Annotated in this window: 44 protein-coding genes and 1 pseudogene; 23 read left to right on the forward strand and 22 right to left on the reverse strand. The window is 61.5% G+C overall.

Annotated features, from left to right (window positions below):
* Positions 1-102: 102 nt before the first annotated feature.
* On the reverse strand, positions 103-1,671 hold the full coding sequence (locus JO015_01990) for a carbohydrate kinase (protein MBV9997861.1): 1,569 nt from the start codon (positions 1,669-1,671) through the stop codon (positions 103-105).
* Positions 1,672-1,783: 112 nt separating this feature from the next.
* Between JO015_01990 and JO015_01995 the strand changes: the two genes are divergently transcribed.
* Both JO015_01995 and JO015_02000 read left to right on the forward strand, forming a co-directional pair.
* On the forward strand, positions 1,784-2,137 hold the full coding sequence (locus JO015_01995; protein MBV9997862.1) for a hypothetical protein: 354 nt from the start codon (positions 1,784-1,786) through the stop codon (positions 2,135-2,137).
* 1 nt (position 2,138) lies between these two features.
* On the forward strand, positions 2,139-5,735 hold the full coding sequence (locus JO015_02000; protein MBV9997863.1) for a protein kinase: 3,597 nt from the start codon (positions 2,139-2,141) through the stop codon (positions 5,733-5,735).
* Between the two features lie 270 nt (positions 5,736-6,005).
* Here the strand turns inward: JO015_02000 and JO015_02005 are convergent, their stop codons facing one another.
* Together JO015_02005 and JO015_02010 are read right to left on the reverse strand one after the other, a co-directional pair.
* A complete protein-coding gene (locus tag JO015_02005; GenBank protein ID MBV9997864.1) occupies positions 6,006-6,224 on the reverse strand; it encodes a hypothetical protein in 219 nt (72 codons plus the stop codon).
* Positions 6,225-6,403: 179 nt separating this feature from the next.
* Entirely contained in the window at positions 6,404-7,012 is a 609-nt protein-coding gene (locus JO015_02010; protein MBV9997865.1) for a Uma2 family endonuclease, read from the reverse strand.
* Positions 7,013-7,036: 24 nt separating this feature from the next.
* Between JO015_02010 and JO015_02015 the strand changes: the two genes are divergently transcribed.
* Together JO015_02015 and JO015_02020 are read left to right on the forward strand one after the other, a co-directional pair.
* Positions 7,037-7,189: a hypothetical protein gene (locus JO015_02015; GenBank protein MBV9997866.1), complete on the forward strand. Its 153-nt coding sequence runs from the start codon at positions 7,037-7,039 to the stop codon at positions 7,187-7,189.
* A 214-nt stretch (positions 7,190-7,403) separates the two neighbouring features.
* A complete protein-coding gene (locus JO015_02020; protein MBV9997867.1) occupies positions 7,404-7,943 on the forward strand; it encodes a transposase in 540 nt (179 codons plus the stop codon).
* 165 nt (positions 7,944-8,108) lie between these two features.
* Here the strand turns inward: JO015_02020 and JO015_02025 are convergent, their stop codons facing one another.
* The 3 genes from JO015_02025 to JO015_02035 form a co-directional block, all read right to left on the reverse strand.
* Complete coding sequence (locus tag JO015_02025; protein ID MBV9997868.1) at positions 8,109-10,442, reverse strand: hypothetical protein; 2,334 nt, start codon at positions 10,440-10,442, stop codon at positions 8,109-8,111.
* 8 nt (positions 10,443-10,450) lie between these two features.
* A complete protein-coding gene (locus tag JO015_02030) occupies positions 10,451-10,927 on the reverse strand; it encodes a hypothetical protein (GenBank protein ID MBV9997869.1) in 477 nt (158 codons plus the stop codon).
* Between the two features lie 254 nt (positions 10,928-11,181).
* Entirely contained in the window at positions 11,182-11,898 is a 717-nt protein-coding gene (locus JO015_02035; GenBank protein ID MBV9997870.1) for a DUF86 domain-containing protein, read from the reverse strand.
* A gap of 1,087 nt (positions 11,899-12,985) precedes the next feature.
* Here JO015_02035 and JO015_02040 point away from each other — a divergent pair.
* The 4 genes from JO015_02040 (at position 12,986) to JO015_02055 (ending at position 17,924) form a co-directional block, all read left to right on the forward strand.
* On the forward strand, positions 12,986-13,756 hold the full coding sequence (locus JO015_02040) for a sigma-70 family RNA polymerase sigma factor (protein MBV9997871.1): 771 nt from the start codon (positions 12,986-12,988) through the stop codon (positions 13,754-13,756).
* Positions 13,741-16,560 carry a protein kinase gene (locus JO015_02045; GenBank protein ID MBV9997872.1) on the forward strand — a complete coding sequence of 940 codons (2,820 nt, stop codon included), beginning with the start codon at positions 13,741-13,743 and terminating at the stop codon, positions 16,558-16,560. The genes JO015_02040 and JO015_02045 overlap by 16 nt, the downstream gene beginning before the upstream one ends.
* A 131-nt stretch (positions 16,561-16,691) precedes the next feature.
* Positions 16,692-17,276: a hypothetical protein gene (locus tag JO015_02050; protein ID MBV9997873.1), complete on the forward strand. Its 585-nt coding sequence runs from the start codon at positions 16,692-16,694 to the stop codon at positions 17,274-17,276.
* 84 nt (positions 17,277-17,360) lie between these two features.
* Positions 17,361-17,924, forward strand: coding sequence for an SgcJ/EcaC family oxidoreductase (locus tag JO015_02055; GenBank protein MBV9997874.1), 564 nt, complete (start codon positions 17,361-17,363; stop codon positions 17,922-17,924).
* 106 nt (positions 17,925-18,030) lie between these two features.
* On the opposite strand, the gene JO015_02060 is transcribed toward JO015_02055, so the two are convergent.
* The 8 genes from JO015_02060 to JO015_02095 form a co-directional block, all read right to left on the reverse strand.
* On the reverse strand, positions 18,031-18,237 hold the full coding sequence (locus JO015_02060; protein ID MBV9997875.1) for a transposase domain-containing protein: 207 nt from the start codon (positions 18,235-18,237) through the stop codon (positions 18,031-18,033).
* Between the two features lie 22 nt (positions 18,238-18,259).
* Positions 18,260-19,099 (reverse strand): sugar phosphate isomerase/epimerase, encoded by an 840-nt coding sequence (locus JO015_02065; GenBank protein MBV9997876.1) that lies wholly within the window; start codon positions 19,097-19,099, stop codon positions 18,260-18,262.
* Positions 19,100-19,274: 175 nt separating this feature from the next.
* Positions 19,275-20,114, reverse strand: a complete 840-nt coding sequence (locus JO015_02070) for an NAD(P)-binding domain-containing protein (GenBank protein MBV9997877.1) — start codon at positions 20,112-20,114, stop codon at positions 19,275-19,277.
* Positions 20,115-20,452: 338 nt separating this feature from the next.
* On the reverse strand, positions 20,453-21,418 hold the full coding sequence (locus JO015_02075) for a helix-turn-helix domain-containing protein (GenBank protein ID MBV9997878.1): 966 nt from the start codon (positions 21,416-21,418) through the stop codon (positions 20,453-20,455).
* Positions 21,419-21,601: 183 nt separating this feature from the next.
* The gene (locus JO015_02080) at positions 21,602-22,588 is read right to left on the reverse strand and encodes an ABC transporter permease (protein MBV9997879.1); all 987 of its coding nucleotides are present in this window, start codon (positions 22,586-22,588) and stop codon (positions 21,602-21,604) included.
* A complete protein-coding gene (locus JO015_02085) occupies positions 22,585-25,062 on the reverse strand; it encodes an ATP-binding cassette domain-containing protein (protein MBV9997880.1) in 2,478 nt (825 codons plus the stop codon). The genes JO015_02080 and JO015_02085 overlap by 4 nt, the downstream gene beginning before the upstream one ends.
* Positions 25,063-25,093: 31 nt before the next feature.
* Positions 25,094-26,167, reverse strand: coding sequence for an ABC transporter substrate-binding protein (locus tag JO015_02090; GenBank protein ID MBV9997881.1), 1,074 nt, complete (start codon positions 26,165-26,167; stop codon positions 25,094-25,096).
* A 113-nt stretch (positions 26,168-26,280) separates the two neighbouring features.
* The gene (locus tag JO015_02095) at positions 26,281-26,661 is read right to left on the reverse strand and encodes a hypothetical protein (GenBank protein MBV9997882.1); all 381 of its coding nucleotides are present in this window, start codon (positions 26,659-26,661) and stop codon (positions 26,281-26,283) included.
* Positions 26,662-27,311: 650 nt separating this feature from the next.
* On the opposite strand from JO015_02095, the gene JO015_02100 reads away from it, so the two are divergent.
* From JO015_02100 to nrfD, 8 genes are all read left to right on the forward strand, one after another.
* A complete protein-coding gene (locus tag JO015_02100; GenBank protein ID MBV9997883.1) occupies positions 27,312-27,737 on the forward strand; it encodes a LysR family transcriptional regulator in 426 nt (141 codons plus the stop codon).
* Between the two features lie 9 nt (positions 27,738-27,746).
* Positions 27,747-28,211 carry a LysR family substrate-binding domain-containing protein gene (locus tag JO015_02105; GenBank protein ID MBV9997884.1) on the forward strand — a complete coding sequence of 155 codons (465 nt, stop codon included), beginning with the start codon at positions 27,747-27,749 and terminating at the stop codon, positions 28,209-28,211.
* A 191-nt stretch (positions 28,212-28,402) separates the two neighbouring features.
* Positions 28,403-28,810: a DUF302 domain-containing protein gene (locus JO015_02110; protein MBV9997885.1), complete on the forward strand. Its 408-nt coding sequence runs from the start codon at positions 28,403-28,405 to the stop codon at positions 28,808-28,810.
* Positions 28,811-28,836: 26 nt separating this feature from the next.
* Positions 28,837-29,643 carry an alpha/beta hydrolase gene (locus JO015_02115; protein ID MBV9997886.1) on the forward strand — a complete coding sequence of 269 codons (807 nt, stop codon included), beginning with the start codon at positions 28,837-28,839 and terminating at the stop codon, positions 29,641-29,643.
* A gap of 91 nt (positions 29,644-29,734) precedes the next feature.
* Entirely contained in the window at positions 29,735-30,298 is a 564-nt protein-coding gene (locus tag JO015_02120; protein MBV9997887.1) for a dehydrogenase, read from the forward strand.
* A gap of 12 nt (positions 30,299-30,310) precedes the next feature.
* Positions 30,311-32,983, forward strand: coding sequence for a formate dehydrogenase-N subunit alpha (gene fdnG / locus JO015_02125; protein MBV9997888.1), 2,673 nt, complete (start codon positions 30,311-30,313; stop codon positions 32,981-32,983).
* Positions 32,980-33,840 (forward strand): 4Fe-4S dicluster domain-containing protein, encoded by an 861-nt coding sequence (locus JO015_02130; protein ID MBV9997889.1) that lies wholly within the window; start codon positions 32,980-32,982, stop codon positions 33,838-33,840. Before fdnG ends, JO015_02130 begins: the two co-directional genes overlap by 4 nt.
* A 10-nt stretch (positions 33,841-33,850) precedes the next feature.
* Positions 33,851-34,945 carry a polysulfide reductase NrfD gene (nrfD, locus tag JO015_02135; GenBank protein ID MBV9997890.1) on the forward strand — a complete coding sequence of 365 codons (1,095 nt, stop codon included), beginning with the start codon at positions 33,851-33,853 and terminating at the stop codon, positions 34,943-34,945.
* Positions 34,946-35,541: 596 nt separating this feature from the next.
* On the opposite strand, the gene poxB is transcribed toward nrfD, so the two are convergent.
* Complete coding sequence (gene poxB / locus JO015_02140) at positions 35,542-37,269, reverse strand: ubiquinone-dependent pyruvate dehydrogenase (GenBank protein MBV9997891.1); 1,728 nt, start codon at positions 37,267-37,269, stop codon at positions 35,542-35,544.
* 326 nt (positions 37,270-37,595) lie between these two features.
* Between poxB and JO015_02145 the strand changes: the two genes are divergently transcribed.
* The gene (locus JO015_02145; protein ID MBV9997892.1) at positions 37,596-38,669 is read left to right on the forward strand and encodes a LacI family DNA-binding transcriptional regulator; all 1,074 of its coding nucleotides are present in this window, start codon (positions 37,596-37,598) and stop codon (positions 38,667-38,669) included.
* Positions 38,670-38,793: 124 nt separating this feature from the next.
* Positions 38,794-39,099, forward strand: coding sequence for a hypothetical protein (locus JO015_02150; protein ID MBV9997893.1), 306 nt, complete (start codon positions 38,794-38,796; stop codon positions 39,097-39,099).
* Between the two features lie 132 nt (positions 39,100-39,231).
* Here the strand turns inward: JO015_02150 and JO015_02155 are convergent, their stop codons facing one another.
* From JO015_02155 to JO015_02175, 5 genes are all read right to left on the reverse strand, one after another.
* A complete protein-coding gene (locus JO015_02155) occupies positions 39,232-40,701 on the reverse strand; it encodes an MFS transporter (protein ID MBV9997894.1) in 1,470 nt (489 codons plus the stop codon).
* Between the two features lie 295 nt (positions 40,702-40,996).
* Positions 40,997-44,989, reverse strand: a complete 3,993-nt coding sequence (locus JO015_02160) for a PAS domain S-box protein (protein MBV9997895.1) — start codon at positions 44,987-44,989, stop codon at positions 40,997-40,999.
* Positions 44,990-45,120: 131 nt separating this feature from the next.
* Complete coding sequence (locus tag JO015_02165; GenBank protein MBV9997896.1) at positions 45,121-46,434, reverse strand: amidohydrolase family protein; 1,314 nt, start codon at positions 46,432-46,434, stop codon at positions 45,121-45,123.
* A gap of 239 nt (positions 46,435-46,673) precedes the next feature.
* On the reverse strand, positions 46,674-47,126 hold the full coding sequence (locus tag JO015_02170) for a DoxX family protein (GenBank protein MBV9997897.1): 453 nt from the start codon (positions 47,124-47,126) through the stop codon (positions 46,674-46,676).
* 98 nt (positions 47,127-47,224) lie between these two features.
* Positions 47,225-48,175 carry an ATP-sensitive inward rectifier potassium channel 10 gene (locus JO015_02175; protein MBV9997898.1) on the reverse strand — a complete coding sequence of 317 codons (951 nt, stop codon included), beginning with the start codon at positions 48,173-48,175 and terminating at the stop codon, positions 47,225-47,227.
* A gap of 634 nt (positions 48,176-48,809) precedes the next feature.
* Here JO015_02175 and JO015_02180 point away from each other — a divergent pair.
* Entirely contained in the window at positions 48,810-50,060 is a 1,251-nt protein-coding gene (locus JO015_02180) for a nucleoside monophosphate kinase (GenBank protein ID MBV9997899.1), read from the forward strand.
* 428 nt (positions 50,061-50,488) lie between these two features.
* Here the strand turns inward: JO015_02180 and JO015_02185 are convergent.
* Both JO015_02185 and JO015_02190 read right to left on the reverse strand, forming a co-directional pair.
* A pseudogene (locus tag JO015_02185) lies at positions 50,489-51,688 on the reverse strand (aldehyde dehydrogenase family protein).
* 197 nt (positions 51,689-51,885) lie between these two features.
* Positions 51,886-52,194, reverse strand: a complete 309-nt coding sequence (locus JO015_02190) for a hypothetical protein (GenBank protein ID MBV9997900.1) — start codon at positions 52,192-52,194, stop codon at positions 51,886-51,888.
* Positions 52,195-52,397: 203 nt separating this feature from the next.
* On the opposite strand from JO015_02190, the gene JO015_02195 reads away from it, so the two are divergent.
* The 4 genes from JO015_02195 to JO015_02210 all read left to right on the forward strand — a co-directional run bounded on the left by JO015_02195 (position 52,398) and on the right by JO015_02210 (position 57,643).
* The gene (locus JO015_02195; protein MBV9997901.1) at positions 52,398-54,404 is read left to right on the forward strand and encodes a tetratricopeptide repeat protein; all 2,007 of its coding nucleotides are present in this window, start codon (positions 52,398-52,400) and stop codon (positions 54,402-54,404) included.
* 260 nt (positions 54,405-54,664) lie between these two features.
* A complete protein-coding gene (locus JO015_02200; protein MBV9997902.1) occupies positions 54,665-55,834 on the forward strand; it encodes a sugar ABC transporter substrate-binding protein in 1,170 nt (389 codons plus the stop codon).
* 28 nt (positions 55,835-55,862) lie between these two features.
* A complete protein-coding gene (locus JO015_02205) occupies positions 55,863-56,795 on the forward strand; it encodes a sugar ABC transporter permease (protein ID MBV9997903.1) in 933 nt (310 codons plus the stop codon).
* Positions 56,792-57,643, forward strand: coding sequence for a carbohydrate ABC transporter permease (locus JO015_02210; GenBank protein MBV9997904.1), 852 nt, complete (start codon positions 56,792-56,794; stop codon positions 57,641-57,643). The genes JO015_02205 and JO015_02210 overlap by 4 nt, the downstream gene beginning before the upstream one ends.
* Positions 57,644-57,671 lie beyond the last annotated feature (28 nt).

Here is a 57,671-nt window from a genome sequence, read left to right on the forward strand (position 1 = left end):
CGAATCGTGACGGCGTCGTCGCAGGCCTCGCGGATTGCTTGCTCGAACTTATCGGGCGCCATGAAATTGTCGCCGATAACCGCGACTTCCATGACTCTGGTTTCAGGCGCCATTGATCGTCTCCCGAGCGGCCTGCATCCGGCGCCATACGCCCGGCAGGGCCGCGTACCCGTCCCGGTATACGGGGAATAAGGCCTCGTAGGCGCGCGCCAGCGCCGGATCGGGCCACTCCACTTCGCCCTTTACCGGCGCAATCCAGCGGGCCGTGCACGCCGCCATATCGGGATAAAGTCCGACGCTAACCGCCGCCATCATCGCCGCCCCCGCAGCAGCCGCTTCTTCGTGCGCAGCGGCACGGACGGGGCAATTCAGGCAGGCCGCAAGGATAACGCGCATCGATTTTGAGCGTGCCGCTCCACCCGTGATTCGCACCCCCGTCGGCAGACCGCCCATGGCGACGTAGCAGTCGCGCGCGGCCAGCCCCAGCCCTTCGTACACGCCCCTCGCCACCTCCGGCATACGCACGCCCTGGTCAATCCCGAACAGCCCGGCTCGGGCGAACGGGTCGATGAAAGGGCCCCGTTCGCCGGAAGAGGAAGTAAACGGGTGGAAGAGCACCGCCCCCGGTCGCGCCGCGGCGGCTGCCTCATCCAGCGCACGCAGGATGTCCCCGCCCTCGCGGACCGTACCCGCACCGGCAAGCCGCGCCGCGTCCTGAACCAAGCCGGCGAGCCAATCAAGGTTCGGCGTGGCCACCATGTGCGTTTGCATCTGCAGGGTGTGACCCGGGACCGGAAAGGGAATACAATAGCCGGTCATGCCTGGGTTAGGAACCACCCGTTCCGGCGCGGGGACCAGGCGCAAATGCAGGCCCGTCGTGCCGAGGATCGACACGCCCGCCTCCATCCCGCGTCCATACGCACCGGCGCCGAGGGCGGCGCAAGCCACGTCCACATAACCGAGCACGACCGGCAGCCCTGGGGCGAAGCCGGTGCGCGCGGCCGCCGCGACGGACAATCCGTGCCACTGGCGCGCACCGTCCACGATGGGCGGCAGTAACCGGCGCAGGTGCCTGAGACCGAGGGCCTCGAGCACTGGTTCGCGGTAGGTTCGGGTGCGGTAATCGCCGAACGAAAAGCTCGCCTCAGAGGGGTCCGTGGCCCGCATGCCGGTCAGTTTCAAGTAGAGCCAGTCCTTGCAATGAAAGGCGGTGGCCGCGCGTTCCAGCATCTCCGGGCGGTTGCGCTCGAGCCAGAGTAATTGGGCCGGCTGCTGGCAAGCCGCCAGCCCGCTGCCGGTAAATGCAAACGCAGCGCGTGCCGCCCCACCCTGCCGGAGGGCTTCGACCAACGGGGCCGCTCGCGCATCCAGCCAGAGCATGGCCGGGCCGACGGGTGCGCCATCCTCATCGACGAGCCAGGTGCCGTCGCCCTGACCGGTGATCGCAAGCGCGGCAACTTCCTGGCCGTCGAGCCGGCCGGCCAACTCGCCCAAGACCGCGCAAGCGTCTTCCCACGTCCGCGCCATGTCCTGTTCCGCCGTACCGTCCGAATCGGACGCGATCAGGTTGGGACGCGAGGCGTGCGCAACGACGTTACCGGCCGCGTCGAACGCGAGCCCTTTCACCACGGACGTCCCTGAGTCAAGCGCAACAAGGATTGGTCCACTCATGGCGGGTTACAAAACGGTTTTGGGGCGAAAGTTTCAGATCGGTGACGGATTCGCTTTTTTTTTCCTTGACCACCTTTTAGGGTATTAATGGGAGCGACTTTACGCGTCGGCCATGATGGACCAGGACCACAGCCCCGATGCACCCGATCCGGCACGGGTTGATTTTACGCATTGGAGCGTGGTGCTCGCGGCCGCCCAAAGCGGTGTTCCACGCAGCCCGGAGGCCCTGGCCGACCTGTGCGCGCGCTACTGGCGACTCCTTTACACCTTCGTGCAAGGCCAGCGGCACAGCCCCGAAGGCGCCCGAGACCTCATCGAAGGCTTTTTCGAACACCTGATCAGGAGTCGCACGCAACTGATGCGCCCCGAACTGGAATGTACCGTCGAAGACCCCGCAGAAGTCGAGGCCGAATCGCGCGGCTTGCGCGAGGCGCTGCCGGCGGCGGAGGGCCGCGTGCGAACCTAACGTGGACGCTTATCCCTCGCGTCGCATGCACCCGGACGCCGAACGCCTCACCGATGCTCAGCCGGCACTGGCGCCCAAGCCTTGCCCCGCCTGCGGCGCGCCTTGCCCGGATGGAGACGATGGCACGGGTTGCCCCGTATGCCTGTTGCAGTGGGCCCTGGAGCTTGGATCACACGGCAAAGACAGCCCGTCAGACGACGAGCCTTTGTCGCCCACCCAGGGCCGGTTTGACCATTATGAGCTGGTGCAACGGCCGGACGGCGACTTTGACGAACTGGGCCGGGGCGCCATGGGGGTTACCTATAAGGCCTTGGACACCGTCCTGGGCCATGCCGTGGCCCTGAAGGTGCTCGACGCCCGTATCGCGGCGCGCCCGGAGGCGCGGGAGCGGTTCCTGCGCGAAGCCTGCGCCGCCGCGCGGCTGCGGCATCCGAACGTGGCTTCGGTCTTCTACTTCGGCGTTCGAAGAAGTGACGGCAGGTGCTTTTACGCAATGGAACTGGTCGAAGGCGAGACGATGGAGGCGCGCCTGCACCGGCAAGGGTCACTGCCCGTACCGGTGGCCCTGGAGATTGCGGCGCAAGTGGCCCGCGCGCTGGCCGCCGCTGAGGCCCAAGGCTTGGTGCACCGCGACCTCAAACCCTCTAACCTGATGCTGGTAAGCGGGCCGGAGCCCCTGGTGAAAGTTATCGATTTCGGCTTGGCCAAAGCGGCCGCGAACCTTGGAAGCGAGACCGACTTAACCCAGCACGGGTTCGTCGGCACGCCCGCCTTTGCCAGCCCGGAGCAATGCACCGCCGCGAGCGTGGACGCCCGCTCCGACCTGTATGCGCTGGGCGTGACGCTCTGGACGCTTCTGACGGGGCAGGCGCCGTTTCGAGGCACGCCTGAGGAGGTGATGCGCCAGCACGTACGGGCGCCCTTGCCGCTCGAACGACTCAGCGGAATCCCCCAGCCGGTCGTGGCGTTGCTGCAAACGCTACTGGAGAAAGACCCGGCACGGCGGTTTCAAAGCGCGACCCAGTTACTCCAAACGATGCTGGCAGTTAGGACCGCGCTTGAGGCGGGGCGCAGCATGACCGGCCAAGCTTTATACCAGACTGGGGCAGTGAATCTGTCCCGCTTGGTTCTCCCTCTACCGGCACGATCGGGGCCCGAGAAAATTTCCGTGGCCCGATTGCCCGTGACCGGGAACGCCCTTTTCGGCCGGGAGGAGGATCTCGCCGCTCTCGAGACAGCCTGGGTCGCGTCGCAGGTGAACGTTATCGCCATCGTGGCCTGGGCGGGGGTGGGCAAATCGACTTTGGTCAATCACTGGCTGAGACGGATGGCGGCCGAACGATACCGTTCGGCGGACCTGGTGTTTGGCTGGTCCTTTTACCGGCAGGGTACCCATGGAGAGGCGTCTTCGGCCGACGAATTTTTGGATACGGCCTTGGCTTGGTTTGGCGATCCGGACCCGCGCCGGGGCACGGCGTGGGACAAAGGCGAACGGCTGGCCGGGCTCATCGCCCCGCGCCGCGCCCTGCTGGTGCTGGACGGCCTTGAGCCGCTCCAAGAGCCGCCCGGCCCGCACGAAGGGCGCTTGCGCGATCCGGCTCTGCAGGCGCTCTTGCGCGAGTTGGCGGCGTTCAATCAGGGCCTGTGCGTGATCACCACGCGGCTGCCGGTGGCCGACTTGGCCGATCACGAAGGCAGTTCGATGCGGCGCCAGGACCTGGAGCACCTCTCCGCTGAGGCCGGGGCGCAGTTGTTGCGGGCCCTTGGGGTTAAAGGGCCCGAAGCCGAGCTGCGGGAAGCTAGTGAGGCGTTCGGGGGCCATTGCCTGGCCCTGACGCTCCTGGGCAGTTACTTGAGCGATGCTTATGGGGGTGACATCCGTCGCCGCGCCGAAGTGTCCAACCGGCTGGCCCACGACGTGCGCCAGGGCACCCATGCCCGTAAAGTGATGGAATCGTACCAAGCGTGGCTTGGCGAGGGTCCGGAGCTGGAAGCCCTGCGGCTGCTGGGCCTTTTCGACCGGCCTGCCGATGAAAAGGCGCTCGAGGCGCTGCTGAAACCGCCCGCCATCCCGGGCCTGACCGAGTCGCTGACCAGCTTGGGCCCAAGCCAGTGGCGCGCGGTGCTGGCGCGGTTAAGGAGGGCCAAACTCCTGGCGGACGAAGACCCGCACCAGCCGGGCCAGTTGGATGCGCACCCCCTCGTGCGGGAGTATTTCGGCCGCCAGCTTCGGGAACACTGGGCTGCGGCACGGCAGGATGGTAACCGCCGGCTCTACCATCACTATGAAATGCTGGCACCGGAGCGGCCGGACCGCTTTCAGGACATGGAACCGCTGTTTCCGGCCGTCACCTGCGCCTGCCAGGCCGGGCTATACCGGGACGCGCTGCATAAAGTCTACATCCCGCGCATCCAGCGCGGGGATGCGTCCTTCGCGGCCAAGATCCTGGGCGTCCGGGGGGCTTTACTCTCGGCGCTGGCCCATTTTTTTGTCGACGAGCGTTGGGGCTCACCCGTGCAACCGGGCGTCGGGGCCCAACGACTCACCCCGGAGGATCAGCTTTTTATCCTCATGCAGGCAGGGCTCTACCTAACCGCCACCCGCGGGCACTCCGCCCCGGAGGTGCGCCTTTGTTACGAGCGTGCGGAGGCGTTGTGCCATTCGCTTCATCAGCCGCTGACGTTGTTTTCCGCGCTGGTAGGTCAGTGGCGCAATTCGCTGCTTACCGCCAAGCTGAGCGCCACCATGCAGGTTGCTCAACGGGCTTACTCGCTGGCGCAGGCCAGGAACGAGCCGGCGCTCACGCTGGGTGCCTTTCGCATGCTGGCGGTCACGCACTTCTTTGCGGGCGAATTCGCGGCTGCCCAACGCTGCGCGAGGAGTGGCGTTCAGCTCTGGCGCGCGGGAGGGGTTGAGCCCCGGTTCGAGGAGGTTAACTCACCCGCGGTCGTTTGCCTGAGTTTTGACGTCCTCTGCAGGTGGCATTTCAGGGAGGGTACGGCTTGCCAAGTGGCCATGGCCGAAGCCATATCCCTGGCAAGAGCGTTGGGTGACCCGTACGCGTTAGCCGTGGCCCTCTTTCATGCCGAGTTTGCCGGCCACTTTGAAAATAATTCTGCCGACGTGGAACGTTTGGCCTCAGATTTAATGGAGTTGTCGACCCGGCAGCATTTTGGGCAGTGGCGGGCCGGAGCAAAAGTTTTCCGTGGCTGGGCGCGGAGCGCGTCCGGCAGTATCGCCGAAGGCATTGCCTGGATCGAGGAAGGAATCGCAGACTGGCGGGCACTCGGATCGACGCTGGTCGTGCCGTATTGGCTTGCCTTAAAGGCCGAAGCTTTGCACCTTGCGAACCGTTCCGCCGAGGCGCTTAAGGCCATAAGAGAAGCAGAAACGCTGGCCGAACGCTCTGGTGAGGCCTGGTGGAGTGCCGAACTCTGCAGGCTTCGTGGGGTGTTCCTCGCAACGATGGATGCCGACGGGGGCGAAATCGAGGCGGCATTTCGCGAATCCATTCGCGTAGCAGAGCAACAGAGATCGTTTGCCCTGCTGAAACGTGCGGAAGCGAGCCATACCGAATACCGCGCTAAAAAGGAATGAGGTGAGAACGGTTTGAGGCTCGTTTGCCGAAACACGATGCACGCCGGTCGACTCTGTCGGCACCAGTACCACGGCCGCCGCAAGCAGGATCGCGAGCTGCCGCTCGATTTTCGACCGCTCGCGAAGCTCGCCGCGCGCCGGCATGCAGCTCGCCCATGGCAATGAGCGGCAGGAACAACTCGCCCTCATTGGCAATCAGCTCCGGCAGCGGACTTCGCCGGGGGGCCACAATCGTGCTTTTATCGAGCAGGACGTCACCACTCACCCGGATCAATCCTCCGGCAGTCCTGCAACGCCCGCCCGCTCAAGCTCGTCGGCCCCTTCGGAACTGAGCACCCGGCCGGAATTCTGCAGCAAAGCCCGGCGCGTTTGCAGGTCCGGCACCGTTAAGGGATGGATGTATGGCGCCCGTACCGCCAACCGGTCGGGCGGCAGCGCCTTGAGTTCCTCAATCGCTTTCTCTAAAGCCGGCGACGCCCGCCATAACATGAATGGTTACGCTACTCGCTGCGCTATGGTAAAAGGCGCCCTCTCCGGTCGATCGATCGCAGGGCATCATCTCGCGCCGTCTCAGCGCGGCTATGGTGACCCGCCCCACTTTAGTGCCTCCAAATCGGCCTTACCCTGCCTATTGGTGGGTTGCAAAAGCATCCTTCTCCACTCGAAGCTTACGGAAGGACCTCGGTAAGTGCCTCGGATACCGTCGGGCTCTCCGGCATGTGGCGTGGGTCCAGCCAAACGCGTCTTACCCAAAAGCCGGGAATGACGCGCGAACGGATCACTGCTTCCTCCTGGCCAAACTCGACCAGCACCTCACTCTGCCGATGGTAAAACCGGTGTGCTAAAGTTCGCGGATCCAAGATCCAGTACTCCCTCACGCCGTACTCTTCGTATTTGGCGAATTTGCGCCCGACGTCATCGCCGGCGCTCGCGGGCGAAAGGATCTCGGCGACCCAGGTCGGCGCCACCGGGATGTGGGTCTCCTGGAAACGTGAGACCTGATCGTGCGTATAAAAGGCGATGTCGGGCATGACCACGGTTCGCTGAGCCAACCGGACGGCGATGACTTCCCGGTGCACCACGCCCAAGCGCCTGCGTTCGACGTAGGCGGCAAGAAGCCGGTCTAAAAAGTTCGCGAGATTGCCATGGGGCAGGCTGACGGGAGAATGCATGATGATTTGACCATCAATCAGGTTGGCAAAGACCCCGGGCTCCAGCCACTCGAGGAATTCGTCGGCAGTCCAAAGTTGGTGGGTAATCGACACGTGAGTTGGCATACTGCGCTCCGGATAGTTTATCTTATGGCGGCACGTTGGGTCGAGCAGCGTTTTGCGACGACCGGCGCGACGGTCGAACAAGGAGACGGCCATCCATTTCGTCGCAGCTGCGGCATCAGCGGTTCGAAGGCAGTCCACGTTTTCGATACGGGGGACGGCGGGGGCTCACGCCTTTAGGTTTAAATCTTCTTGGACCACTGCAAACAGCCTCGCGGGGTCCTTGTCGGTGGTGGCGCGCATTTCGGCTTTGGCAATGGCTTGGGCGACCGCCGCAAAGCTCACTCAAAGGCGCGGGCGGCGACGAGCGGGGGAACGGGGTTGCAATAAGGACCATCGGCCCGACCTGCGCCAGATGGTGGTGGGCTAAACCGTCGATGTCCAAGGCCGGCCGATTTGCTGTGAGTTCTGGCCGGGCAACACGGCCGACGTCACCACGCTCAAGCCGGTGGTCGAGCGCTTCCGCTTACGCGAGATCACGGTGGTGGCCGATCGAGGCATGGCCAGCCAAGCCACCCTGGAGGCCTTTGAAGGCAGCGTGCAGGCGCGCCAGAACCCCAAGGACCCCGCCCCGCTCAAAGTCAACGAAGTCTGGATGGAGGCGCGCCGTTACGTCGTGTGCCGCAATGAGGAAGAACGGCGCAAAGACGCCCATGACCGGGAAGCCATCGTGGCCCGCCTGCGCGAGCAACTGCGCCAAGGCGATAAAAGCTCGGTCGGCAACAAAGACTATCGCCGCTACCTCAAAGTCGAAGGGGAAGGCCACTTCCAGATCGCTGAAGAGCAGATCAAAGCCGACGCCTTGCATCCCAAGTGGTATTTGACCATTTTCATGGCTTGGCGGTCGGGCACACGTTCCAAAAACCGGAAGGGAAGATTAACACCCAAGCGGACCACCGATTCAACGCCCGGCCGTCCATTGTCGCCGACCTAACCCCCGGCAGGTTGCTCGCGGCACCCTGCCAAGACCGGCCAGACGTTCTTGGCAAAGCGCTGATGGCAACCCCCAAGGAATCTGTCCGCCAGCTGCCTCCGGTAAACGCGCATCCGTTAAAGCATTGTCGCTTTCCTCCATATTGCCTCGCCTGTGCCCACCGGTTCAGGACTTTGTTAGACCGAGAACATCCGCGACGGTTTTAAGATCGTTTTGATTGTTAACTTTAACCGCCGTCCAGCTCTCTTTGATCGCTCGTTTGTCAGAAGCCCGCAGATGCCATGACAAGGGTGGACGTACGTTGCCGGGCGGAACCCTGAAGCTGACGATCTCCAACTTGGTCGGCTCGGACTTTGACTCCCAGAGTTTTTTGAGCAGAACAAACTCGCGCCAAGCCGTCGCGCTGTGCACCGAGCCTTGCATATTCGCAAACGTTAAGAACGGCGCCTCAAATTGGAAAACGGCCCCTTGCTGCCCAGGGTTCTGCGACTCGGCAACTTGAGCTGGATCCGAAGGAAAAGCGCTGATGGTGATAATTAGAATCTTTTTCGGACGTGATTTGTTGCTGTCCTCCAATTTTCCCAAACCGTCGGCCAGCCACGCCATCAGACCGCCCAGCCCTGAACCTTCGTGATAACCGCCATCTACCAAATGCCAGCGCTCCGAGTCACGCAGGGGGTGTTTGGCCTGCAAATCCTGACTCGACGTTGGTTTTGCGTCGCCGCGCAACGCATCCGCTTCCAACGGTCGCGCCGCCGGGGACACATAAGTGAAAGTTGACGAGAGCCTTGCCGCAGTCGAAATCAGAATGTCTACGTCACGGTAGGTGTTTAAGAATTCGAGGGCTCCGACGGGGGCGCCGTTATGTGGCGGGCGCAGGTCATCGCAAGGGACCGTGGAGAATGCGAGTCGCTGGCCTGTTTCAACAACGGTCGCATTGAAAATGATCGCCGGGCGGATTCCTTTTGCTGCATCCTCCTGCCACTCTCGTAAGTGGACTTTGTCCAACCGCCCGAACGGTTCATTGCCGCGGCCGTCGCTCTTGCTCCGATGCTTATGGCATCCGACATTTCTCATCCAGGCCCGTTCCAGTCCCCTGCCCCGATCATCGAAAATCTTGCGGACCAAGAACGGCGCCACGGCCCGAACCAGGTCGTTGTACGCGAATCCTTGCGTTGCCCCGCTGAGGCTGGAAGCAGAAGCCGCTTCTCTGACGCGCTCAAGCCATTCTTTACGGATTGGACCTTGATGTTCGGATCCGTCCTTGGGGTAAGCGGCTGCGAAAAACATACTGCCCACCGATCCCCCTGAAACTCCGCTTAAAAGTTTCACCGCGCGCGAGAAGCTGCATTTACATCCGCTTCCAAACTGTTCCTCCAGGCCCGTCAATACTTCGGCCGTCCACACTGCCGCCTGGATCCCGCCGCCCGCCGCCGCAACCAGGATGACTGGTTCATCCCTGTCCGCGGCGCGTCCTAAAACATCGGCCGGGGTTGGAGGCTCGAAGCCATTACGGCTCGAAGGCACGATCTTGTAGTAGTGATCCGTTTTCGGGTGAAAGGCGGCAAAGAAAAGGCAGAATCCTATCGGCGCCAGCAACGGAACCCGGTACAACTCCAGGAAAAAGCTGAGTCCCGATAATGCCCAAGTCAGCACTGCCAGCAGCAGCAGTACATAGCCTAGCGGGACCAGGTGAACGCGGCGGCACAGCCGATAAAAAATCGCCGTCACACCCAAGCCGCATGCCGCCCCCAAGTGATCAAGCTCGACGGGGTACTGCCCCGGACCCCGACTTATGTACCCTCGAAGGGTGTCGGGTGGAAGGTGTCCCCGGAGCCAGTCGCGGGCCGACGCGAGTCCCATGTATAGCCCCGAGACGTCTTTCGGCACTTCTTTTGCCGGACCGGTCGTCTTGTGCAGGTAGAACACGACCAATTGGAGCCCTCCCCAAATGAGCAGCCCCGCCGCGAGCCCCCCCATGAGCCCGATGATGATGCCGGCGCGCTTTGGCCGTCGATCCTTTCCTGAGTGGTCCGGAGCATCGAAGCAGCCTGACGCCCAGCATGCCACGACCGCGTTGATTAAGATGCCGGCCCAGACCGCCGCGCCGATCAGGCGCTGCCATAGAACAGGCGTTACAACTTCCTCGCTTGCTTCGACGCGGAGGCCGCCTAATTGCATATCAAGCGTCGCGGTCATGTAAATGCTCATCCCACACAGCACAATCAAAAATCCCACGGCGATCGCTGCCCAACAGCTGGTCAGGTCATAAGCTCCGATCAGCAAGGATTTAAGGTTATTAGTCGCCAGAAATGGCAGGAGTGCCGCAAAGATCGCTAACGCCGTGAGCGGCACGCGCGCGAAATAAAAGACTGGCGTTATTTGATACAGCATGAGGCTGACCACGACGCAGAACGCGAGAGCACCGGTTAGCCAGACGAATCTGCCGGCGCCGGCGGTGGGTTGGGGAACGTCGGCCGGCACTGCTTGGACATTCACAGGGATACTCATCGAATCCGGGTAATGACAACGGTTAAACAGCCAAAGTTGTTCCAATAAAAACCTCTGGCGTCATTCGCAAAAAGGATGAGCCGACCCTCGGCGTTAAATGGCACCAGCTTCGGACCGCTGCCGATGAAAAACGGGTGGTTCGTGGGCCGGTCAATGGCGCCTGCTAACGCAAACCAATTCGCGTCCGGCAAAGGTTTGCATTTACGGAAACGCTCCTGAATCGGCGCGATCAAACTCCTTGCGTAGCCGTCGGGCCCGGACGGAATGAAGAAATCGATCCACCGTTGGTCGGGCAACACGTAAAATTCATACTCCGATCCTCGCGTTACCTGTAACGGGGTCAGATTTGCCGGACACCGCGCGTACGCAATCACCACCGCGGAATCGCCGATGGGCAGGTTCTCGCGTTCTGACGAGCCGCAAGGCGCAGGTTTGCTCTGATGAAAGGTAACGGCGGACCTGAAGGCGTTCACTGACGGTAACGGGTTGGATCTGGTGTAGACCGGACAAAGCGTACACGGAAAACGTTGGTGAGAGTATACGCATTTCTACGTACAAGGCCGGCAGGCGCCCGTCACGGGATCTCCTGTAAGGTGATGGAGCTCTATCGGACTAAGAAGGAACAGCCACGGGTGTCAAACGAGCAGGTTTTGAGGACGACTTTTCCACAACTTTTCGCATGCCTTTTGCCTGCTTGCCGCTATGGGGTAAGACCACGATTGATCGGTTAGTCCTCATCACCCGGACCAAGATTTTCGACGACGCGCCTGATCGACGCCTCAAGCGCTGGAACATCCTGTTGGACTGTCTGCCAGACGCGCTCTAATTGAACGTCGAAGTAGCCGTGGATCAGCCGGGTTCTCATGGCGCTGATTTTCTGCCAAGGAATCTCCGAATAAGCCTCTTTCAATTGCGGGCTCAGCCGGCTGACCGCCTCGCCGATAATTTCGAGACCTCGGATGACCGAGTCCTGGATCTCTTCCCGTCGGAAAAAATCCTCGCGCCTCGACCCTTGGCGATGAATCTTCGCGAGCGCATCCTGTATGTGCCCTAAATAATCACGATCTCGAAGTTGTGGACTCATCGACGGCTTGCGTTCGGTTTCTTTCCATGCCTCCAGCGGGCACGCCTCGGAAACAACCCGCCTTCGAAAACGCTGCGATAAGTCTTCCGGCGTTCGAAGGTCAACGGCTAGGCCCAACTGGTTTTTTAGCTCGAGTTCCGCCCCGGAAAGCGCAAGCAGTGAGGTGCCCGGACGCGCGTCGACCAACAGGTCGATGTCGCTGTCGGGTCGATGCGTCCCATGCAAAACGGAACCAAAAAGGCGCGGATTGCTCAGCCCGTGCCTGGCCAGGATCCGGAGAATTTCGGCACGATGCTTTTCGAAAAGCTCCTGATAATCTCCTTTTTCCCGGGGTGAAGGCCACTCTCCCGATCTGTCCATTGGCTGTAAACCTATAAAAAGAAGTTCGGGCAGGCAAGGGCATAGTTTTTACTACAATGACTGCGCGGCGACGGACATCGTTGATCCCTGCGTCGTTCAGGCCGCGTTTGCTGATCTGCACTCAAACCCCCACCCTTCACCCAGGCGTAGTCAGTGAGAAGCCGGGCCATTCATAGAGGCGCAATGGAATTTCTGATGGCCGTGCGTGGCCGAGGGACCCGTTGCCACGCCGCACTTCCTGAACACGCCTGCAATTGAGCCGCTCAAGGCAGAAACAGGAAGCCGGATTTTTTCTATGCCGGACCGGAGGGAGTTTCCGAAATTGCCATTTGACCTACCTATATTGGATGGACGACGGGTACAGGAGTTCGCCTGAACACACCTCATAGCATTACGGAATCACCCCATGCACTTTCCCACCCTCAACCCCTTAACGGCCGCCGCTGTCTTCGTGGCCACAGCCGCTACTGACGCCGTCTACGTCCGGTTCACATCAGCCGTTGTCGCCCGCCGGAGGCTTTCGGCCGCAAACTGGAGTGGCGTGTGGTACCTCCTCTCTTCGTATGCTGTCATCAGCTACACCAACAATTGGCTTTATGTGTGCTTCGCGGCCCTCGGTTCCTGGGTCGGGGCCTTTGTGTCTCTTACGTTCCTTCATAGCATGCCCGCCGCGCGCGGACCAGCGGGACCGCGGGTCGAATGAGGGGCTGCGCCAGGAATGTGATCGACCACGCGTTGGGGTTTCGGTAGGGTTCGTGGCCAGAAACTTCGGAGAAAGACGGCATGGTTCTGCGGATTGTCGCCGGCGTAGTGCCGAGCGCGCCACCCGTTTCCAAGAAGAGCAGGGTTGCTTGCGGCCCCTGCGGGTCGAGCCGCTGCCCGAGTACGACGAAGAGGCCGTGGGCGTGAGCCGCGAAGCGCTGGTGCGGGTGGGTCGACAAGCCTACTCGGTGCCCGCCCGCTTTGTGGGCAAACTGCTGCGGGCGCGTGTCCGTTTTCTCGGGGAAAGTACACCGCCCCGGGGCACCTTTTTTTCTTTCAGGCACCGATCCGTTCCGATATCCTAATCCAAGCGAGGAATTCAGACGTGCGGCTGGATCAGAGTTCACCGGCAGGCGGCGCTAACCGCTTTCACACCACTCGATGGAGCGTGGTGCTGCTTTCAGCCAAGAGTCAAGCACCCGATTGCAACGAGGCTTTTGCGAAGCTATGCACGTTGTACTGGTACCCGCTCTACGGATTCATTCGACATCTTGGATATTCACCAGAAGATGCGCAGGATTTAGCTCAGGGCTTTTTCCTGCACCTGGTCGAACGTAAGACATTAAAACGTGTTGATCGATCAAAAGGGAAATTTCGATCTTTTCTGCTGGCATCACTGCAGAATTACCTATCGAACGAGGCAGAGCGTGCGCGTTGTCTCAAGCGAGGCGGAGGAGCGAAATTTGTTTATTTGGATATCGAACGCGCTGAGGAACGCTACAGTATGGAACCCGTCGAAACGCTGACGCCGGAAAAGATCTTTGATGCCAGGTGGGCAATGGCTTTGCTCGGTGAGGCGATGAACAGACTAAGCCGAGAATATTCAGCCCAAGGAAAAGCAACCACGTTCGAAGCATTGAAGGCGTTCCTTGACCCGATCAACTGCAAAGAGGTTCGGACGTACGAAGATGTCGCGGACCAACTCAGAATCAGCGTCGGCTCGCTTAAGACGCTGATCCATCGGCTGCGTAAACAGTACACCGATTCTGTGCGGGAGGAGATTAGCCGTACGCTTGCCGACCAGGCAGATGTGGACGCAGAGATTCACGCGCTCTGCGAAGCTTTAATTGCCGCCGAAGGATGGATCAGTCTTTGAACGTGGAGCCCGCGGATCCTGGGAAGGAGCCGCGTAAAAACGACGACCTAAGCCCGCGAGAAATCCGCGTCTGCCCGACCTGCGGAACTAAGTTGCCCGAAGCAACGAAATTCTGTCCGGTGTGCATGCTGCGCCAAGCTCTGGGCCGGGAGGGTAAGCCCGGCGAGCCGGCTTTAGAACGTGCGGTCGAACCCACACGGGAGTTGGTATCACACCATTTCGAACACTATGAACTAGCGGTCGGCGAGGACGGGAAACCCATTGAGCTGGGTCGGGGCGCGATGGGCGTATCCTATAAAGCATTCGATGTTGATTTGCGGGTGCCTGTAACCCTGAAGCTAATCAGCGAGAAATATGTTGGCGACGAATCGGCGCGACTTCGCTTTTTGCGCGAAGCACGAGCTGCAGCCAAGGTGCGACACACGAATGTCGCCTCGGTGTTCCACCTGGGGAGGAGCAGCGGCAAGTACTTCTATGCGATGGAGTTTGTGGATGGGGAGACACTGGAGAGTCTCGTCGCGCGCTCTGGCTGTCTTGGTGTGAATCTATCGCTGGAAATTGTAACGCAGGTCGCCGCCGGTTTGGCTGCCATCGATGAACAGCATTTGGTCCACCGCGATATAAAACCAACGAACATCATCGTAAAGTTGAAGGACGACGATCGTGTAACGGCAAAGATTATTGACCTTGGACTGGCGAAGACCGTCGGGGACTCCTCTTCTGAATCTTCGATCTCGGTGCTTGGAGGATTTGCCGGCACACCGGAATTCGCCAGTCCGGAACAGTTCGCCGGAGTAGGGGTCGATGTTCGTTCCGATCTATACTCGCTTGGGGTGACGCTTTGGGAGATGCTGGCCGGCCAGACGCCTTTCAGGGGCTCCCCCGCAGAATTGATGCACGAGCATCTGCATGCGGCTTTACCGCTGGAACAGGTGAAAGATATCCCGCGGCCGTTCGTCGTCCTGCTTGAGGCGCTGTTGCAGAAAAATCCTGCCGAACGCCCACAGAGCCCTGCCGAGCTTCTAGCCCTGCTGCACGCATTGAGAGGGGATCTGCAGGCGGAGGATCAACTTGACAAGGGAAGCCTTGTCGGCCCTATCTCGGGAAGACAGAGATCGCGATGGCGCGGCAGGAAGGGACGCATTGCGGGCGTCGCCCTTCTGCTCCTTGCGACGGCAGGAATGGTTTACTGGTTTGTCACGAAAAATGTTTGGCCTATTGTCAACACCAAGTCTGTAGCGGTGCTTCCGTTTGACAACTTTAGCAACAGCGAGGAAAACTCCTATTTCAGCGAGGGTCTTACCTCCGAAGTGATTTTTCAGCTCTCTAAGGTCGCTGACCTCCGCGTGATCTCACGCCAATCCGTTCTACGGTACCAAGATGCTCCAATTGAACGCCACAAGAGCCTAAACGAGATCGGCCGGGAACTAGGCGTTGCAGCGATTCTCGAAAGCAGCGTTCAGCGGATCGATGATAGGGTAAAGATTATCACCGTCCTATACGATACCCGCACGAACAGGCGCATCTGGGGAGCGTCTTACGACCGCGAGATGAAAGACATCTTCGCCATTCAAAGCGATGTTGCCGAGCAAATCGCTACCGCCCTCCAAGCCAGGCTATCGGGAGAGGAGCGGGCCGGTATCCGGCACAAACCAACCGAAAGCCTTGTCGCCTACGATTTTTACCTGCGCGGCTGGGGACTTTACCAGTTTTATCGAAAGGACGAGAACGAGAAGGCGATCGGTTTGTTCAAACAGGCTTTAGAGGCTGACCCGAAATTCGCACTGGCCTACACCGGCCTCGCCGACGCTTATATAGAACGGGTGCAGCGGTTCCATGGTGAAGAGTTCTGGTCAGATTCTGCCGTCGACCTGGGTCAGCAAGCCGTCGCTCTGGATTCGAAGGAAGTCCGCGGCTATACCGAGCTGGCGCGGGCCTTCCTTAACAAAGGTTGGCCTGAGAGAGCGCATGAGCCAATTCGCAGAGCACTCGAATTAAACCCAAGTGATTGGCGGGCAAACCGCTTCGCGGCCGAGGAGCTCTATGGGACCGGACGGTACGACCAAATGTATGCGTATCTGAGGAAGTGTTTTGCCGTAAACCCCAACGACTCCTACGCGCCTGACCTTATGGGATACATTTGCTGGATGGTCGGTGAAAATGAGTTGGCGGAAAAGTGGATGCAGCGGGCGATCGACGTGGAATTCGATTCACAAAGGCGTCTGATAATAGAATGCGAGCGGTTGGTGCTCCGGGGCGACTACGCGGCGGCAGTGCCTGGTCTAAGACAATTACCGAAAGGCTTTTATGGTGACGCATTCAGCGCTTCGGGCTTGTTGATTGATTGTTTGCTTCATCTAAAAGATTGGCCGGCGTTGCTGGAGCTAATCATCGATTTGAAACAAGCCGGTGACACCAGAAAAGGCCTCGTTCCGGGGACGCTCCTCATGCCGGAGGCCCTCGCGTTGCGCGCTCTCGGACGGGAGACCGAGGCAAGGCAAAGCGCGGAGCGCTGCGAAGCCATGGCCAGGGACCATCTGAGAATGAAGAAGTACGACGAACACTGGAGCCATTGGATGTTGGCCTTTTGCGCTCGGTTTCTCGGGCGTAAGGAAGAAGCCTACCAACATATGCACGAGTCTTTCGTGAATGGAGACGTGGGCTTTCTGGGTTGGTTGCCTGATGGTCCTTCTCTCCAGGTCTTCAAACCAGACCGGGAGTTCCAAGCGACTCTTGCTGAGAGGGACAAGCGAAACGTTGGAAAACGCGCCCGGATTCTCCTAATCGAGAAAAGTCAGCAATAGCGCAAGGTTCAATCTTTTTGCACAAGGCCTGAAACTCTGGCCTGCCAATCCGTGTGTACCAGTAAAGAAGACCAACCATCTCGGCCGGTCGAAGTAAATGGTCCAAAGAAACAGCGATTTAAGGCTTACGCATGAAATACGAAACTATTTTTTCCAGGCAACTCACGAAATTCAATCCAGTCTTCGAAAGAAGCCTCCGAACAGTCGTCGCCCGGCGTATTTTCCCCCTATCACTGCTCACGCTCGCCGCTCTTACCGGCCTGCCCCTGAGGGCGCAGGAATCCTCGGTCAACGCTGACAGTCAAACCCAACTCAGCACGTTCACCGATCACGGTCTCGAGGGTGTCTGGGACGTGACCGTGACGATTCGCGACGCGAACGGGAACCCTCTTCTCCCCCCCTTTCACGCCATGAACATGTACATTCGTGGCGGCCAGTTCGAAGAATTCGGCGCGCGTACGCCTCCCTCTCAGAGGGGACCTGGCATGGGCGTGTGGCAACGCGAGGGTAGCGGTAGTTATAGGGCCGAGTTGGAGTTTTTCCGGTTCAACGCCGACGGTACCTTTGCCGGTACCCAGAAAGTCACGCGGACGATCGCGCTAAGCGCCGGAAAGGATAGCTTTACCTCGAGCGCCCAGATCCAAATATTGGATATCAATGGACAACTAATTCCCCCGATCGGGTATGCGACCGAAACAGCGACTCGGTTCCAATAGAAAAGGCTGAGGTCTGGCAACGATTCGCCGGAAACTGGGCGCAGAACTTTCGGCGACGCACACCCTAAACCCCCAACGCAAACCATGAAAAGGCGCTTACTACTTACCCTTACAGGGTTGGCCATCGGCTTTGCCGTGCCGACCTTTGCCCAGCAAAAAGAACCGGTCGATCCTCAACTAATCCAAACGCTGCACGATACAATAATTAGTAAGAAGTATAATGAGGCGATCAACAATCATGACGCGGCTGCTATTGCTGCGCTGTTCACGGAAGACGCTATTTTTGTGACGGACACAACAGGACCGCTTTACGGCCGCCAAGCCATCGAGAAATTCTACACAGACACTTTCAAGGGGTGGCAACCCAAAAACCATACCAGCACGACAGATCCGCATTCTGCCCGCATGTTAGGGCCAGACACTTTAACGCGCGCTGGAGTCTGGAGCGAGACGGGTAAAGGCAAAAACGGTGAGGATGTAGCAATCAAGGGCTATTGGTCGGAGATTGATACTCGTCAGGGCGATACATGGAAGCTCTGTCAATTGACCGCGTGCCTTACCCCGGACAGTTGGGCACTCATCTACAAGAGCTTTGGACTACCACCGGCCACGGCGCCGTCGCCGACCGCCAGCCCGAGCGGCCCGTAACCTGGCAAAAACGGGCTTGGGCTCGAAGGAGCGTAATAATCGATTAGGCGGTTTTAGGGGAAGCGTGTGAGCAACCCCGCCCTTGACGGGTGCGCCGAGGGGGTGGTTACTGGCGAGCCGCCCAGGCCCGGGGCGTCAGTTCGGCCACGCGCGGGACGGGCAAGTCGGCCGGCCTGGGCAGCACCGAGGCCAGGTACTCGCGCACCGGCAGCCCCAAGCGCCGGCAGGTTTCGACCCCCGAGAGGAGGTTGGCCACCCGCGGGCCGGCCCCTTTGCTGCCGATGTGGATCCAGTTACGGCGCCCTAACGCCACCAGACCTGCGTACCCGCTTCGCCTACTTTGCCAGGTACCCCATGGCCGCAAGGTGCTCAACGCTCTGCCGCGCCCAATCGAGCTCCAGTTCCATCGTTTTTTGTAGGGTCTCCTGAAACGGGGGCCACTGTTCCACGATCACGTTCGCCTGCCGGGACGCGGCTGCCAAAGCATCAAACATCTTGCGGAGGGGCAACATGCCTTGGCCGGTCGGTTTGCCGCGGAACGCAAACCCCATCAGAAACTCAAGCCGTTCAACGGCGAACTCCTTCAGGTGAACGCTGATGGTGAAGGGGACGAGGTTACGCAGGATCTCATCCGCGCTTTCCAGTGCGCCGAAGGAGTTGGTCAGGTCCAGGCAGACCCCTAAGGAGGGGTGGCCGATCCGGCCCACTAACGCCCCCAGGTCCGACGTGCGGTACGCTTCGTAGTTTTCCAAGGCGATCCTTACCCCGGCATCGTCAAAGGCGGGTAACACCGCCTGAAGGTTGTCCCCTATCTCCTGCAACGTGGCCGGCGCGCCGTGCCAGCCGCCCATCGTGCGGATTAACCGGGCGCCCATCCTCTCGGCGATTCGGAGGAACTTACGCAGGTGCTCCGGGTCGGTGCCCCGGGTGCCGATTTCCACCTCAATGCCGTGCTGCGCGGCAAAAGCGCCGGCACGATCGATCGCCTCAGGATCGCACGCATCCAAGGGCAGGTTGTCCAGGAAGTGCACAACGTGGACGCCCAGGTCCTTGGCCCGCTGGACCACGCCGAGGGGATCTAACGGGCGGTCAGGCCGGTGGTTCAGGACCGTCCCGGTCGCCCAGGGAAACGTCCATGACCCCACCCCGATCTTTCCTATAGTTCTACCATTCATTTGCCGTTCACGCGATGGTGAGTTTTATCTGATGCCCGTTTGCCTACTTAATTTTACAAGCCATGCCCAAGGCCGGACAGGGTTTGGCGGTTCCGGCAATGTGGCGCGGCGAAGGAAGCCATTGCCTTCCTACGACGCACTGGGCCGGCCCCGGCCATTCATCGCGGCGGGCCGGTCAGGCCGCGCAGATGTCGCGCACGCTTTCCCGGATCGCGGGCAGACTGATCACCGCTTCCAGCCAGTCGTCGCGGAAGATCCGAGGCCGGTTCTGCTCGATCGCCTTCATGGCGCCATCCGAAATGGGAAACCCGGCGAACCCAAACGTCACGGCCGTTAAGGTGCGGATGTGTCCCAGGCAGAAATCCCGGGCGGCGTGTTCGGGGACGCCCAAGGCGATCGCCCGGTCCATCGCTTCGCGCATCGCGGCGATGCAGGTCGCCATCGTCGACTCGACCACCGCCGGTTCCAAAATCGCCATCTGTTCGACCGTAACCCGGTGCATCCGCAAGATCGGCGCAAACATGGCGGCGGCAAGCTGTTCACCAATCGGGTAGTGATCTTCCGGCCCGTGGTGCAGCGCGCAAACCACGCTCTGCCGCAGGGTACCCTGGCCCCCAAACCAGTCGCTTTTGGGTGAGGCCGGCTCGGTGTCGGAGAACAACGGCGGATGGCACGGGTGGGCGATAAAGTAGGTGATGTCGTCACGCCGGGGCATAACGCCTGCGTAAGCCGCCGCCGGGTCCAACCCGACCACGATGGTACCCGGTTTCAGCTTCGCGACGATGTCGTGGGTGATCTTGCCGATCAGCCGGTCCGGGACCGCCAAAATCACGACCTCCGTCCTGGCGAGCGCTTCCTCCATCGACGTGGTGTTAATGCCGGCGTCTGCCATTTGCTTTCGTCGCTCCTCGCTGGCCTCGACATAGTCGACCTGGTACTGCGGCAGGTGATGGAGGTTAGCGGTGATGCGACCGCCCATTTTTCCTCCAGCACCCAAGAGGGTGATGTTCATGATTTGAAGCTACGGTTTGGTGTTAGTCTGCCTTTAAGGAGCCGGCTTGCGGTAAAAGCGCACCTGGGACAGCCCAGGCCGGGTTAACCCTCGGGCTGCCTTGGTTTCGACGACGCTGCCCGCTCCGCCCCGGCGCCGGCAGTTTTTTCACGGTGTTTAGTAAAAAGGGGATCGTCGGCATGCCCTTCTAAGATCTCGGGTGTTCTTTAACGCTCGGCGCATAACACGGCCCGCGACGCACCCGAGCCCTCGCGCGGCGTTAGCGGAGGAACGCACGAAAGATTCCGTCGGAAGAAAGTATCCCGCTTACTTCCTCGTTGTCTAGCGCGCTTTGAGTTTTTTTAACGATTTTCACCGTTGCCGTATTTTGATCGGAAAGCCCTGGGGGTCTGCTCGAAGGCCGACTTAAAGCGGCGATCGAAATAACTCTGGTCAGCAAAGCCCACCTGCCTGGACACGTCCCGGATGCTTAACGACGTTTCCTTCAGCAGGGGAACCGCATTCGCGAGTCGAACGAGCGTGACGTAACTAACAAAAGTGGTGCCGGCCACCTTTTTGAACAGCTTCATGAACTGGGGGGGGCGCAGTCTGGCGATCGAGGCGCCTTGGCGAAGCGTCACGGGTTCGGCGTAATGGTCCGACACAAACCGGAAGACCGGCTTAAGTTGTGCGGCGTGGTCTTGCTCGCGAACCAGCGCCGAGCGGGGCGAATCGGCTGCACGGAAATGCTGGGCGAGGTAGTAGAGCAGTTCGTGAAAGTGCACCCTGCAACCGGCCTGAAAATAAGGGCTGCGGCGGACGTAGCACGCGATCAGCTTTGCGAGCGTCTGATGCATCCGGGGCAGAAGGGGCGCCTGCCGGCGCACCACTTTCGCGTCACGGTCCAGCGGCGCGTAGAACGGCAGCAGCAGAAGATGGCCGTGCGAGTGGCCGGCCCCCTCCCACACAAATTCGGGGAGGAAGCTGATGACGATAACCCGGGTGTTTAGATCCGGGGCGTCCGCCACCATGTGCAGTTTCAGGTTGTCGACGATCAAGATTTCCCCGGGGTTGAGGTCCGCCTCCCGATTGGCCATCCGCATGCACAACGGCCCGTCCAACGGCACGAACAACTCCAGCCTTTCGTGCCAACTCGGGGCGGGCGTGAAATCCCGCTGGTGGAAATGAAAGAACCGAATGAAGAAGGGGAATTCACGATCCAAGGGTTCATCGTACCGGCCCGTCGGATCCACGGAAATACGGTGCGACGGGAAGGTTAACGGTTCAGTCACCTGGTGAAGGTCGTTGGTATGAGGTCCCTTTTTCATTGGCGCCAGGTCGCGCGACCGTCCCCTTACCGCGCTTTCAAGCCGGGGCTAACTAATGCTCGCGCGCCTTTCGTTTACCGGGTACCGTTCCCGCAGGGGAAAACACGGTACCAACGCGGATCCGCGCGAACTCTGCTTCATCGTTGATAGAAATCCGGTAGGAACCTACCCCCTCGCCGGGCCCTAACTGACTTGCGGTTTTGCGGCCTGCCCTGTGGCAGTGGGCGCCGTCTTTGCCGGCTTCGCCCCGACGGTCGCCACGGCCAGCACCAGGATGATGAGCAACCCTTCGACGATGTCCTGGGCGCCCCCGGCAACCCGGAGCACCTGCATCGTCGTGACGATCATCACGAGAAAGATCGACCCCAGCAGGGTTCCAAACGCGGTTCCTCTGCCCCCCATGATGGAAGAGCCCCCGACGACCACCGCCCCCACCGACTGAAGTAAAAACGGGCTGCCCATCTCCAGAAACGCCCCGCTCACCCGGCCGGACAACAACGCCCCGCCCACCGCCGCCAGCACCCCGCTGAGCATGTAGGCGGTGCGCGTCGTCGCTTCCACCCGAAGGCCCGCGAAGCGGGCGGCCCGCCGGTTCTGGCCGACCGCAGAAAGGCTGCGGCCATAAACGCTGGCGTGCAAAAGCCATGAGACTGCCGCGGTCAGGATGAGGGCAAGGATCAGGATGAGAGGAATGCCGAATAGACGGCCGCTCGCCGCGTACGCCAGCAGCGGACTCACCGCATAGGTTTTAAACCCTCGATTATAGATCAACGTGGCCGTGGTCAGGATGTAACCCACGGCCAGGGTGGCGATGATCGGCGGGATGCGCAGCCGGTTGACGATCAACGCGTTAACCCAACCTACCCCCGCGCCGATCACGCCTACGATCGCTAACCCGAACGCGAGACGGGCGTCCTGCCCACCGGTCACGCTGGTCAGCACGAACGCAGAAAGGGTGATGACGCTCGGGATGGACAGGTCGATCGCCCCGTCGCCGGTCGTCACCACCAGCATTTGACCGATCGCCACGACGCAGAGCAGGGCCGCCGAAGCGATGATGCCGGTGAGGTTGCTGAGGTTAACCTGGCGCGCGCCAATGCTCAGCAGCACCCAAAGACCTACGACGCCCAGGAGGGCCCAAATCCACGGTTGCTCAAAAAGCCGTTTCATCGCGCGCGTCCCCAAATGGTTCTTAACACCACGATGCCGATCAGAATCAGGCCCTGGACGGCGGCGATGTCATCGGAACTAAGCCGCATGAAGCCCAGCAGGGTACCCAACAGAGAGAGGGTCACCGCGGCAAAGGCGACGCCCACCGGTTCGATTCGACCGCCTACCAAGTCGCAACCGCCCATCACCACAGCGGCGACGCTCAGCAAGGTGTAGGAACTTGCCGCGTTAACGTCCGAAGCCGTGTTGACGCCCGTGAGGCAGAGCCCGGCCGCGAGTCCGAAGAGCCCGCTTAACAGGTAGGTGATGACGTGGGTCCGTGCGGCCGGCCACCCTAACTGGCGCATGGCCGCCTCATTATTGCCAAACCCCCGTTGCACGATGCCGGCGCGTGACCGGGTGACCAGGACCGCCACCAAGGCAGCCAGCACCAGGACCCAGACCGGCAAGGGCACCAGCGGGATCGCGACGTTAAAGATTGCGCTCAGCCAGGGCGGGGAACTTCCGCCCGGGGCGGGTTGCAGGACGTAGCCCAGCCCCGTCCAGACGAAGGCGCTGCCGAGCGTCGCCACGATGGCGGGGATTTTACGCGCGTGAATGACCCAGCCAAGCAGGCCGTAGGCGGCCAACCCAGCGGCGAGGCCGACGACACCCAGGGGCGGCTGGTCGACCAACCACGTCGCACTGATCACGTTGGCCAGGCCGGCAAACGCGCCGATGCCAAGGTCAATCTCGCTGCGTCCGACGACGAACATTTGCCCAAACGAGACCAGGACGAGCGGCAGCGCCGTGCTCAACAGCAGGCCCAGCCCAAACGGCGTCAGCGCGCGCGGGTTAAAGATGCCGATCGCGGTCAGCACGATCACCAAGGCGGCCAGCGGCACCAGCCACCCGGGTAGTGCCCCCCACTTGCCGCGCGCCTGGGCCGCTTGCGCCGCCTGCGTCCGGGTTTCCGGCGACCCGAAGAACACCGCCCCAAGGTTTTCGCGGCTGGCGTCCCGCCCGGAGATTTCAGCGGCGATCTTGCCACGCCGCATCACCAGCACTCGCGAACATTCCAGAAATTCCGCGTCCTCCGAGCTGTACCACACGATCAATTTTCCTTCGGCGGCAACGTCGCGCAGCACCTGGTAAAACTCCCGCTTTACCCCGACGTCGACGCCCCGGGTGGGGTCATTCAGCAAAATCACGCCGGCCCGGTCGATCAAGGCCCGGCTCATCAGGGCCTTCTGCTGGTTGCCGCCGCTGAGCTGCAGGATCGGGCGTTCCATCGCCGAGGCCGTGAAACGGAAGCGGTCCCGCCAGGGCGTAGTCCATTCCTGTTCGGCCCGGTCCGACACCGGCTGCAACGAAGGGTGGCGCGCGTGCCGGCCGATCGTCATGTTCTGCATCGTCGTCCAGAGGGGGAACACCCCTTCTTTGCGGCGGTCGCCGGCCACGTAAGCCACCGGCGCATTACGGCTGATGCCGTCTTTGGCCCGTCCTGACGCCGCGTACATGCCGAACAGCAACCGTTGCTGGCCGCTGCCTTCCAGGCCGGCCAGGCCGATGATGTCCCCTCGAAACAGCTGCACCGCGCCAGGCTCACGGCCTTCGCGCCATCGGTCGCCGACCTCGACGAGCGGGGCTTCTCTCGAGGTGTCCCCCGGCCGGTCACTCACCGGAACGCCAACCGCCGTCGCGACCTTAGGTTCCTCAAGGGCCGGCGCAGCCTTGGCCGACATGAGCGCAACTAACTTTTCGTGGTCGGTTTCTGTACGGGAGCCCGCCCAGACCAACCGGCCGTCGCGCATCACTAGAAAATCCTCCGCCAGGTCGAGGATTTCACCGAGTTTATGGCCGATAAAGACCACCGCCAGCCCCTCCCTGGCCCGGCGCCGAAGGTACTCGGTGAGTTCGTGGGCTCGCGTGGCATCCAGCGATGAGGTGGGCTCATCCAAAATGAGTAACTTCAAGCGCGGGTCGGCCGCCGCGCGCGCAATCTCCACCATCTGTTGCTGGGCCAGGGTCAAGGAACCGACATTCAATGAAGGTTCCGCCTGGTTTGCCGGAAAGATAGTTGCCAGCGTCCTCTGGGCAAGCTCGCCCGCTTTTTTGCGCCACGGACCCGACGGAAACAGCTGGTTCAGCTCCAAAAAGAAGTTTTCCGCCACGGTCAGGTTGGTGCAGACCGAGAGTTCCTGGTGCACCACGCGAATGCCGGCTTCTTTCGCCTTTCGAACCGTGTATTCTGCGAGGGAAACCGGTTGGGCGTCAAAGAACAAGGCGCCGCTGTCGGGACGCGCGCCGCCGCTTAACAAGCGGGTCAGGCTGCTCTTGCCCGCCCCATTACCGCCCAGCAACGCCGTAATGGCCCCGCGCCGGATGGAGAGCGAAACTTCGTTAACGGCGATCGTGGGCCCGTACGCTTTGGTCAACCGTTCTGCCGTGACCAACGGCGCTGTACGCTTTGCATCAACCACCGGCGGTTCCATAAGGCCGCAAAAGGGGTAACCGCGCCCTGTGCTAACGAGGCCCTGTGCCGGCGATCGACCCCGGAGCCGTCCCGGTCGACGATTGCTGTTTAGGAGCGGTGAGCAGGTTCTGTTTCACCCAATCCTCGGTGTATTTCGGGCTAACGATGGTGCCCGGGGGTAAGTCGGCGTATTGCGACAGGTTCTCCGCCGTGACCATCGCGTAAGGCATGAGCATGTTCTTCGACGGGTTGGCGCCGTCGAGGATGTTGAGCGTTAGCCACACCACCGCGCCCCCAATGCCCGGCGCGGAACTATCCGAGATCGTTTTGTAACCGCTCTTCTTGTACTGTTCATCCCACCATTTAAGGAAATTCGAGCTGCCGCACCCTTCAACGACCGGCAGTTTCCTGCCTGCCTGCAGGAACGCCTGCACCACGCCGTAGTCATCGCCGCCCCCCTGGGTCAGCACCGCGTCAACGTCAGGCAGGCTGGGCAGGATGTTGCTGACCGCCGATTGCGCCACCGCGGTTGTGGCCTGACCGTACACCTCGCCGATCACTTTGGCGTTCGGGTACTGTTTTAGAGCCTCCATTTGCCCGGCGTACATCTCTTGATCGGGCGCCGAACCCTTGACGCCGCGAACGATCAGCACGTTGCCTTTGCCGCCCAGCAATGTCCCGACGATGTAGGTGGTGGAGTCCACGTGCGCCTTCTTGAAATCGAAGTCCAGCTTATAGCAGCAGGGGCTGTTCGCGATGGAGTCGAAGGCAATCACCTTGATGCCCGCGGCGCAGGCTTTCTCGATGACGCCGTTGAGGGCGGTGGGAGAAGCCGCGTTGATTGCGATGGCGTCGACGTGCCTTAATATCAGGCCGTTCATCTGAGAAACCTGCTGGTTTACCGACCCGTCGCCGTTCTCGATGTCGTAATCGGCGATCCGGCCCTCTTTCTTGGCTTGTTCAGCCGCCTCTTTGAAAGCATCGACCATTTGTCGCCGCCAGGTGTTCCCGAAGTAAGAATTCGAGAGCGCGACGACCCATTTCTTTTGGGGCGCAGCTGATGCATCGGTGAGGCAACCGATCGTAGTTAGGAGAGCCACGACGGACAAGAGGGGGCGTTTCATGCGCGTGTATGCTATGCTATTTTAAGGGGGGGGGAATCGGACGCGTTCACCGGTGAAATCCTAAGAGGACCGCGCCGGCGCGTTACGTTACATGGAGCCGATCGGTGCTGGTGTCAACGGTTTCTCTGAAATTGTCGATAAAACATTTTTCCGAATACACCGATAATCATCCTAATCGGCCAGTTAGAAAAAGTGAGCCCCGGGCCGCCGTTCCCCCCCTGAACTGCGGCCGGCGTCGACGGAATTGTTCCGATTTGCAAAATGTTTTTAGCCGTTAACCGCCGGCGAAGCCAACCCGTTGAGTACTCGACGCGATGATTCAGCTCCTGGAGCATTACAAACTTTCTACCTTGGAGGATGTCAGTTTGCACCGGTTGCAGGTTAGGAAGCGCCAGGCGCACAGCATGAGCATATAACGAGCCACCGATGCATACCGTTAAGGGCAGCAGGCCGGGTATTGCTTTCGTCCCGGAGGGACGGCTGATCGTAGGCATGGCCTTCAGTCCCTGTGAGGGCGTTTCCCAAGGGTTTGCGTCCGGGGAATGCCGTCGTCGAGCTTTAGCGACGGCGCCGTGACAGCGACGATTCCGCCGCCGCGATGCAACCTTGAAAGCGCGATTGCGGTCGCGTCTTTCGGGAGGGGCAATCATGGTCTCTCAGCAATGAACGACTGAGGATGGGCGGCCGAAGCGCGGCCCTTCGGCCAAAGGTTCTGTGCCTCGCCGCCGGTGGCTCATCGGGGTACGCGCGGACCAAGGATGCGGAGGCGGAGTCCGGCCGGGGCATCGCCCCGGCGCCGGGGGTGTGCGGCATCACCCTCATCCCCGCCCACCCTGGCCGGAGGGACACGAACATGACGCCGGCCGGCGGCGAGTTTCCCCAAGCGCGCATCCAAGCGTCGAGCCGTTTGGTGATAGCCGCGCCGAGGGAGCGCGCGCCGCCGGTGAGCCACGCCGCTTGGTTGGCCCCTTGTTTCGTGAAATCGGTATGCATAAACTTGGCCTTTCGGTTTGACGCTTCTCGGCTCCGTTTGGTTTGCCGGGCCGGTTGTCCCGCTACCAGCAGCCGTACGCCGGCCGCACGGCTTTGCCCAATACCCCTTTCCTTGCGCAGCCATGCTTTCCGGGCATACTGGATTTCCACGATGGAACTGCGGCACCTGCGCTATTTAGTCGCCGTGGCTGAAGCGTTGAACTTTACCAGGGCCGCCGCGCAACTGCGGGTGGCGCAACCCGCCCTGAGCCGGCAGGTGCAGGATCTCGAAGAAGAACTCGGGGTGGACTTGCTGCGCCGCAGCCCGCGCGGCGTGACGCTCACCGCCGAGGGAAAACTTTTTTTGGAGGAAGCCCGCGAAATGCTGAAGCGCGTCGAGGAATCGGTGGCCAAAGTGCGCGCGCTGGCTCGCGGCCAGTGCGGCGAGCTTCACATCGGCTATGAGCCCTCCCTTTCGGTGGACCTGCTGCCTCCTGCGCTCGCGGCTTTCCAGCTGGCCGTCTCGCGCGTGAACGTGATGCTCCATGACCTCGCAAGCGATGAATTGTACGCGGGGTTGCTCGACGGCTCGCTCTAACTGGCCGTGATGGTTCAACCCACCGGGGCCTCCGCGGACGGGCTGGTTTTCGAGGAACTGCGCCGCTACCCCATTTTGGTGGCCGTCGCGCCGGGCCATCCGTTCGCGCGCCTGAAGTCCGTCTCCGTCCGACAAGTCGCCACGGAGCCGCTGATCGTGTTACAACGCCACGACTACTCCGAGTTTCATCGGATCCTGGAGCGGATCTTTTCACCTCACAACTTCCGCCCGTGCATCGCCGTGGAATGTGACAGCACGAGTTCGTTGGTCACAGCGGTGGCGGTGGGGCGCGGGGTCGCCTTGGTCAGCGAGCACTTCAAGCGCGTGGCCGGCCAGCGCTTGGCGTATCGTCCGCTGTCGGGTGGGACGGAATTCCATCGCGTCGGCGTTGCCTGGGCTGCCAAAGGCGACGTGACCCCGGCGGGGGAGAAGTTCTGTGCAGCGCTGAGGGCGGCGTCACGAGGCCCGTTATGAGTGGACTCGCCTCGAAGACCGCACGCCGAACCGGCCACGCGTAACGGACTTCGCGAGAGCCACGTGCGGGTTTAAGTCCGGTTGGGCGTGCGCGGAAGGGCGCCTGCATTTTTGAGTGCCGGTGGTTGCACCGGGGCGCTTTTTAGCTAGAAACTGCAAAGGCACCTTTGCATCAGGGGTGATGAGGCGAGATGAGTAGCCCACCCGTACATCGACCTGTCGAGCACGTCAGCGCCGTTGCTTTCGCGCCGACGCTGGAGCGCTTGGTTCAGGCCATTGAGAAGGCCGGGATGACGGTGTTCGCCCGGATCGACCATGCGGCGGGCGCGCGGCAAGCCGGGTTGGAGATGCCGCCCGCCGTGGTGCTGCTCTACGGCAATCCACGGGGCGGCACCCCGATCATGCTGGCGGCGCCGCAGGCCGCCCTCGACTTGCCGTTGCGGGTACTGGTGCGCGATGAGGGCGACGGGCGCGTGCTGGTCTCTTTCCACCCGGTGGCGCCGATGCTGCGGCAGGCCGGGGTGCCCGAGGCAATGGCGACGCGGCTGGAGCCGGCGCAGCGTATCCTGGTCGAGGCAATCCAGCCGGGTAGAGATTGACCTGGCTCGCACGCAGAAACAATCCAATGGACGTCTACGATGACGAGCTCAAGAAATTCGAAGCGGAGGGCGCCGCACCGTTACCGGCCGCCGATGATCAAGGCTACATTGAACACGAGGCAGCGCGAATCCGGTATGCCGCTTACGGCGTTGGCTCGCCCGTCGTGCTGTTGCACGGGGGCGTCGGCCACAGCGGCAACTGGGGCTATCAAGTGCCCGCCCTGGTCAAGAGCGGCTACCGCGCCATTCTGATCGACAGCCGCGGCCATGGCCGCAGCACGCGCGATGCGCGACCGTTCTCGTATGAGTTGATGGCCTCTGACGTTCTGGCCGTGATGGAGGCGCTGCGGCTTCAAAAAGCCGCCTTGGTGGGCTGGAGCGACGGCTCCTGCACCGCGTTAATCCTGGCTGCGAAAGCTCCCGCACGCGCTGCGGGCGTGTTTTTCTTCGCCTGCAACATGGACCCAACCGGCGTAAAGCCGCCGGAAGCAAGTCCCACGCTCAATCGATGCTTTAATCGACACAGGAAGGACTACGCCAGGCTGTCGGCGACGCCGGAGCAGTTCGAGGGGTTCGTCGAAGACGTCAGCCTCATGCAGCGGACGCAACCGAACTGCTCCGCGCAGGATCTCGCGCAGATCCGCGTCCCTGTCCTGATCGTGCAAAGCGAGCACGACGAATTTATCAAACCTGAACACGCAGCATATCTGGCCGCGGCCATTCCGGACGCCCAGTTGCGCGTCCTCAAAGCCGTGAGCCATTTCGCTCCCTTGCAGAGGCCGGAGGAATTCAACGCCGCCCTGCTCGCGTTCGTGCGCAAAGTTCTCTCTTGATCCACGCATTTTGCGGCGGCATTTTTTTCGATCCGTGATGGAGTTTATTGCGAAGTAACTGGAAGAGGACCCGCGTGGGCGGGATACAGTGATGAGAATCTTCAGTTTTCTCGGTAACTGGCCGTTGCTCCGGCAAATCCGTCATTGGGCGGATGGCACCGGCCTGGAATCCATGTCCGAAAGGACGCGTGCCCTTAAGCCTCGAGTGCAAGAGGCCGAAGTCGCCCGTTCGGTTTGTCCCTACTGCGGTGTCGGTTGCGGTCAGTTGATCTATCACCGGGAAGGCAAACTCCTCGCCATCGAAGGGGACCCGGCCAGCCCGGTCAGCCAGGGTAACCTCTGCCCTAAAGGGTCGGCATCCTACCAGCTGCTTACTCACCCGAACCGGCTGACGAAGACGCTATACCGGGCGCCGCACGCCAAAGCGTGGGTCGAGATCGAGCCGGAGAAGGCGATGGACATGATTGCCGATCGGGTCTGGGAAACGCGCAAACGCGCGTGGAAGACGGAAGAGAACGGACATCCGGTTAATCATACGACGCGCATTGCGCACCTGGGGGGCGCCACGCTGGATAACGAAGAGAATTACCTCATCAAAAAGCTCTTTACCGCCGGCCTGGGCATGGTCTGCCTTTCCAACCAGGCGCGAATATGACACTCTAGCACCGTGCCCGGTCTGGGCACTTCATTCGGGCGGGGAGGCGCCACGATGGCTCTGCAGGATCTGGCCAACGCCGACTGCATCCTTATTGAAGGCTCCTCGATGGCGGAAAACCACCCGGTCGGGTTCCGCTGGGTGATGGCCGCCAAGGAACGGGGGGCCACGTTGATTCACGTTGACCCCCGGTTTTCACGGACCAGTGCCGTGGCCGACCTGTGGGTGCCGATTCGGGCCGGCACCGACATTGCATTTTTGGGCGGCCTGGTTCACTACGTGATCGAGCGCGAGAAGTATTTCAAGGACTACGTGCTGCACTACACCAACGCCAGCGCCCTCATCAGAGAAGATTTCCGCATGCCCGACGACGGCCTGGACGGTTTCTTTTCGGGATGGAACCCGGACAAGCGCCTGTACGATTCCCAGACCTGGCAATACGACAGTGACGACGTCAGCCACCCGAACCGGGACCTCACCCTGCAACATCCACGCTGCGTTTTCCAGCTGCTGAAGCGCCACTACGCCCGGTACACCCCTGAGATGGTAGAAAAGGTTTGCGGCATCCCGCAGGCCCTCTTTTTCCAAGTGGCCGAAAAGTTCACCGGGGCCAGCGGCCCGGACAAAACGGCGGCCATGGCGTACGCGGTGGGTTGGACGCAACATTCCAAGGCCGTGCAGATGATCCGGATCGCCAGCATCCTGCAGTTGCTGTTAGGCAACATCGGCCGGCCCGGCGGCGGCATTATGGCGTTGCGCGGCCATGCGTCCATTCAGGGTTCAACCGACATTCCTACCCTGTACGATATACTTCCCGGTTATCTCCCAATGCCGCGGGCCGGGATGGGCGAGGACACGCTGCACGATTACATCAGCAAGCACACGAACCCGACCGGGCTCTGGACGGAGTTCGGCAAGTACTTCGTGAGCCTGCTCAAGGCTTATTACGGGAAGAATGCAACGGCGGAGAACGAGTTCGGGTTCCGTTGGCTGCCGAAACTCAGCAGGAACCATTCTTTCTTCAAGATCGTGTATCAGATGGCGGATGCCCAGGTCGAAGGTTATTTCTGCATGGGCCAGAACCCGGCGGTAGCTGCGCAGCATGCCGGCTTCCAACGGAAAGCGCTCGCGAAGCTGAAGTGGCTGGTGGTGCGCGACATGGTGGAACTCGAGCCCGCGACCTTCTGGTTGAACTCGCCGGAAATCGAGCGCGGCGAGTTAAAGACGGAGGACATCGCCACCGAGGTTTTTCTGATGCCGGCGGCAGGCCACGCCGAGAAGGAAGGTGCCTTTACCAACACCCAACGCATGGTGCAATGGCGTGAGAAGGCGGTCGAGCCGCCCGGGGATTGCAAAAGCGAGAGCTGGTTCATGCACCAACTGGCCAAACGGCTGAAGCAAAAGGCGGCGGCTTCCAACGACCCCATGGACGAGCCGCTGCGGGCGCTGGACTGGTGGTACCCGGAAGAGGAAAACGGCGAGCCGAACATGGAAGCGGTCCTGGCCGAAATCAACGGCTGGCACACCGCGCCGCACGCTGAGGCCAAGGGCACTCTCTGGGTGAAGGACGTCGAGGGCCGGCTTCACCACGGGCCGCAAATCGACCATTACCAGGACCTCAAGGACGACGGGTCAACCGCGTCCGGCTGCTGGATCTATGCCGGCATCCTCGGGTCTGACGGCATCAACAAAGCCCATCGCCGGGACCCGCATGGTCCTTACGGGCACGGTTGGGGATTCGCCTGGCCGAGCGATCGCCGCATCCTTTATAACCGGGCGAGCGCCCGGCCGGACGGCGCCCCCTGGAGCGAGCGGAAAAAGCTGGTGTGGTGGGACCCGGTCGCGAAGCGATGGGTCGGCAACGACGTCCCGGATTTTCCGCCGGACAAACCGCCCGATTATCAGCCGCCACCCGGCGCCACGGGGCTTAATGCCCACCCCGGCGACCGGCCTTTTATTGTGCAGGAGGACGGCCTGGGCTGGCTCTACGTCCCTAGAGGTTTGGAAGACGGGCCGATGCCGACCCACTATGAACCGATCGAATCCCCGGTCTCAAACGCGCTATACCGCCGCAATACCGATCCGGTGATCGACTGGTTTACCCGGCAGGAGAACCGGTTCGCGCCGCCGGGCGACCCGCGGTTTCCGTACGTGCTGACCACTTACCGGCTCACGGAACACCACACGGCCGGGGGTATGAGCCGGTGGTTGAGCCACCTGGCTGAGCTTCAGCCCGAATTCTTCATCGAGATGTCGCCCGAGCTGGCGGAAGAATTGAAGGTGAAAAATGGCGATTACGTGACCATCGCCACCATGCGCGCCGCGGTTGAGGCCCGCGCCCTGGTTAGCCGGCGACTTCGCCCGGTGCGGGTCGGAGCAGGCCAACTCGTTCATCAGGTCGCGGTGCCGTTCCACTGGGGCAGGGGCGGCCCGATCAAGGGCGACAGCGCCTGCGACCTCCTGGCGATTTCGGGGGAACCAAACGTCACCATCATGGAAACCAAAGCGGTCAGCTGCACCATCGTGCCCGGACGGGTACCGCGCGGGCCGCAGTACCTGGAATTCATGAAGCGGATAGCGCCCCCCACCCCGCAACCTAACCTGCACCCGGAACAACCGCCGCCCGGCGCACCAGAAGGCGGCAAGTTTTCCTCGAGTTACGGCCAATACGGAAAAACAGAATGATTGGTGAAGGTCTACTTTCGACTAACCAAAAACGGCACCACTACGTTAAAGACGGCCGGACCGTCGGGTTTTACACCGACCCGACGGTCTGTATCGGCTGCAAGGCGTGCGAGGTGGCCTGCAAGGAATGGAACCAGGTGCCGGACGACGGTTTTGTTTGGACCGGGAATTCGTATGACAACACGGGTGCCCTGGGTGCATCGACCTGGCGTCACGTGCTTTTCCTAGAACAACCGTTCAACCGCGGGCCGCAAATCGCCGGCCCGATGACGGGCGCTCAGGAAGCGCCGTTCCGGTGGCTGTTTCTCTCGAACGTCTGCAAACACTGCGAGGTGGCCGGGTGCCTGGAGAGTTGCCCTACAGGCGCGATCATCCGGACCGAAACCGGAGGGGTCTTCGTGCAGGATGATATTTGCAACGGGTGCGGCTACTGCGTGGTGTCGTGCCCGTTCGGCGTCATCGAGCGCCGCGCAAAACCGCAGCCGAAAGCCGGCGGAGCGTTCAAGTGCACCTTCTGCTACGACCGGCAGCGCGACGGGTTGGTGCCGGCCTGCGCGAAAACCTGTCCGACCGAAAGCATCCTGTTCGGCCCGCTGGATGAATTGCGTGCCCATGCCGCCCGGCGCGTGGCCGATCTCCACGCGCTCGGCTACACCGACGCGCACAATTACGACCCCCAGGAAACCAGCGTAAAGGGTATCCATGCGTCCTTTCTTCTGCTGGGGGACCCGACGGCCTATGGCCTGCCGCCCAAGCCGGACGTTCCCATCATCCATTTGAAGGCAAGCTGGGGCGCGGCGCTGATCACTGCCATCGGGGCATTGGTGGCCACGATCCTGACCTTCAGCCTATTCTAACTCGAGCGCAATGCCCTCCAACGATACGCCCTCCAACGATAAGCATCCGGATTTCGAGGCCCGATTGGATCAGCTCCGGGAGGAAGCCCGCGCCACCGGCCGGGTCAGCGGACGCGGCGTTGACGTTGCCGGGGGACCTATCCCGGCGGGTTCGTTGCAACCGGCCAAGCCGGGTTACTACGGCCGGCCGGTGGTCCGGCCGCCGGTCTGGGAATGGCAGATCGCACTTTATTTTTTTGTTGGCGGGCTTGCGGGCATGGCCGGGGTGATCGGTGCGGTCGCCTGCTTTCGCGGGCATGCGGACGTCACGCGCGCGGCGATGTGGCTGGCGGCCGCAGGCGTCATGATTTCTACCGTGTTGCTGATTTGGGACCTCGGCCGTCCCTGGTTGTTTCTGCACATGCTGCGAGTGTTCAAGCCGAAGTCCCCCATGTCCGTCGGCTCCTGGATCGTGAGTTTCTTCGGCGCCTGCGCGGTTCCGAGCGCGATCGCCTTCGAGTTAGACCAGCGGCACCTGATCCCTGCCGGCAGCGGAGCCGCTTTAGCCTTGCATGTGCTCGCGGTAGTGCTTGCCGTCGGGACCGGCTTCTGGGGGATGTTTCTCGCCACCTATACGGGCGTCTTGATCGGGGTGAGCACCATCCCGGCTTGGTTTTCCCACGTGCGGCTATTACCGGCCCACTTCGGGACGGTCGGGCTGGGATCGGCGGTTGCCGTCCTGGAGTTGCTCGGGTTCCGATTGCCCGCCCTGAATGCGCTCGGCTTCCTTGCGGCAATCGTCGAGACCTGCGTCTGGCTCTTGCTGGAACTGAGGCACCACGGGGCCGTGGACCGTGCCGTGCACGAGGGGCGCTCGGGTTTGCTCCTGCGATCGGCCGGGCTCCTGACCGGACCGGCCGCGTTGATCCTGCGGGCCGCCGGTAGCATCGGAGCCGGGTTTTGGCCGGCTACCCTCCTGGCGGATGCCGCCTTTCTAGTCGGCGGCGTTACCCATCGCTTCGGCTGGATCGATGCCGGTCACGCTTCCGGACGCGATCCCGAAGCTGTCTTCGCGTCGATGCAGCCGGAACCGCCCACCGCACCTTCCCCACCGGCCCGTCAGTGATTAATGGCAAGCGGATGGAGATTACCCGCGGGCATTTAGATAGGGGCTGCGGGGTGCTTTCGTCCCGGAGGGACGGCTGATGTCAGGCAGGGACTGAAGTTTCTGGCTGATACCATTTCGAAGGCCATGGAGGTAAAATCTTGTCTTCCTTCCCCGGTACCCTGTCGGCGTTAAACCTTTTAAACCGTATAAACGGCCTAGACCCAACGGGCCGGGAGACCTCGGCCCAGGGTTTAACGGGCGAAGGCGTTCCCCTCCGGCCCAACCCTGAATGGGCAGTAGCAGGCATTGCCGGCGAATTCTGCCGCCCCATCAGGGCTCGATCGTGATTTTACGGTTACCGAGGGTAAACCCTGGGCTAAGTTCCTTTAGCCCTTCAGGCCATCAAACCGTCTCCCGGCCCGTTGGGCCTAAGGCCGATCCAACCGGGTACGGAGCAGCCTCCGGTGCCGACGCTCCGTTAGCCGACATTCTACTGAAATAACTGTCTGCTGAACGGTATCAGAGGTATGTGAAAATCGGCGGCAACCGGGTGCATTTTCCCGGGCATCTCACAACGCTCTCGGATCTTCAAAGGTCAGGTAGCACGCTGTTGGTTACCGGAACAAATTCGTCCGGGCCAGATCGATGACTTCATCACCGCGCCCGTTGAGCACGGCTCGGATCAGGTAAAGGCCGAAGCCGGTCATCTGTTGCAAGTCGATCGTCGGCGGCATCGACAATTCCTGCCGATTTACCGCCACGTCGATGAGCGCAGGGCCGTCATGCTCGAGCGCCTTCTTCAGCGCCGAATCCACTTGCTCGGGAGCTTCGACCCGAAGGCCCAGGAGGCCCGCCCCTTCGGCCATCTTGGCGAAATCCGGGTTGTGCAGGTCGGTACCGAAACCGAGCAGGCCGGCCGCTTTCATTTCCAGTTCCACAAATGCCAGGGAACCGTTGTTGAACACGACCACCTTGACGGGCAGGTTCAACTGCTTAAGCGAAAGCAAATCTCCAAGCAGCATCGCGATGCCGCCATCCCCTGAAAGGGAGATAACCTGCCGGTCCGGGAGAGCCGCCTGGGCACCGATGGCCTGCGGCAAGGCGTTCGCCATCGAACCGTGATTGAACGATCCGAGCAACCGGCGTTTCCCATTCACCGTCAGATAGCGGGCGGCCCAGATGGTCGGGGTCCCGACGTCGCAGGAGAAAATCGCATCGTCCGCTGCCAGTGCATCGAGCCTTCTGGTGAGGTACTGCGGGTGGATCGGCTTTTTACCGGGCACGCCGGTGGCCAGGTCGTCCAGGCCTTTCCGCGCTCTACGGTAATGATCAAGGCAGAGGTCAAGGTGTGAACGCTCAGCCTTGGCGTTCAGGTGGGCGAGCAGCACTTTCAGAGTTTCTTTCACGTCCCCTACCAACCCGATATCCACGCGGCTCCGGCGGCCAATCTGTTCCGGCCGGATATCGATTTGAGCAATGGTCGCCTTTTCCGGGTAGAACTGTTGGTAAGGGAAATCCGTTCCCAGCATCAGCAGGGCGTCGCCGTTCATCATGGCGTAGTAGCCGGAGGAAAAGCCGAGCAGGCCGGTCATGCCCACATCGAACGGGTTGTCGTATTCGACGAACTCTTTACCCCGCATGGCGTGCACGATGGGAGCTTTGAGTCTCTCGGCGGTCCGGATCAATTCATCGTGCGCCCCGGCGCAGCCGGCACCGGCCAGGATGGTGACCTTTTGCACGTCGTTCAGAACCGCCGCAAGCCGCTGGATATCTTCATCCGACGGCCGGACGGTTGGCCGTGCCGGGTTCAGCTTCAGCCGGGGCTGCGTGGCGATCGCTTCCTGCAAGGCGATATCGCCGGACAGCACGACCACGGCAACGCCCTGCCGCGAAGCGGCTGTCTGCATGGCAATTTCAAGCACCCGCGGCATTTGTTCCGGGTGTGAAATCATTTCACAATAATGGCTGCATTCCGCAAACAGCCGTTCCGGATGGGTCTCCTGAAAGTAATTACTCCCGATCTCCCTGCTCGGGATATGCGCAGCAATGGCCAGCACCGGCACGCGATTACGGTGGCAATCGTACAGACCGTTGATCAGGTGCAGGTTGCCGGGCCCGGAACTGCCGGCGCAAACCGTCAGGGCACCCGTAAGGTGGGCCTCGGCACCGGCCGCAAACGCGCCCGTCTCCTCGTGGCGCACATGAACCAGCCGGATTCCGCCGTGCCGGCGAATGGCATCGGTGACCCCGTTCAGGGAGTCGCCGACAATGCCGTACACGCGTTTCACCCCCGCTGCGGCCAGGGTGTCAACAAGCAACTCAGCGACTGTCTTTTTTGCCATGAATTTGCCTTTCTCCGAAGTTAGAAACCTCGGTGTGTCGGATGATTATGGGGGTAGCTTTTCAGGCGAGCCGGTACCGTCGGCTCTCCGCGTCTCGAGGCCGAAGTTCTGCCGGGGAACGGCATTGCGCAAGGCCGGTTTCACTCCGGCGAAGGTACCACGCCGGCCTCGAGCATCGCTCATTAAAACTCATCGAACCGGATTTACATGAGTCATTTTGAGATGTAAGTAGATGCGGTGGCTGAAAATGATTTAAGCGGGAACAGCGGCGGGACGCACCGGCCCCTCAGGGGTGAGGCGAAACCCGGGCTGCGCCGGCGTTTTGTATGAAGGGGCAAGGATTAGTCAGCATCAACGATATTGTTGCTGCCGCGGGATTAAGCCGGGCGACCGTCGATCGTGTAATCAACAATCGCCCGGGGGTGCATCCCAGGACCCAGGCTCACGTCCTGCGGGTCATCAACCGCCTGGAGAACGGCCAGACGCCGCAGGGGTCAGAAGCGCCGGTTGGCGAATCGCAGACGGCGTATCAGCTGCGCCTGATCATCCAGGCGAGCCAGACGTTCACGCGGCGGCTGCTGGAAGCCGTCCGGCGGGTCAACGAGGCCCAAAGCAGCGCGGCTGCCGGTTTGCAGGCCCTGGCCAGCCGCTCCGACCAGGAGACCCTCGAATTGCTGCAAGCCGTGGGCGCCGAGGCCGATGGCTTGGCCCTGGTGGCCAAGAACACCGAGCCGCTCAAGGCAGCCCTGGCCGAGTGGCGCGCGGCCGGCAAACCGGTCGTGGCGCTGGTCTCTGACCTCGACGCGGCCGCCCGGGCGGCTTACGTCGGCATCGACAACCGCGCCGCGGGCCGGCTTGCCGGGTTTTTGTGCGGCCGCTGCCTGGAACGGTTGCCGGCGGCCAAAGTGGCCGTGGTGGTGGGCTACTTCGCTTACCGTTGCCATGAAGACCGCGAGATCGGTTTCCGCTCCTTGTTGCGCCAGCGCTTCCCCAGCCTGGAGCTGGTGGAGGTCATCAAAGGGGAGGATTCGGCCGAGGCCACCTACCAAGCGGCGCTGCAGTTGTTCAAAAAACGCCCGGACATCGCCGGCCTCTACAACGTGGCCGGCGGCAACCAGGGCCTGGCCCAAGCGCTTCGGGACAGCCCGCTGGCCCGGCGCCCCTTATTCATCAGCCACGAACTGCACGAGGTCACCGAGCCGTTGCTGCGGGCCGGGGTCATCGACTTTCTGATCACCCAGGACCTGGAGGCGCTGGTGCGCACGGCCCGCCAACGCCTGCTGGAGCTCAAACTGGGGCGCGGCCCGGTGCGTGAACTCAACCACCTGCCCTTCCAGGCCGTCTCGGAGTTCAACCTCTTTGACCCCGAGCCAGCCTTGGCTTCCGTTCGGTCCGGATAAAATGGGAAGCGTACCCCGGCAACCGCGGCCAGGGCGTTGGGCTTCAGGGACACCCCTGTCGCTCCGCCGTGCGCGCCGCGTGAGGGAGTTGCCGATTGCGCCGAATGACCCTAAGCTGGTTGCCATGGCACTTGTCTTTCAGGTCGATGACCAAGGTCATCTGCACCCCCAACTTCGCTGCGACGTCTGTGGCGGCACGATCAAAAACCTCTCCGGAGGAATTGCCCTTTGGGACCGGCGAAACGAAACCCCGGGCAGCGTGCTCGAGCCCAGCTTTCACTGCGGCGGCTGCGTGGAGAGAGAGGGAGGCGCCCCTCCGCAGTCGATACCGCTCGACCTGTTCATGGTATCCTTGATGAATAACATCCAGCTCCCACCAGGCGTTCTCGAAAGCGCCGGGCGCAACTTCAGTGTATCGGCGCGCGCGTGACCGCTGTCAGGCGGGTTGAGGGGTTCAATTTGGCTGAGCTGTTCTCCAGCCCGGAGAGTCAGCCCGGCACTTCAACGTGGGGTGTGAATGCGCCCATTTGGACCCGCGACGCCTGCAATCACCGATCGCCAGTCATTCAGCGCGTCCGCTCCGCAGCGGTTTCTCTTCCATAAAAAGGAGAAACACATTGGTGATTACCAGCCCAAGCCCCGCCGTTAAGAAAATCGCGGCGAAAGCCGCACCAGCGCGGGTCCCAAGATCACTTAGCCCTTGGGCGGTCTCGGCGTTTTGAGCAAAGCCATGACTGAGAAACACCGCGCCCAGAACGGAGACACCCATCGCGCCGCCGAGCGAGCGCAGAAAGGTCGCCGCACCGGTCGCCACACCAAGGTGCGCCGGATCCACCGCGTTTTGAACACAAACAATCGCTAAGGGGAATGAAGTCCCGACACCGGCGCCGATGACCACAAAGAACGTTTCCAGCCCGACGTAGGGCAATCCACCGGCCCAGGCTGCCAACAAAAAGAGAGCAAGCGCGGCCGTCGTTACACCAACCAACGCCACTCGTTTATAATGTCTCAATCGGGTTGTCATCCAACCGGAGAACGCGGCCCCGCATACCATGCTGGACATCAACGGGACCAAGCTCATACCGGCGCCGCTCGGGCTCAGGTGCCGAACACCTTGTAAATACAGCGGGATGTAAACGCCGAGCCCCAGATTCACCGCCATCGAAAAAAAGTTCGACGCCGTTGCAGTTGCGACGGTCGGATTTTTCAACACCTCCATCGGAAGGATCGGCTCATCGCAACCGCGAATCCTCAGACCGAACAGAACCCAAAATACCAGGGACACGAAGGTCAGCCCGAGAACCTGGGGTGAGGTCCAGGCAAACCGCGAACCGCCCCAAGTCAACACGAGCATCAAAGAAATCGTCGCCAGGATCACCAGGCCCGCTCCCAGCAAATCCAGCCGATGCCGGCCATGAACGGGAGGCAGCTTTTTTAAAGGGGCGTTCAAAAAGATAATGGCGAACGCGGCGAGCGGCAGATTAATCCAGAAGATCATCGACCAATGCAGCTTTTGCGCCAGAATGCCCCCAACGATCGGTCCCGCTAAACTTGCGATTCCCCACATCCCCGAAATGTATCCTTGATATTGGCCCCGTTCGCGGGGAGCAACCACGTCGCCGATGACGGTCATGGCTAAGGCGCCCAAACCACCTCCGCCGACTCCCTGGATTGCTCGACCGGCTACGAGCAGTAACATCGATCGAGCCAAAGCCGAAATGATTGATCCGGCTACGAAAATCCCGATTGCCCAGAAAATAACCGGGCGCCGTCCTTTTATATCTGCCAGCTTTCCGCAGAGCGGCGTCACTGCGGTCGCCGTCAAAAGGTAAGCGGTGACAATCCAGGAGAGGTATTCGGCGTTTCCTAAAGAGTCCCCGATGGTGGGCAATGCAGGCGCAACGATCGTTTGATCAAGCGCCGCCAGGAACATCGCGAGCAGAACGCCGATAATGATGTCTCTCCGCGCTGCCGGATCAATTCCTCGGCTGGGACTCGTATGGGTGAGTTGGGTCGGCGGTCGGCGATTCACGGCTCGCAGGTTGCGATTGGTGCGGTCCAGAGTTCACCGCCGGGCCCCGTCACACGGGCCGGCTTGGCTTCGGATACGGATTCGCCGCTTGGTTTGGAGCGCATCCATGTATTTCGCCCACATCATTGTTTCGGTTGCACACCAATCGCTCACATCGGCACGTTCCCCCAGCGTGTCTGCCCTCACGACGGCCGTTGACGACCCGACGCGCGACTTGCCAAAGCTCTTCCACGGCTCTATCAGCCGGCTTGATCCGGATAACCCCACCCTGTCCCCCGCGTTGCCTCAGTCCTGGCTAGGGCGTGACGCTGCACAGGCCTTTACCGAAGGCGCAGGTCACCGTGGTGCCCTGCCCGGGAGCCGAGCGCACCTCGAGCGTCGCCCCGAGCATTGCCGCCCGGTACTTCATGATGCGCAGCCCCATGCCTGCCATGGCAGCCGTCGTGCGGGCAAACCCGCGCCCCTCATCCACCACGCTCAACTCGAAGCAGTCGCCGCCGTCGCGCAGCCTGATCACCACCCGTTTAGCCCGCCCGTGCCTGGCGGCGTTGCTGATGGCTTCCTGGGCAATGCGGTACAGGTGGGTTGCCGCGCCCGCGTCGGTGATGCCCACGAGCAGCTCGCCCCGAAACTCGCAACGGATCTGGAACAACTCCGCCGCATTTCCCGCCAGCTCCTCCAGCGCCGTGGTCAGGCCCCCTGCCTCCACCGCCACGGGCGCAAGGCCCCGAGCCAGCATTCGCGCCCGGTCCAGGGCTTCCTGGACCAGCGCGAGGATGCGGTTGGCCTGCGGCGCCCGGGGATGGCCTTCGGCGGCCAACTCCTGCTCGAGCACGCCACTCAGCAACTGCACGCCCCCGAGCCGCTGGCACAAGTCGTCGTGCAGGTCGTGACCGATGCGGCGCTGCTCGCGCCCGCTGATCTCCAGAATTTCCTGCTCCAGTTGCTTGCGCTCAGTTATGTCCAGCGCGATGCCGCGAGACCGCACGGGCCGCCGTGCCTTGCCCGCGCCTTCGAAGAACGTTCGACCGCGCACGAGCAGCCACCGCACCGTGCCGTCCGGCAGCAGGACGCGGTACTCCACATCCTTGATGCCGGACCCGCGTGGGTCGCGCGATTCACGGGTCGCCTCGCGGACCACCGCGTGGTCGTCCGGGTGCACGTAAATGGGCACGCAGTCCGCATCAAGGTGGAACTCTTGCTCCGGGTGCAGCCCGAAAAGGGACTGGTACTCGGGTGAGCGGTAGGCCTGGCCCGTGACCAAATCCAGCTCGTAAATGCCGAAGCCGGCGGCCTGGGCCGCAAAACGCAGCCGTTCCTCGGAGGCGCGCAAAGCTTTCTCCGTGCGCTTCTGCTCGGTAATGTCGATGATGACACCGAGGAGCCGGTGCCCTCTGCCGTCCGCCGCGGGCTGGCGCTGGGCGCGCGCCAGCATCCAGCGGTCGCCGCGTTCGGGATGTAGAACGCGCAACTGGAAGTCCATATCGCAGCCGGTCTTGATGACCTGCCAGCTGGCTGCCTGAATCCGTGCACGATCGTCGGGGTGTACCAGGGCCAGGAAATCCGGCAAACTGCGGATTGAGGCCGGATCCGGGATACCGACGATAGCGCACGACTCCGGGGTCACGAAGCTGGTCCAGCTTCCCAGATCACACCCCCATACACCGACTCGTCCGATCCGTTGTGCAAAGGCAAGTTGCGCTTCCCGCTCCCGGAGAGCTTCCTCAGCCTCCTTGCGTTCGGTGATGTCGAGCACAAAGGCGACCCCTTCCGGCCGGCCTTCAAGCCTGGCGGCCCCGACCAGACCCCAAAAGCGGGAACCGTCCCGCCGGAGGTACTCTTTCTCATAAGGGATCATGTGGCCAGTGGCCTCAAACTCTGCCATCGCCTGCCGGGTGCGTTGAAGCCATTCCGGCGGCGTCAGGCGCTCCCACCGCACGAGGCCCGCCGCCAATTCCTGCCGGCTGTAACCCATGAGGCGCAGGAATGCATCGTTTGCGTCAGTGATCCGGCCGTCAGCCGTAAAGAAGGAGATGGTAATGAAGCCGCTCTCGCTCACGTGCCGGTAGCGCTCTTCGCTTTCACGCAGGGCCGTCTCGGCCTGTTTTCGCGCGGTGATGTCAGCGCTGGTGCCGATCCATTCGACCACGTCGCCCGCCGCGTTACGAATCGGCGCGCCGCGTGACAACATGTACTGATAGCTTCCATTTGCTATGACGACGCGGTGTTCAATTTCGTAAAGGCTTTGGGCCGCGACTGCCTGGCGCCAAGCTTCATGCGTTCGGGCCCGATCCTCAGGATGGATCTGGCTGAGCCAGTCGCCGGGATGCGTTTCCGGCTCGCCATGCCCCTGGATGTTGCCGCCCTCCAGGCTCAGCTGCCGCTCCCCGTCCGGGGTCAGTCGCCACACGGCCACTGAGGTGGCATGAACCAACGCGCGGTAACGGGCTTCGCTCGCCCGCAGGGCTTCCTCAGCCTGCTTACGCTCGATCAGGCAGGCGACCTGCCCCACGTAAAGATCGGTCAGGCGTAAGTCCTGCGCCGACGGCCGGTGCGGGTGCCGGAAAAGGGTCGAAAGCACGCCGAGGGGTTCGCCGTCACGCCCGAACATCGGCGTGGACTGCACGGCCCGGAAGCCGGCGGCCGCCGCCAGAGCCCGGTAAGCGGCGAAGGCCGGATCGGCCTCGGTATCCTCCACGATCACGCGTTGGCGCCGCTCCAGGGCCAGACCGCAGGCCGCCGACCCTTCCCGAATTGCTCGAAAGGGCTCGAGCACGTCCGCTTGGTGGAACCCGCGATGGGCCACCAGTTCGAGGGTGCCGCTCCGACGATTGTAGAATTGGACGCTTCCGAAATCGGCGCCTTGAAGGGACACCGTGGCTTCCAGGATCTCGTCCAGCAGTTCATCGAGATCAGCCGCCTTGAGCAAGCGCGTGCTCAGGTCGTGCAGGCGATTCATGGCCGCCAGGTCTGCCGCGAGTTGATCTTTAAGCGCTTGCAGTTCCGTTTCGGCGCGCTTGCGTTCGCTGAGGTCAACCGTACTCACCACCCGGTAAAGCAGCCGGCCCACCTCGTCGCTGACCCCGATCACATCGATGAGCACCGGAAAACGGCTGCCGTCGCTGCGCACGTGCACGCTTTCCACCTGGCAATGGCCCTGGTGTGCGCGGCGGATAATCCCGGCCACGTTCGGCCATTCCTCGGGCGCGTAAATGTCCTCAATCAGCCGGCCCTCCAGCGCTTCGGGCCGCTCATACCCGTGCATGCGCGCGAAGGCAGGATTAACGCGGCCGATCGTCCGGCTATCCGCGTTACCGATGCACAAGCCTGCCGGGGCGTAGAAAAAGAGATCACGATACAATTGCAGTTCGGCTTCGGACCGCTTCCGTTCGGTGATCTCTTCGGCCAGCCCCACGGTGTGCACCGGCCGGCCGTGCGCGTCACGGATCACAAACACGTTGACCCGCACCCACACCGGCGAGCCGTCCTTGCGCAGGTAGCGCTTTTCGCTGCGGTAATCGCGGGTTTCGCCCCGCACCGCTCGTTGATAGGCCTGCCAGTCCGTTTCACGATCTTCAGGGTACGTGAGTTCGGAAAAAGATTTGGTCTGCAACTCTTGTGCGGAATAGCCCGTGATCTGGCAGAACGCCTCGTTCACGCGCAGGAAACGGCCCGTCTGCGGACAACCTTCCATCATACCAACGGAGGCCCATTCGAAGAGGGCGCGGTGCCGGGCCTCGCTCTGGCGGAGCGCTTCTTGGGAGGCGGCAAGCCGGCTTTGCTCCTCGAGACGTTCCAAGGCCTCTTTGATCACCGGCGGCAACCGTTCGAGTAGTTGTGCGTCTTTGAGCAGGCAGTCCAGTGCACCGCCTCGCATCAACTCCAGACCGAGACGTTCCGCGCCCGGCGCGATGAGCGCAACAAACGGTATGGACTTTCCGGTTTTATGATGCCGCTCAAGTTCTTCCTGCCCCGACGAGCCGGACAATGGGAAATCGATGAGGAGCAAATTGGCGCCGCCACGGCGTGACGGTTTGATCGCGTCCTGGATGCGCTCGGCAGTCAGGCAGGCGACGCCCGCGTGCGCAAGCGCTTTCCGGACGCTGGCCAACAACGCCTCGTCGGTTGAAACGGTGATGACGGTAGCCGTCGCCGGGCGGAGCATTGCGGGCTTATGGTCCGCAGAAGATGACAGAGAATTTTGCATCGGGAACGCTTCGTGGATCAGGTTAATGCCTGTCGGTCCTAAGGCCAGCGCAGAATGGACCGGGAAGGATTCTTTGTTCACGGCACCGGGGCCAACCTGCGTTGTGGCGCGCTGACGGGGCGGGCAAGGCCTTCAACGTGCGTCACGCCGCATACATAACGCGAAGCACCAAACAGACACAGGTCCGAACGGCGCCAGGTTAAGGGTTGCTGCTATCGAACCCGGTTGCCATCGTGGTAGATCATCAGGATTTCGGTCGTGTGCCGGATGTCTTCCAGCGGGTTACCGTTTAACACCAGGAAGTCGGCCCGCTGGCCTGGCGCGAGCGTACCGCGGTCGCCGGCCCCAAGCACGGCCGCGCTGTTCCGGGTCGCGCAGACGATCGCCTCCATCGGACTCAGACCAGCCTGAACCAGCAGTTGCAATTCCCGGTGTTCCGCAAACCCGGGAATCCTGGTCGGCAACGCCCCGGAATCCGTCCCCAGGGCAACCGTGATTCCCGCATCAAACACCGCCTTTACGTTTCGTTGTCCCATCGCCGCGGCGGCCTTGTTTTTCCGGGTATTGGGGTTGGCCTGCATCTCCTGCGCGTACAGCGGGTTTTGCCAACGCTCCAGCAGCTTGGGATCAACCGCCTGGACAAAGAACGGGTCCTGCATCCAGGCCGGCCGTTCCGCGTAGATGTACTGAGATTCATCCAGGTCGAGGGTCGGGATGTAGACGACGCCCTTGGCTTTCATCGCGGTGAGTAATTCGGAATCGATGGGCTGATCCCGAACGCTGTGCGCCACCACGTCAACGCCAGCCGCCACCAACGCTTTGGCATCGGCCAGGTAGAACAGGTGCGCCGCGACTTTCAGGCCGTTACGGTGAGCTTCATCGATGACCGCCTCAAAGATGCCGGGCGGCATCTTGGGCGCCGTCCCCAACAGATCGTCCACCCACAATTTTATCATGTCCGGATGCCGGGCGGCCGATGCCCGAACGTCGGCACGGGCTTCGTCGGCGCTGGCCGGCCGGTACATCTGGTCCTCAGGAAGCGGAAAAGGCGGCGCGCCGCGCTGCACGCCCAGGCCGCGGTCAGCGCTGAAAATGGCGGCGCCGCCGAGCGTTCCCTGGTGTTGCTCGTCACGCCAGGCGTAAAGGACATCCTTATTGCACCCCAGCGCCATGACCGCCAGCACGCCGCAGCGCTCATATTGCTCGAGCTGGCGGCGGACGTTGTCGCGGGTGTAGTGCGCCGGATTCGGTCCGAGGGCGCCCTGACACAGCCCGAGGTGGCTATGCGCGCTGATCAACCCCGGCATGACGGTCTTGCCTTGCAAGTCAACAAGTTGGCATCCCGGCGGAGGACGGACGGTGTCGAGCGGGCCAAGGTTCACGATCTTTGCCCCATCAATCAACAGGGCGCCGTTCTCCAGCGGCGCTCGCCCGGTGCCATCAATGATCCGGACACCGGTCAGGAGTGTGAGCGCCCTGCCGGGTAGAACGGCCGTCACGGCCGTCAGCAGAAGGAAGGACAACATTTTCATAGAGAATTACCACTCATTTCGCGACCGGTGACGCCCGTCGGGCTATGCGACGCAGGTCTGATCAGGAGTTTTGCGGTGCGCTCCTGTTTCATTTTCCGGCCGGCTGGAACCGCAAAGCGCCCGTCAGGCGGCGCCGGCGTTAGTTGGATCGCAGGCTGCAATCCTGGCCTGGGGTCGGGGTACCTCGGCGTCTTTTCTTCGCACCGGTACGCCCGGACCGCCTCGAAGACGAGCTACCATTTCCGCAGGGGCCGTGGGAGGCGCGCCCCCAGCGAATAGGCGCCGGCACCCGTGATGAGCAGCGCAACGGCGATCAGCAACTGCATCAGCGCGTATTCCATGCCGTGCTTGGACACATCAAAACCGTGCGGCAGGTGTACCAGGAAAATGGCCCCAAGCATCACGATGATGATGCAGATTGCCCCGAGACGAATCAGAATCCCGCTTAACATCGCTAGACCGCCCCCAACCTGCGCCAACCCAACCAGATAGCCGACCAGGACCGGCATATGCAAGAACGCGGCGAAGCCCTGAGGGCCCGGACCGCCAAAGGCGCCGAACAGGATCGCGCTGCCGTGGTAGAGAAAAGCGAGGGCACCGGCGATTCGAACAATCAGGAGCGCAGCGTTCACCTGCGCGGGTGTCGGTGTGGGTGTGGGTGTGTCGGTCGCGGTTTGCAGGTCCATTTCGAGAGGGTTTTTAGCCCCAGGCCCTCATATTTACCAGCGGTCTTTGATGGGATCGCGAAAGGCGGACCTGAGCGCATTTTTATTTTCCACCCGGCTTACACACCCGCTGCGCTATCTCTCAACGTCGTATCCCGGCCCGCCGCGCGCTCCCCCTGATCGCTTGCCGGCTTCCGAGCCGGAGGGATGTCTTCGGTTTCGTCAATTCTGCCATAATCGACCGTCCAATCGCCGGCCTCATTCTCATCATAGATTTCGACGAAACGCCGGCTCCATTCGATCTGATCGTAATTGTAGTCGCCGAAGCTTTGGACGGGCGCAACGATCACCGTGTCCACGCCCACAATGGACGCGGTAACGCGAATGTCTTGCTGCTGGAAATCTTCTGGGGTCATCCCGAAGAGCGGACTGTCTTCGTCAATCCGATGCCGCACGGTTAAAACAGCCGGAAACGCGACCAAACGGTCAAAGTCCAGTTTGAGGGAGCGGAACCGTCGCACCTCCTCGCCTTCCGCCGTGATGGCGCTCCGAATCATGAACATGCGAAACTCAGGCTCGACCATGGCTTGGTGCCGCAGGTTGGCTACGCGAATCATCAAATGAGGCACTCCATCGAACGGTGCAATGACGGCGACTTTGCTGAAGTGAATCCGCGCCGTGGGTCGAGAGAAACGCACGAAGATTAAACCGGTGATGACCGCCAGCCCGAACATGCCCACGACGATCTCGAGCATGGTGATCAGGTGCCCGTACAAAGACTCAGGATACATGTGCCCGTAGCCAACGGTCGCCAGCGTTTCCACGCTGAAGAAAAAAGCGTCGGAAAACGAGCCGGGCGACATCTCGGCCACGGCATGTGGGCTCAGCACGTACAACGTCGCAAAGATCACATTGATCAGGAGGTAGAGGCCGAAAACCAGGCCGGCGAAACCCGGCCAGCTCAGGGTCAGGATCGAATGGTAGGTATCCCGCCAATCGACCTGCTGGGCATTTAGCTTAACAAATTCGAATTGGCCGGACCGGACCCGGATGTGGCGTGGCCGTCTCATAGCTTATCGGATCAGAGGAGCATGCGATAATGCGCGTTGTCAGGCAAGGATACGCCGGATGAGCGGCCCGCGCGGCGGGACCAGTCTGCCGCTCGTTCCTCCGGAAACGGTTTAAGGCCGCTATCGTTTCATCAAACCCGCTCCAGACGGTGCCACATCGGCGGCAGGCCCCTGCGCACGCGACAGGAGGGTACCCTTTGTCGATATGAGGATGGGACAAGGCTGGGATGAAGCCCAATCCGCCCAGGGCCGTCGTGCCCGAAACGCGGGCCGCTCCTCCCCCCCTCGTCACGTCACCCCGGCGCGGACCCGGCACGTACGCCGCAACCCCGGCAGCGAACCGGCGTGATTGATCTTTGAGGTCGTAAAGCGCTGGCAAGCGTCGGACAAACCGGTCCGGGAAGCGTTCCTGGGCCGGAAGAGGGCACCTACCCCGTTGAGCAGACCGCAATCCCCGATTCGGGTCGAAATCGAAAAGTGCGCTGGCCGGCCAAGAGGGGCTGCCCGAGCGCCGGAGGTGCGGGCCGGCGGCCGAGGACGTCGTCGCACGGCGCTTCCGCGGCAAAAATGCGCTTTCAAATGCCTCGCGATCCGGTTTAGTTACAAATGGCAGTTGGATTCTCTACCCCGGCGCATGAAACGTACCCAGAAACAAGCGGACACGGCTGGCCCGTGGACAGGCCACGGGACGGCCGCTGCCGTAGTGCCCACCGTGGCTAACTCCTCCGACCTGGAGATCAAGGACGCGCAACTTATCTTCAACGCCGTCTGGCGGGAACTGGAGGGGGAGTTCGGCCGGATCCGGATGCGTTTTCCCAAGGAATTGATCCTGCTCGGAGGGGCGCCGGGCGCGGGTAAAGGCACCAACTCGGATTTCATCCGCAAGGTGCGCGGCATTGAGGCGCCGCCCATCGTGGTTTCCCAACTTCTTGACACCCCGGAGGCGCGCGCCATCAAGGCGCGTGGTGGTATGGTTGGGGACCGGGAGGTGGTCGGGATCCTGTTTCGAAAACTGCTTGAGCGCGAGCAGCAGAACGGCGCGTTGCTCGACGGCTTTCCGCGCACCCAGGTGCAGGTGCAGTGTCTCAGGCTGCTCTATGACGAGATGATCGCGCTCCGGCGGGAATTTTCCGGGACCCCGGAGGTGGTCCACTTCAAGCAGCCTATCTTCCATATCATGGTGCTGTTTGTCGACGAGACGGAGAGTGTGGCGCGGCAACTCAAGCGCGGACGGCAGGTGGTCGCCCACAACGAAGAGGTCGCCCGCTCAGGCGTGGGCGAACTATGGGAGGAACGGGCGACGGACTTCAGTGAGGCGCTCGCGCGCAACCGTTACCGCGTCTTCAAGGAGCAAACCTACGACGCGCTGCTTTCTCTTAAGCAGATCTTTAACTACCACTTCATCAACGCCCAGGCGCCCATCCCCGAAGTGCAGGCCAATATCGTCCGCGAACTCGAATACCAGAGTTCGCTCGAACTGGATCCCCTCACCTTCGACCGGCTTCGGGGTTTGCCGCTGGCCAGCGAGATCGTCCGGCACGCCCGTCAGGATCTCGTCCGGCGACTGGACGGCTACGAGGTGGAACGCACGGAGACCTTCGGACGGGTGATCGAGTTTATCGAAAGCAAGATGATGCCGATCGTGATTCGCCACGCGATCTCGGGCATGGCCAGCATCAACTCCGAAGACCCGCTCTTCGAAGACCCGTGTGCTTTGACGATGCTGATCGACATCTTTTCCGAACGCGGTTTTCACGTCACGGCCGACGTTGCGCGGGTCGGCGTGCCGTTGCGCGTCGACCTGCAAACCGGCCAGATCGTCTCCCAGGAAAAGAAGGTCTTCCGATTCAGCGTGCGGTTCCGGAATCCGGAGATCCGTGGTTAGCTCGCTTACGGCCTGCGTGCGGCTCCCACGGTCGCCTTTACGGTTGATGCGCTTGTTGGTTCCACTCGTCGTAGGCTTAATAATACAACTGGTGGCTTGAACGAGACCGGGACAAAACGGGGGGCAAGAGGCAAGCGTTGACCAGGACGTGCCGCCGCCGCGGGCCGGGTCACTCACGCCCCGGCTCCTTGGTAAACCAGCAGCAAGCGCGGCTCTGGCCGAAATCCCTAGATCGGTTCTGGTCCGCCCCCATTTTGTCCCGGTCTCCCAGCATGGCACTTGATCAATAAATGTGGCCCTGGATCATGTCACGCACGGTGTTGCCGGCGTCCCGGTCAACGCCCGCTTGAACGTCGATTTTCTGTATTTGAGGCGGTATATTTGGCAGTGGTCTTCGACCCCGACCCGCAGCATCGGCAACGTTGCTACTACTTTGCCGCCGCATTGAATTGCACGTAAACGACATGGGTTTGGGTGTACTCATAAAGGCCGTGTTTGCCGTCGGCGCCCCCGATGCCCGACTTGCGCCACCCGGCGTGAAAACCCTGCATGGCCTCGAGGTTTTCCCGGTTAATGTAAGTCTCGCCGAATCGGATCTCTTTACACGCGCGCATCGCCACATCGAGGTTGGCCGTGTAAATGGAGGAGGTCAGGCCGTATTCGCAATCATTGGCGTACGCGATGGCTTGATCTAAGTCATCAACGGCAACGACCGGCACGACCGGGCCAAAGATCTCCTTCTGCACGATCTCCATCTCTTGGCGACAATCGGCCAGCACCGTCGGCTCGTACTACCAGCCTTTGTCTCGCTCAGCACGGCGACCTCCCGTCACCAGGGTCGCCCCTTCTTTGGTCGCCCGCGCCACCATGCTTTCCACTTTGCTCAACCCCGCTTGGTTGATTAGCGGCCCGTAGTCCACCGACAGGTCTTCCAACGGGTTGCCGAACTTAGCCGCCTTCATCGCTCCGGCGAGCCGGTCCGTAAACTCGTCGGCGATTTTGCGGTCTACATACACGCGCTCGGCCGCATTGCAGACCTGGCCGCCGTTGAAGATGCGCGATCTCTTAACCGCCTCGACGGCCAAATCCAGGTTGGCATCGCTCAAGACGATGGCGGGCGCTTTGCCGCCCAATTCCAGATTAACCTTGGTGAGATTCGCGGCGGCGGCGCCCATGACTTTTGAGCCGGTCTCCACACTGCCCGTGAAGCTGACCATGCCGACGCCGCGGTGGGCCGTAAGCCGCTGGCCGACGTCAATATCTCGCCTTCGATGCGCCGGGCCCACTCGGCCATGTAGACCAGGTAATCGGCGGCAACCTCGACCTCCAGCTTGGCCAGCCAGAGCGGTTTGCCCTGCTCCTCGGTGATGACCCGGGCCAAGAACTCGGTCCGCTCGCGGATCTTCTCGGCCAGCGCGCGCAAGTGGTGGGCGCGCTCAACCGCAGCCCGCTTGGCCCAGGGCTTTTGCGCGCGCGGCGGCCTCGACGGCGCGGTCGACTTCCGCGGCGCTGCTTTCCGGGACCTGCGTGATTTCGGCTTCAGTGGCCGGATTAAGGACGGGGATCGTCTGGCCTTCGTGATCGCTCTGCACGAACCTGCCATCAATAAAATTCTGGTAGCCTTTCATGGGGAAAGCCTCTGGGGTGAGATGAACTGTCACCGAGCGAGGTCCTGAACCGAGCAGCATCAGGGACGCGTTTGCGGGAGGAGGACATCGGATGGCTGACGGTCGAGAAGCTACAAACTTGGATACAACGAATGCGGTCATCCGCGCAAGACTGACCGCAATTTTGGCAGCGCCTTACCAAGGAGCTCATCGGAAGTTCACGGACCGTGTCGCGGCCGTCCGATGAGAATGTGACCGGTTCGTCGCTTTGCAGGTCCTGGCGGTCGAGCCACACCGGGAAGCGCCGCCAGGTTCTGCTCCAGGCCGGCCAGAATTGATCGGGCTTCGGCCAGCGACAGCCCGAGCGTCCCTGGCTGCAAGGGTCCGCGTTCCAGGCACGCCACCTCCCGGACCGCTTCGGCGTGCCCCTGGTCTGACCGCACCGTGTCCACCTGCAGCGTAGCCTGGAGACGATCCGGCAACCCCGCGAACGCTTCGCCGCTAATGCGATCGGGGACAGCCCTCACCCAAAAACATTGGGGATTCTTCCCTGCACCATCCGGCCATGAGCAAAATCCCGCCGCGTCCTCAACCACGTGATCGAAATCGCCTCTCGCCACGTCATCCTGTTAATCCCGGACGCTCGCTGCTGCGAAACCGCCGATTCGCATCCGAACGATTATGATTTTGCAAACGCGTGGAATTGACCCAACTTTCACCGGAGAGGTAGATGGACGTACGGCTTGCTGCCAGTGTGGCGTTGATCGTCTTAGCGCTTTTTCCGGCGCATGCAGCCGTGCTGACCGGCGTGGTCATTGAAAACCACGCGGGCGGGCCAGGGATGGACAATGTCGCGATCAGCGTGGATGAAGCCGCGGCCGGCAACCCCACAACGTCGAAGGACGGCGGAAAGTTTACCCTGACCATCCCTGACAAACACCCCGGCGAGATCGTGCACGTGCGGGTAAGCAAGCAGGGTTACACAGTGGTCAACGGCGTCCAACTAGAGACGGTGCTGCCGGCCAACCCCGACGCAAATCCACTCACGATTATCCTTTGCCCCGAAGCCGAGCGAGAACAATGGGCCGGGCTTTTGTACCGCGTCACCAGCGATAAAGTCATTGAGAGCACGTATCAGGAAAAGCTGAGGATTCTGGAACACGAACATCACGCCGATGCTGCCCCCTTGGCCCAACTCCAGCAGGAACGCAGCCAGGCCAAAGCCGCGGCCGAAATGGCAGCTGAGGCATTCGCCAGGATTCCGCCGGGCCAGGGTTCAGACCGCTACCGGCAAGCCAAGCGACTTTTCCTGGATGCTGACCTGACCGGGGCGATTCAACTCCTGGACGACGCGAAATCGACCCCGCCGGACGTTGAGAATGGCGTGCAGGAGTGGCTGCTGAAAGCCCAACTGCTGATTCTGGGATTCCGCTTTGAGGAGGCCGGCGACGTTTACCGCCAGGCGCTGGCGGCCAAACCGGGCAGTTTTGAGGTCAATCTCGCTTACGGTGTTCTCAACCAGGCGTTGAACCGTGTTGATGACGCCAGGGCGGCGTACAGCCGGTGTTTGGAGTGGGCCAGGAAAACCGGGAACGCTGACGCGGTGGCGACGGCGCTTAACCATCTCGCCGTTCTGGATAACGATCAAAGCCGGTTCGACGATGGTCGTAACGAATACCGCGAAGCGCTGCGAATCCGCCGCAACCTGGTCGAAACCTACTCGTCGGCTATGGCCGCAACGCTTAACGATCTGGCCGTTCTGGACAGCAGCCAGGACCGGCCCGACGACGCCCGCGACGAGTATGAAGAGGCGTTACAGACCTACCGTCGTTTGGCCCGGCAAAATCCGGATACCTACCTGCCGGCCGTGGCCCTTACGCTCAATAACCTGGGCAACCTGGACAGTGACCAAAACCGGCCTGATGAGGCTCGCAGGGAGTACCAGGAAGCGCTCCAGATCCGCCGCAAACTGGCTGAGAACGATCCCCAAACCCACCTTTCGGCGGTCGCTGCAACGCTCAATAACCTGGGCAACCTGGACCGTGACCAGCACCGGCCTGACGACGCGCGCCGGGAGTATCAGGAGGCGTTGCAAATTCGCGGTAAACTGGCCCGGCAAAGCGCGGACAGTGATCTGGGGGACGTGGCTCAGACGCTTAACAATTTAGGCAACCTGGACAGCGGCGAGGACCGGCCCGACGACGCGCGCAAGGAATACCGGGAAGCTTTGCAAATCCGCCGCAAGCTGGCCGAAACCAACCCAAAGACGCACTTGCCGGCCGTGGCCGAGACGCTTAACAACCTGGCGGTGGTGGACCGCGGCCGAAGCGGGCCCGACGAGGCTCGCAAAGAGTACCAGGAAGCACTCCGGATCTACCGCCAACTGGCCCGGCAAAACCCGCAAGCGTATCTCCAGTACGCTGCCGCGACGCTCAATAACCTGGGTAACCTGGACGCTGATCAACACCGGCCCGACGAGGCACGCCAGGAGTACCAGGAAGCGCTCCAAATCCGTCGCAAACTGGCCGAAACCGATCCGGACGCGTACCTGCCGGCCGTGGCGCAGACGCTGAACAATCTGGGCAACCTGGACCATAACCGGAACCGGCCCGATCAGGCGCGCAAAGAATACCAGGAAGCCCTGCAGATCTACGAGGCCGCGGCCAAGCGGAATCCGGAACGATTTTTGCCTGTCGTTGCGCTGGTAAAGCGGCTCCTGGCGCAGCTGCCACGGTGATATTGCTATCCCCCCTGCACGGTGCACCGCGGCGGGAGCAACGCCAGTCCTTTGCCGTGGACCTTTCTCCCACCGTGGACGCGCCAAAGATTCGCCTGCTTGACGGTGAGAATGGGTATGTTAAAAGAGGACGCTCTCAATCCCCCCATCAGACAGGAGTCATAGTGAAATCACATTTTGCCACGTTCGTGCTGGCAGCCGGCCTCGTGCTCGCTTCCGGCAACGCCTTTGCGGCCGATGCTTCCGGAAATCTCCGGCTTATGGCCTTCGGTGGTGCCGCTCAACTTAAGGCGGTCACCAATGCCGTCGGGCGGTTTAATCAGAAGTATCCGAACGCGAAGGTCGAGATCGCCATCGACCCGATCTCAAACGGCTGGGGCGACTACGTCACCCGCGTCTTGTCGCAGTTTAACGCCAACAACGCGTATGACGTCTACGGTACGGCGATCGAAACATTCAGAACGTTCGAGACCCGTAACCTGTTCATTCCGCTCGACGACTACATCGCCGGCCACGCGAGCTTTTCCGATTTTGCTCCGGCCCTCTTCAAATACGCATCCTACAAGGACAAGACCTACTTTATCCCGATCGGGTGGAACAACATCATGATCAACTACAACCGGAAGCTGTTCAGGGATGCCGGTGTTGAACTCCCCAAGGCGGGCTGGACCTGGGATGACTTCCGTGCGGTCGCCAGGAAACTGACCGTTCGCGACGCGGCGGGCAACGTGACCCAGTTCGGGTATGAAGTCCCTAACCAGTTCTTTTTCGTGCAGCCATGGTTTTTTTCGAACGGAACCTCCGTCCTGAACGCAGACTGGACCGCATCCAACATGCTTGACCCGAAAGTGTCCGAGTCGCTTCAGTTCCTCTACGACCTGATCCACGTGGATAAAGTGTCGCCGATTCCCGGCAAGGACACGATGGACAACCAGTTCATGGCCGGACAGGTGGCAATGATCTCGCGCGGCCACTGGATCGTTGAGAACGCGAAAGCCGCCCACCTCGACCTGGACGTCGCCATTCCGCCGGCCAAGGTTAATGATGTCACGGTTATCGGGTTCGGCGGCTACGGAGTCGCGAGGACGTCCAAGAATCCGGAACTTGCCAAGGAACTCATCGGTGAACTCACCAGCTTTGAAACGCAGAAGGAAGAGGGCGAAGCCGGCGGGGGTGTACCCGGGCGGAAATCGGCTGCCGAGACCCCGGACTTCCTGGCTTACCCGCCGAGTGCTGCCCTGTACTATCAGACGCTGCCGCACACGCTGCCGGTACCGTCGCCGGCAAATTTCCAGGAGGTCGAAAAGATTTTTATCCGTAACTACGTCGCCATGATGTCAGGCGAAGTCTCGATCGCAGAGGGCGTCAAGCGGGCGGATCAGGAACTGAACGAATCGTTCAAGCGCCTCGCTGCCCGTCAGAGTCGATAAGGGGTGAGATTTCGACCGGGCAAAGAACGTGGCGCCTTTTTCGAGCGCAACTGCAACGCAGGCTCCGGCCGGGCGAGCCAAGTCGGACCTCGAGAAAGCACAAACGCGTGCCGGCTACCTTTTCATCCTGCCATCCGTCGCGCTCTACGCCACTTTCGTTCTGGCGCCGGTCATCCTGACCTTCGTGCTCAGCTTCACCTACTACGATCCAATGGCCGGGTCGCGCTGGGTGGGGCTCGAAAATTTCCAAAGGTTTTTCACCGGCGATCGCTCCCTTCAGATCTTTTGGAACACCCTCTGCTTTGCATTCTTCGCCGTGACGGGAAACGTCGTCGTCGGACTTCTCCTGGCGCTCGCCCTCAATCGGGCCATGCCCGCGTTTCTTCTCTACCTGTTCCGCCTCGCGTATTTCCTGCCTGTGATCATTGCCGCCGCGTTCGTCTCAATCGTCTGGGGCTATTTCTACGGCGACGATCTCGGCGTCATCAACTACTACCTGATCAGACTCGGCTTCCCTCCGGTCCATTGGCTGACGTCAAGCCGCACGGCGATGATGTCGATCGTCATCATGGATATCTGGAAAAACGCCGGCTTCTTCATGATCATCTTCATTGCCGCACTGCAGGGCGTGCCGAAGGCGATCATGGATGCTGCAACCATGGACAGCGGCTCCTATTGGCGCCGGTTCTTCCGCATCGTGTTGCCGTGGATTTCGCCGGTTGTCTTCTTCGGGATCGTCTACGCCTCGATCGGCGCACTGCAGGTCTATGAGTCAATCGTGATCCTGACCCGGGGTGGTCCCGGCGATGCAACCCGCTCGATGTCGATCCATATCGTTGAGGAAGCCTTCGGCAGCTTTGATATCGGTTACGGTGCAGCCGTGTCCGTCATTATGACGCTGGTTATTCTGATCATCACGTCAATTCAGCTTCTCGCCTCGCGGCGTTGGGTCCGGTATTGAGGTTGGGGATGCAGACCAAAACCGCCAGGCGCTGGGTTGACCGAGTCATTGTCGCCGTTATGGCCGTGCTGGGCGTGTTCATGCTCCTGCCGTTCGCCTGGCTTTTCAGCATGTCGTTCAGACCGCCAGCCGAGGCCTACAAAATGCCGCCGAGCTTCCTCCCACCTACCCTCGACTTCAAAAACTACCAAGCCGTTCTCAACTCCAGCGTTCCCTTCCTGCGTATCTATTGGAATAGCCTCGAAGTGGCCGTGCTCGTCACCCTCGGGCAGCTCATTACCTGTACTCTCGCCGCTTTCGCCTTCGCGCGTCTGAAGTTCCCCGGCCGCGACAGCATCTTCTTCGTGATGCTGGTGGGGTTGATGTTCCCCGCGCAGGTAACGATCATCCCCATTTACCTCGGGTTCGCTCAGGCCGGACTGCTGAATCGTCCGATCGGGCTCGTGCTCATGTATCTGACGTCGAGTTTCGGGGTTTTTCTTGTCCGCCAGTTCATGCGCTCGCAGCCGAAAGCGTTGGAAGAGGCGGCACTCATGGACGGCGCCGGCTACTTCAAAATATTCCTGCGAATTTCGCTGCCGCAGCTTCGACCCGCACTCTCCGCCTTGGGGATCATCACGTTTACCCAGACTTGGAATTACTACTTCCAGGCGCGCGTGCTGCTCGAACCCCAGCAGGCGATGACGCTGCCCGTCGCGATGGATCTGCTCCGCGGGTATATGGCGTCCGGCAATCTTTCCGTGGTGATGGCAGCCATGAGCATGGCCGTGCTGCCTGTCATCCTGATCTTTCTTCTTGCCCAGAAAATGGTGATTGAAGGCGTTACGATGAGCGGAATCAAGAGTTAAGGTGCTGGTCCCGCAACCGCACGCATCC

It is taken from the genome of Verrucomicrobiota bacterium (assembly GCA_019247695.1).
Lineage (GTDB): Bacteria > Verrucomicrobiota > Verrucomicrobiia > Chthoniobacterales > JAFAMB01 > JAFBAP01.

What these genes read in the sequence shown, in the direction of transcription:
- JO015_02100 (MBV9997883.1), top strand. Translation starts at nt 27,312, where the DNA reads ATGGAACTGCGGCACCTGCGCTATTTAGTCGCCGTGGCTGAAGCGTTG.
- JO015_02195 (MBV9997901.1), top strand. Translation starts at nt 52,398, where the DNA reads ATGGACGTACGGCTTGCTGCCAGTGTGGCGTTGATCGTCTTAGCGCTT.
- JO015_02115 (MBV9997886.1), top strand. Translation starts at nt 28,837, where the DNA reads ATGGACGTCTACGATGACGAGCTCAAGAAATTCGAAGCGGAGGGCGCC.
- JO015_02165 (MBV9997896.1), bottom strand. Translation starts at nt 46,434, where the DNA reads ATGTTGTCCTTCCTTCTGCTGACGGCCGTGACGGCCGTTCTACCCGGC.
- JO015_02150 (MBV9997893.1), top strand. Translation starts at nt 38,794, where the DNA reads ATGGCACTTGTCTTTCAGGTCGATGACCAAGGTCATCTGCACCCCCAA.
- JO015_02065 (MBV9997876.1), bottom strand. Translation starts at nt 19,099, where the DNA reads ATGAATGGTAGAACTATAGGAAAGATCGGGGTGGGGTCATGGACGTTT.
- JO015_02050 (MBV9997873.1), top strand. Translation starts at nt 16,692, where the DNA reads ATGAAATACGAAACTATTTTTTCCAGGCAACTCACGAAATTCAATCCA.
- JO015_02200 (MBV9997902.1), top strand. Translation starts at nt 54,665, where the DNA reads ATGGCCTTCGGTGGTGCCGCTCAACTTAAGGCGGTCACCAATGCCGTC.
- JO015_01995 (MBV9997862.1), top strand. Translation starts at nt 1,784, where the DNA reads ATGATGGACCAGGACCACAGCCCCGATGCACCCGATCCGGCACGGGTT.
- JO015_02085 (MBV9997880.1), bottom strand. Translation starts at nt 25,062, where the DNA reads ATGGAACCGCCGGTGGTTGATGCAAAGCGTACAGCGCCGTTGGTCACG.
- JO015_02035 (MBV9997870.1), bottom strand. Translation starts at nt 11,898, where the DNA reads ATGGACAGATCGGGAGAGTGGCCTTCACCCCGGGAAAAAGGAGATTAT.
- nrfD (MBV9997890.1), top strand. Translation starts at nt 33,851, where the DNA reads ATGCCCTCCAACGATACGCCCTCCAACGATAAGCATCCGGATTTCGAG.
- JO015_02120 (MBV9997887.1), top strand. Translation starts at nt 29,735, where the DNA reads ATGAGAATCTTCAGTTTTCTCGGTAACTGGCCGTTGCTCCGGCAAATC.
- JO015_02105 (MBV9997884.1), top strand. Translation starts at nt 27,747, where the DNA reads ATGGTTCAACCCACCGGGGCCTCCGCGGACGGGCTGGTTTTCGAGGAA.
- JO015_02045 (MBV9997872.1), top strand. Translation starts at nt 13,741, where the DNA reads ATGGATCAGTCTTTGAACGTGGAGCCCGCGGATCCTGGGAAGGAGCCG.
- JO015_02170 (MBV9997897.1), bottom strand. Translation starts at nt 47,126, where the DNA reads ATGGACCTGCAAACCGCGACCGACACACCCACACCCACACCGACACCC.
- JO015_02015 (MBV9997866.1), top strand. Translation starts at nt 7,037, where the DNA reads ATGGCGGCACGTTGGGTCGAGCAGCGTTTTGCGACGACCGGCGCGACG.
- poxB (MBV9997891.1), bottom strand. Translation starts at nt 37,269, where the DNA reads ATGGCAAAAAAGACAGTCGCTGAGTTGCTTGTTGACACCCTGGCCGCA.
- JO015_02095 (MBV9997882.1), bottom strand. Translation starts at nt 26,661, where the DNA reads ATGCCTACGATCAGCCGTCCCTCCGGGACGAAAGCAATACCCGGCCTG.
- JO015_02175 (MBV9997898.1), bottom strand. Translation starts at nt 48,175, where the DNA reads ATGAGACGGCCACGCCACATCCGGGTCCGGTCCGGCCAATTCGAATTT.
- JO015_02090 (MBV9997881.1), bottom strand. Translation starts at nt 26,167, where the DNA reads ATGAAACGCCCCCTCTTGTCCGTCGTGGCTCTCCTAACTACGATCGGT.
- JO015_02180 (MBV9997899.1), top strand. Translation starts at nt 48,810, where the DNA reads ATGAAACGTACCCAGAAACAAGCGGACACGGCTGGCCCGTGGACAGGC.
- JO015_02005 (MBV9997864.1), bottom strand. Translation starts at nt 6,224, where the DNA reads ATGTTATGGCGGGCGTCGCCGGCTTTAGAGAAAGCGATTGAGGAACTC.
- JO015_02145 (MBV9997892.1), top strand. Translation starts at nt 37,596, where the DNA reads ATGAAGGGGCAAGGATTAGTCAGCATCAACGATATTGTTGCTGCCGCG.
- JO015_01990 (MBV9997861.1), bottom strand. Translation starts at nt 1,671, where the DNA reads ATGAGTGGACCAATCCTTGTTGCGCTTGACTCAGGGACGTCCGTGGTG.
- JO015_02010 (MBV9997865.1), bottom strand. Translation starts at nt 7,012, where the DNA reads ATGCCAACTCACGTGTCGATTACCCACCAACTTTGGACTGCCGACGAA.
- JO015_02080 (MBV9997879.1), bottom strand. Translation starts at nt 22,588, where the DNA reads ATGAAACGGCTTTTTGAGCAACCGTGGATTTGGGCCCTCCTGGGCGTC.
- JO015_02130 (MBV9997889.1), top strand. Translation starts at nt 32,980, where the DNA reads ATGATTGGTGAAGGTCTACTTTCGACTAACCAAAAACGGCACCACTAC.
- JO015_02055 (MBV9997874.1), top strand. Translation starts at nt 17,361, where the DNA reads ATGAAAAGGCGCTTACTACTTACCCTTACAGGGTTGGCCATCGGCTTT.
- JO015_02075 (MBV9997878.1), bottom strand. Translation starts at nt 21,418, where the DNA reads ATGAAAAAGGGACCTCATACCAACGACCTTCACCAGGTGACTGAACCG.
- JO015_02110 (MBV9997885.1), top strand. Translation starts at nt 28,403, where the DNA reads ATGAGTAGCCCACCCGTACATCGACCTGTCGAGCACGTCAGCGCCGTT.